Source organism: Gillisia sp. CAL575 (genome assembly GCF_000403785.1).
Classification (GTDB): Bacteria; Bacteroidota; Bacteroidia; order Flavobacteriales; family Flavobacteriaceae; genus Gillisia.
In genome coordinates this window covers 1-57,671 of record NZ_APHJ01000021.1, presented here as the reverse complement: position 1 = coordinate 57,671, position 57,671 = coordinate 1, and the positions used below count along the sequence as shown (strand labels likewise).

Below are 57,671 nucleotides of genomic sequence, written 5' to 3'. Positions count from 1 at the left end.
TCCAAAAAATAAAAAATTAACTCAAATTTAATTATGAAAAAACTATTATTTCTTGCGGTTTTCATGTTGGCTACCGCAGTAACCTATGCGGGAGGGTATCGTGTAAGTTTGCAGGGACAGCGTGCCTTAGCAATGGGACATACCGGAGTAGCGGTGGTAAACAGTGCAGAGCTAGGATTTTTTAATCCAGCGGGATTAGTCTATTTAGAGAATAAAATAAACATATCTGTCGGTGGGTTTGGTGTGTTCTCAGATGTAGTCTATCAAAATGAACAAACAGGAGATGTAGCAAGGACAAATAGTCCTGTAGGAACTCCATTATATTTATATGCATCTTATAAGGTAACCGATTGGTTAACTGCAGGTTTAAGCGTTTACACTCCTTATGGAAGCTCTGTAGAATGGGAAGACGATTGGGCAGGTTCACATCTTGTTAATAACATAGACCTTGCCGCAATATACATTCAGCCATTATTATCTTTCAAGCTAAATCAATATTTTAGTGTCGGAGGTGGTCCTATCTATGTTACTGGAAGTGTTAATTTCAATAGAAATTTAAACAGAACGTTGTCTGATATCGATGGAAATAGATCTGAAGTAACTGTGGATGCATCAGGTGTTTCTAACTGGGGATGGTCTGCAAGTGCAATGTTCTCTCCAGCTGATAATTTAAGAATTGGATTTAATTATAGATCTGAAATTATTTTGGAAGCTAAAGATGGCGAAGCAGATTTTGAAAATATTCCAAATTCTCCTGCAACCCCATTTGCAGATACCAGATTTGATGCTGAGCTTCCTTTGCCTGCAGAACTTACTGTAGGTCTTTCTTATGAATTCTGTGATAAATGGTTGTTTGCATTTGATTATAATATGACATTTTGGAGTGTTTACAAGTCTTTAGATATAGACTTTGCAAATCCTAGTATTCCAGATTCTAAGAACCTTAGGATGTATGAAGATTCTTCAGTGTATAGATTTGGTCTTCAATACGAGACAAATGATATGTTTACTTTAAGAGCTGGATATTATTTTGATGAATCTCCAGTTCAAGAAGGATTCTTTGCTCCAGAAACTCCTCGTAATGATTCTAACAACTTCACAGCTGGTCTTTCTGTAAATGTAAATGATCATTTTGCTATAGATGCATCCTTCTTATATTCTAGATTTAAAGAGGTGAATGCTTCTTATGATTCTTATTTAGAAAACGGTCAGGCTGTTCCATTTGGAGGAACTTACAAGTCTAGCGCGTTTGTACCAGGAATTGGAATAACTTATAAATTATAATAGTAAACCAGATATTAAAATGAAAAATTATATAAAATATTTACCATTTCTGGCATTAGGAGTTATTTCTTGTGAGCCGGAATTAGACAAGCCTGTAGATGAAGCTGGATTTTATTCTAATGGAGAAACAGATTTCTCAAATTATGTTGCATTAGGAAATTCGCTTACTGCGGGTTATGCAGATGGAGCACTTTACTTAACAGGACAGGAAAATTCCTATCCTAATATTATGGCGCAGCAATTTGCCAAAGTACAAGAAATCCAATCTTTCACTCAGCCTTTAGTAAATGATAACGCTGGAGGTTTATTATTGGCTGGAAATCAAATTACAAATAATAGAAGAGTATTAGCTTTTGGAACAGATGGGGCGCCCGCTCCAAGAATTTATACAGGAATGCAACCAACCACAGATATTACAAATGTTTTATCTGGACCTTTTAGTAATATGGGAGTTCCTGGAGCTAAAAGTTTTCATTTAATAACTCCTAATTATGGAGATATTTCTGGAGTACCTGTGGGATCTGCAAATCCATATTTTGTGAGATTTGCATCTACCCCTAGCTCAACAGTTTTAGCAGATGCTGCTGCACAGAATCCAACTTTTTTCTCTGTGTTCATCGGGAATAATGATATTTTAAGTTTTGCTACTTCAGGTGGAGTTGGTGTAGACCAGACAGGGAATTTAGATCCATCTACTTATGGACCTAATGATATTACAGATCCACAAGTTTTTGCTTCAGCATATTCTACAATTGTAAGTACAATGGTAGGAACAGGTGCAGATGGTGCTTTAGTTAATATACCAAATGTTACTTCAATTCCGTTTTTCACTACGGTTCCTAATAACGCGTTGGTATTAGATGCAGCAACAGCGGCGAATTTAACTGGATTTTTTCAAGCAGTAGCAGGTATTTTTGCTCAAGGAGCGATTCAACAAGGTTTAGATGCAGCAACAGCTCAAGCTGTTGCGGCTCAGTATGCACTAACGTTTAGTGCTGGTCCAAACAGATTTTTAATTGATGTGCCAGTTTCTCAAACTAATCCATTAGGATTTAGACAAATGACTGAAGAAGAATTATTAGTTCTTACTATAGATCAAGCAGCTTTGGCTCAAGGATATGGTTCTGTTGTTTTAACTCCAGAAGTTATGCAAGTACTAGGATTACTTCAAACAGGAGGTCAACCTACGCCAGAACAAGCTCAATTGGTATTAGCTGCTGTAAGTGGCGTAGATGATAAAGATGCTTTAGATAAAGATGAGTTAACTGCAATTTCTACTGCGCAAGCTAGCTATAATGCAACTATAAAAGCTTTGGCTCAAGCGAATGGATTAGCATTTGTAGATGTGAAAGTTACACTCGATCAGGTTGCAAATGGCGGTATTCCTTATGATGCAGGAATGCTAACTTCGCAATTTGTAACAGGTGGAGCTTTTTCTCTAGATGGGGTACATCCAACTCCTAGAGGTTATGCATTGGTAGCTAACACTATTATAGATGCTATAAACGCTACTTACAATTCTACAGTTCCAAAAGTAAATATAGGAGCTTATGGAACTGTAACGTTAAGTAATGATGTTCAATAGTATTTCATAATAACATTCAACTTTCAAAAGAATAGATGATATTAATTAAATCACAAAAACCAAGACGCCGGATTTATTCCGGCGTTTTTTTTGCATTTTTGTTAGATAATTAACCAAAAAAACAAAGAGATGAAATTTCTAATACGCATTCTTTTAACCGCAGTTGCGGTAGTTTTACTTGCAAAATTCTTGCCTGGTGTAACAGTTGCTGGATATGTTACTGCAATTATTGTTGCATTAGTTTTAGCTATTCTTAATATGATTGTGAAGCCAATTCTGGTATTATTAACATTGCCAGTGACCGTGATTACTTTAGGTTTATTTTTGCTGGTAATTAATGCCGTTATAATCTTATTGGCAGATGCGTTTGTGAGCGGGTTTGGAGTAGATGGCTTTTTAATTGCCCTTATATTTAGCTTGCTGTTATCTCTTCTACAAACTATTTTATATTCTGTGCTGGGATCAGATTAGAGAATGCTGTAATTCAGCAATTTGAAACTTTGTGAACAATCGAAAAATGTGTACTTTTGCACACCAATTTTTATAATACGTTACAATGAATATTACTAGAGAGAATATTGACGAATTGAATGCGATAGTAAAAGTAGATATCGCGAAAGACGACTACAGTGAAAAAGTAGACAAGATCTTAAAAGATTACAAAAAGACCGCAAATATACCTGGATTTAGAAAAGGTCATGTCCCAATGGGGATGGTGAAGAAGCAATACGGTCAGGCTGTATTGGTAGATGAGGTAAATAAATTATTACAAGAAGCTTTAAATAAATATTTAACTGAAGAGAAGCTAGATGTTCTTGGGAATCCATTACCAAAGGAAAAAGAGAACTTTAACTGGGATCAGGATAATTACAGTTTTGAATTTGAATTAGGATTAACTCCACAATTCGATGTGAATTTAAAGACCAAAAAACCAATCACTCATTACAATATTGTGGCAGGAGAAGAGATGATCAATAATCAGATCACCAATATCCAGAAACAATATGGGAAATTGATTTCTAAAGAAGTTGCTGAAGAAGGGGATGTTGTAGCTGGAACTCTTGTAAATGAAGAAGAAAATATAGATAATGAAGGGACTATTTCTTTAGACCAGTTAAAGGGGAAAAAGAATATCAATAAATTAGTTGGAGCAAAAAAAGGGGATGTAATTACTTTAAAAACTAAAGGTCTTTTTGAAGATGATCATCAATTAGAAAAAGTTTTAAATGTAGAGCATGATAGAATTCATGATTTAGATGTGGATGTAACTCTTACGGTAACTGAAATAAATCATCAGGAATCTGCTGAGTTAAATCAGGAGTTGTTCGATAAGCTTTTTCCAAATTCAGAAGTGAAGAATGTAGAAGATCTTAAAGGAAAGATCAAGGAAGATGCTGCAAAACAATTTCAGCAGCAAGGAGATCAGCAATTATTAAATGATGTTACTGAAGCTTTAATAGAAAATAATAAGTTTGATCTTCCAAAGGAATTCCTTCAGAAATGGATTCGCACAGTAGGAGAGAAGCCATTAAGTGAAGAAGAAGCTAAAGAAGAGTTTATAAAGAGCGAGCAAGGTTTAAGATTTCAATTGATTGAAGGGAAATTAATCCGAGAAAACAAGTTGGAAGTTAAATTTGAAGATCTTAAAGAATTCACTACCGCTAGAATTAAAGAGCAAATGGCTCAATTTGGTCAAATGGATCCTTCAGAAAAGGAATTGGATGATATCGCTGCACGTGTTTTATCAAACCAAGATGAGATTAAGCGTTTATCTGAACAATTGATGAACGAAAAACTCTTAGGATTCTATAAAGAAAATATCAGTTTAAAAGAAAAAGAGGTTACTTACGAAGACTTTGTTAAAGAGATCTACAAGTAGACTTTCTTAAAATTTTATACATATCTTTAAGGCGTTAAACCAATGGTTATAACGCCTTATTTACTTAAATAGAGAATATAATAAGCTATGGATTACGGAAAAGAATTCGAAAAATATGCCATAAAAGATCATGGTATCAACGGGAATTATTACGATAAGATTATCACTAGTATGAACCCAATGGGGATGACCCCAAATATTATTGAAGAGCGCCAGATGAATGCTGTTGCAATGGACGTTTTTTCAAGATTAATGATGGATAGGATCATCTTTTTAGGAACTGGCATCAACGATCAGATCGCTAATATTATTCAAGCGCAACTATTGTTTTTAGAAAGTACAGATGCTTCTAAGGATATCCAGATATATATTAACTCTCCAGGAGGTAGTGTATATGCAGGATTAGGGATCTATGATACCATGCAATTTATTAAGCCTGAAGTAGCAACTATATGCACAGGAATGGCAGCTTCTATGGGAGCAGTGTTATTATGTGCAGGTGCAAAAGGAAAGCGTAGTGGATTACCTCATTCCAGAGTGATGATACACCAACCTTTAGGTGGAGCACAAGGTCAAGCGAGTGATATAGAAATTACAGCACGTGAGATTCTTAGCTTGAAAAAGGAATTGTATGATATTATTGCTAAACATAGTGGGCAATCTTACGAGAAAATTGAAGAAGATAGCGATAGAGACTTTTGGATGAAAGCAGATCGCGCGAAGGAGTACGGGATGATAGATGAGGTTTTAACCCGCGATAAATAGAATGATTTAGGATACCGCCAGGATATTTCATATATTCTGATTGCAGTATTTAAAATATTGAAATTGTAAGAAATGGCGAAAGATGATTTAGAATGTTCCTTTTGTGGAAGGAAAAAACCAGAGACTGATCTCCTGATTGCAGGTTTAGATGCACACATTTGTGATAAATGTATCGAGCAGGCTCATGGGATAGTTTTAGAAGAATCAAAACAAGGAGGCGCAAAGGAGTTGTCATCAGATTTGATGTTAAGCAAGCCGAAGGTTATAAAAGCATTTTTAGACGAATATATCATAGGGCAAGAAGCTACTAAGAAAGTAATGTCTGTGGCTGTTTATAATCACTATAAAAGATTATTACAACCAAAAAGTGACGATGATATAGAGATCCAAAAGAGTAATATCATTATGGTAGGGGAGACCGGAACAGGGAAAACCCTTATGGCTAAAACCATCTCTAAAATGTTGAATGTTCCATTGGCTATTGTAGATGCTACAGTGCTTACAGAAGCAGGATATGTTGGTGAAGATGTAGAAGGTATTTTAACTAAGTTGCTTCAGGCAGCAGACTATGACGTAGAGAAAGCACAACGCGGAATTGTTTTTATAGATGAAATAGATAAGATCGCTCGTAAAAGTGATAATCCATCTATTACCAGAGATGTTTCTGGGGAAGGTGTTCAGCAAGCTTTATTGAAGTTATTAGAAGGAACTACTGTGAACGTTCCGCCAAAAGGAGGAAGAAAGCATCCGGATCAGAAATTTATTGAGGTAGACACTGAAAATATCTTATTTATTGCCGGTGGAGCTTTTGATGGTATTGAAAGAAACATCAGTAAGCGTTTAAATATGCAGGCTGTTGGATTTAGTGCATCACAGAGTGAGGATAAAATAGAACGAACTAATCTTTTAAAATATATTATCCCTAAGGATCTTAAAGATTATGGATTGATACCTGAAATTATCGGGCGTTTGCCAGCTCTTACTTATATGGATCCTTTAGATGAGGAAACCTTAAGAGCAATTCTTACAGAGCCTAAAAATGCCATTATCAAGCAATATCAAAAGTTGTTTGAGATAGATGATATTTCTTTTGAAATTACTGAGGACGCTCTTAATTATATAGTTGGCAAGGCAGTTGAATATAAGTTGGGAGCAAGAGGGCTAAGATCCTTATGTGAAGCAATTTTAACTGATGCTATGTTTGAAATGCCGGAAGGAGATGAAACAGAACTATTAGTTACCAGAGAATATGCAGAAGATAAATTGAATAAATCTACTATAAGTAAGCTCAAAGCAGTTTCTTAATCAGGAATTATAATTTTAAGAAAAGCCATCTGTAAAAAATACAGATGGCTTTTTTATATCTTTGGTTTTAAATCGAAGTCATGGAAGAAACAAACAAAAAACAATGGAACTGGAAAATGATCTTAGTATTCATTATAGTTTTTGTGGTTGTAAGTCAAATTTTATCAGACTGGGATCATTTTAAAGAAGGGCTATCTTCAGCTTTTTAATTCTAGACTAAGGAATTAATTCGCTTAGTCTTTTCAAAGACAAATTTTAATTGAATAAACATAAAAAACCCCCGCTTCAAATTGAAGCGAGGGTTTTAATTTTAGCCTGCAGGCGCTGCCTGCTACATCATTCCGGGCATACCTCCACCCATTCCGCCTGGCATTCCGCCACCAGCGTTATCTTCTTTAATATCTACTAAAGCACATTCGGTAGTTAAGATCATTCCAGCAACAGAAGCCGCATTTTCCAATGCAATTCTCGTTACTTTTTTAGGATCTATAATACCAGCTTTTAGCATATCTACATAAGTATCGGTTTTGGCATCATAACCAAAATCTTTTTTACCTTCTAATACTTTGTTGATCACTACGGCACCTTCACCACCAGCATTTTCAACAATTGTACGTAAAGGAGATTCAATCGCTTTATTCACGATTTGAATACCAGTCATTTGGTCTGCATTATCACCTTTTAAGCTCTCAAGAACTTTTTTGGCTCTAACTAAAGCAACACCACCACCAGCAACAATACCTTCTTCAATGGCTGCACGTGTTGCATTTAATGCATCGTCTACACGGTCTTTTTTCTCTTTCATTTCAACTTCTGAAGCAGCACCTACATAAAGTACAGCAACTCCACCAGCCAATTTAGCTAAACGTTCTTGAAGTTTCTCTTTATCGTAATCTGAAGTAGTAGATTCTATCTGAGCTTTGATCTGTTGAACACGCTCCTTAATTGTTGCGTTATCACCGGCTCCATTTACTAAAGTTGTATTGTCTTTATCTATAGCAACTTTCTCAGCAGTTCCTAACATATCTAAAGTAGCATTCTCTAAAGAGAATCCTCTTTCTTCAGAAATTACAGTACCACCAGTAAGAATTGCGATGTCTTCCAACATTGCTTTTCTTCTATCTCCAAATCCTGGAGCTTTCACAGCAGCAATCTTTAAAGACCCACGAAGTTTGTTTACAACTAAAGTAGCAAGTGCTTCTCCATCTACATCTTCAGCGATGATCAATAAAGGTTTTCCAGATTGAGCTACCGGTTCCAATATAGGAAGTAAGTCTTTCATAGAAGAGATCTTTTTGTCATATAATAATATATATGGATCTTCAAGATCTGCTGTCATTTTCTCACTGTTTGTAACAAAGTAAGGAGAAAGGTATCCTCTGTCGAATTGCATTCCTTCAACAACATCTACATGAGTTTCAGTTCCTTTAGCTTCTTCTACAGTGATCACACCATCTTTTCCAACTTTCTGGAAAGCTTGTGCTATAAGTTCACCAATATGATCATCGTTATTAGCAGAGATAGATGCAACTTGTTTTATTTTTTCTGAAGAATTTCCAACTTCTTTTGCTTGTTTTGCAAGGTCTTCTGTAATTGCTAAAACAGCGCTATCAATCCCTCTTTTAAGATCCATTGGATTTGCACCTGCAGCAACGTTCTTAAGACCTTCAGCTACTATAGCTTGTGCAAGAACTGTAGCGGTAGTAGTACCATCCCCAGCAAGATCATTGGTTTTAGAAGCAACTTCCTTAACCATTTGAGCTCCCATATTCTCTAGAGCATTATCTAATTCTATTTCTTTAGCAACACTTACCCCATCTTTGGTCACCATAGGTGCTCCAAAAGATTTTCCAATAATTACATTACGACCTTTAGGTCCTAAAGTAACTTTTACAGCATTTGCTAATGCATCTACTCCGCGCTTTATTCCGTCGCGGGCTTCAAGATTAAATTTAATATCTTTTGCCATTCTTTTTAGTTTTTTGAGAATTTCACTTCTGTTTTATGCTAGGCATAAAAGCGAGATTCTTTGTAGTTAATAATTTATAGATTCTTAATTTAAAATGCAGACTGCATTTTAAATGTGTAAGAGTTTACACTATTGCAAGAATATCATCTTCTCTCATGATAAGATAATCCTTCCCTTCCAATTTTAGTTCAGTACCAGTATATTTACCATAAAGCACTTCATCACCAACCTTAACAGTCATGTCATGTTTTTTAGTTCCTTTTCCAACGGCAACTACTTTCCCTTTTTGTGGTTTTTCTTTTGCGGTTTCAGGAATATAAATTCCAGATGCTGTTTTAGTTTCTGCAGCAGCTGGCTCGATAAGTACTCTATCTGAAAGAGGTTTAATTTTTAAAGCCATTATGTAATGTATTTTAGTTAATTAATTCATTTTGTACAGAGCCTAAATGACCAAAATTATGCCACGACATATATCCTGACATTATGAAACAAAAAATGCCAGCTTATGACAAGCTGGCATTGTATATTATATAGTAAGATGTTCTTATTCCTGCTCTGGCACCTGTTCTGTTTGAACTGGAGTCTGAGTAGCTTCTGGAACTGTATTTTCTATAGTACCATCATTATCAATTACTCTAGACTCAGAGATCCCGCTTCCGTCCATTACTGGAATGTTAGAAAGTAAGATTAGCGCAAGCATTAAAGTAGCAAGTGTCCATGTACTTTTATCTAAAAAGTCTCCTGTTTTCTTTACTCCTCCAATTTGCTGACCTCCGCCACCTCCAAATGAAGATGAAAGTCCGCCACCTTTAGGATTTTGTACCATAATTACTACTACTAGCAAAAATGCTACAATTATTATCAATGCTAAAAAAATAGTGAATGTGCTCATTCTTTTCCTGTATTATTTTCTTGTAATTTCTTAATTGCCCGAATTTGGTCTGCAAAGAAACCACTTTTTTCGGGATTTTTCAAACTTAAAATCTTGAAAGCTTGAATTGCTTTTTTATAGTTCTTTTGTTCTAAATAAACCCTAGCCAAAGTTTCTGTCATTAATGCCTCTGGAGGGACGGTTCTATCCAGTGCTATATTGGAATTACTAGCAGGTTTATTAGGTTTTATCTTCGGGCTTTTAGAAATAAAATTATCTATAAGTTGCGATTTTCTTGATCTTAAAGGAGAATTTAATTTTTGCTTAGAGGTATTCCTTTCTATTGGTGATGCTCTAGTTAAACTTAACCATTCTGAAAATGAATGAGATTCCTCAGTATTGAATTCTAATGGTTTTCCAATTTTTATAGAAGGCGCTTCAGGAATGTTTTCCTTTGGGGTCTCTGAGGAAGTTTGTTCATTTAATTTTTCAAATAAAAAGGGATCCATTACTTGGTCCGATTCTATTTGCTTCATCTTAATAGCTTCGTTTATCGCAAGACTCTTTGTTCCAAAAACTTCTTCAGGTTCAAAAACTGTAATATTTCTTAAGTTCTCTTCCTGATTTTTAATTTGCAAGGCTACTTTATCTTGAAGAAAATTTGCCGAAGTAATAAAATCGAACAAGACACTTCTGTCTAAAGTATGTGCGGCAGTCCTTTTTAATTCAGAATTATAACGAGGACTATTTTGAGAATATAATCCTTTGAGATAAGTTGCTCTAGCAGCCTGAAAAAAAGGAAATTTCTCTAGAATAGGTTCCAATACTGCTATTTCTGAATTTTTAACAGAAGCAGAATTTGCAAATAAGGAAGTTAATTCTTTAGAATTCATTACCAATTTGTAAGCGTTGCATTAAAGATATCTTGAGTAATTCTAGAATAGATCTCTTCTATGGCAGTATCTAGAGTAGATCCGGTTAATTGGGCATTTGCAGCATAATCATAATAAAATGAAAATCTCCTTTCTATATCCTTTTCTGGCTGCAATGTATTATAATATCTTAGGTTCACAGCAATGGTAAGTCTGTTTTGTGCAGCGGTATTCTGTGCTGTTGCTGTAATTGGGGCAACATAATAATCTATTATTTCTCCCTCATAAATAAGGTCTCCTCCAGAATTAGTTAGACTTAAGTTGGTTTGCCCTTGAATAAGATCCTGAAGTTGCAAAGTAAAGGCTCTATCTATGCCTGGTTCAACAATGTCTGATGTATTCTGAAAATAATTAACTTGAAAAGTTTTAGCTGCACCCGTATCTGCCCCTGTAAAAGAATAGAGACCACAGGATTGAAAGCTAAGAACCAATAAGCAACTTAAAATAAAACCAATTTTTTTCATTCAATATTATAATTTAAATACTTTTTAGAAACCTGAAACCTGAAACCTGAAACCTGAAACCTGAAACCTGAAACCTGAAACCTCAAACTAGAGATCATATTGCTTAATCTTCCTATATAATGTTCGCTCACTAATCCCTAATTCTTCAGCCGCACTTTTTCTTTTCCCAGCATGTCTTTCTAAAGATTTTTTGATCAGTTCTAATTCCTTATCCTGTAAAGAAAGAGTTTCTTCCTCTTCAATTTCTTCAGCAAAGTAATATTTATCTTCTTTTTCTTTAGAAGAATTTTGAGGGATTTGTAAAATGTTAAGCTCCTCATCATTTAAATCTTCTATGTCCTGCTCATCATCATCTTCGCCATATATTTTTTGGATCAATCCTTCATGTTCATCTTTTGCGTCTTTAAGATTCCCGCTTTCCATCAATTTCATAGTGAGTTTTTTTAGATCATTCAAGTCACTTTTCATATCAAAAAGCACCTTATATAAAATCTCTCGCTCATTGCTAAAATCGCTTTCTTTCTTTTTTTCTGAAATAACAGCTGGTAAATTGCTTCCAATATTTGGAAGATAACCCTTAATCTTAGCACCGTTAATGCTTCTTTCCTGTTCTAGGACAGAAATTTGCTCGGCTACATTTCGTAATTGGCGAATATTTCCTCCCCATTGATATTTCTGAAGTAACTCTACGGCATCATCTTCTAACCTAATTGTAGGCATCTTATATTTAATGGCAAAATCTGCTGCAAATTTTCTAAATAATAAATGGATGTCATCTTTTCTATCTCTTAGAGGAGGTAGATTAATTTCTACCGTGCTTAATCTATAATAAAGATCTTCTCTAAATTTTTCTTTTTTAATAGCTTCAAACATGTTTAGGTTTGTCGCTGCTACTATTCTAACATTTGTTTTCTGAACTTTAGAAGATCCTACTTTTATAAATTCCCCATTTTCTAAAACTCTAAGTAATCTTACCTGAGTGGTTAATGGAAGTTCTCCTACTTCATCTAAAAAAATGGTTCCGCCATCTGCAACCTCAAAATAACCATTTCGGGTTGCTGTTGCTCCTGTAAAGGCTCCTTTTTCGTGACCAAACAATTCACTGTCTATAGTTCCTTCTGGGATTGCTCCACAGTTTACAGCGATATATTTACCATGTTTTCTATGAGATAAGGAGTGTATTATTTTAGGAATGCTTTCTTTTCCCACACCACTTTCTCCTGTAACCAAAACAGAAATATCTGTAGGAGCTACCTGAATAGCTTTTTCTACTGCACGATTTAATACTTGATCGTTCCCTATGATCTCAAATCGCTGTTTTATTGCTTGAACTGATTCCATATATTTCTTAACTATTGCTTAATGGCTTACACCAGATTACAACTTTAAATTTATATAATTTTTTATTGGCGAGTCACTAGTTATGGATGCTATATCCAACAGGTTTACCAATAAGGGTTCCGCTGGTACAGTCGGTAATTTCAATATTAACGAAATCTCCAATTTTATAGTCTTCTTTGTCAAAAACTGCAACTGCATTATAAGTAGTTCTACCACTCCATTGCTTATCAGATTTTTTTGACTCTCTTTCAATTAGTATTTCTACTGTTTTTCCAATATACCCTTGTGTTCTAAGAAGGGAATGTTCGCGCTGAAGTTTTACAATTTCTGCAAGCCTTCTTTGTTTTATGTCTTCAGGAACATCATCTTCAAATTTCTTAGCACCTAATGTTCCAGGTCTTTCAGAATAAGAGTACATATATCCAAAATCGTATTTTACATGTTCCATTAAAGATAAGGTGTCCTGATGATCTTCCTCTGTCTCACCACAAAATCCTGCGATCATATCTTGAGAAATAGCACAATCTGGAATTCTCTTTCTTATATTATCTATAAGTGTAAAATATTCTTCTCTTGTATGCAGTCTGTTCATTCTTTCTAAGACAGCGTCACTTCCACTTTGGACAGGTAAATGAATGTGTTTACAAATATTTTGATATTTCACCATCATATCTACCACATCCATCGTCATATCCTGCGGATTAGATGTAGAAAAACGAATACGTAATTTAGGATGTGCTTCAGCAACAATTTTTAGTAATGTGGCAAAATTAGTTGCCGTTGCTTTTTCTATTTCAGAAGCATTCTTAAAATCTTTTTTAAGTCCACCGCCATACCATAAGTAACTATCTACATTCTGGCCCAGAAGCGTAATTTCTTTAAAACCTTTACTGGCGAGATCATTAACTTCTTCTATGATACTCTGTGGATCCCTACTTCTCTCACGACCTCTCGTAAAAGGAACTACGCAGAAAGTACACATATTATCACAACCTCTGGTAATAGAAACCAAAGCAGAGACTCCATTACTTTGTAATCTTACGGGAGAAATATCCCCATAAGTTTCATCTTTAGAAAGAATTACGTTCACTGCATTTCTTCCTTCTTCAACTTCACTAATAAGATTAGGAAGATCTTTATAAGCATCTGGTCCCACTACGAGATCTACGATCTTTTCTTCTTCTAAAAATTTGCTTTTTAAACGCTCGGCCATACATCCAAGAACACCAACCTTCATCTTTGGGTTTATTCTTTTTACAGCATTGTATTTTTGTAAACGCTTTCTTACAGTTTGTTCAGCTTTATCTCTAATAGAGCAGGTGTTTACTAAAACTAAGTCTGCATCTTCAAGATTTTGTGTGGTATTAAATCCCTCTTTTTGAAGTATGGATGCTACAATCTCACTGTCGCTAAAATTCATTGCGCAACCATAGCTCTCAATGAATAACTTTCGTGTATTATCGGCTTTCGGCTCTCTAACCAGGGTATTTCCCTGTAATTTCTCATCTATGATCTTCTCCATATGTCAATCGTGTCCTTATAGGTAATTTAGCTTGCAAAGATATGTTTTACTGCGGTTATGACAAAGTGACAGATATTTTTTTTATCTTTATTTTATATCCCTACATATGAAACCATAAAGTTGGAATAGTATGAAAAAATTTACTTATTCGGTATTAGCAGTGTTTTTGGCGATTTTTCTCTCTTGTGAAAAAGATAAAATTGCAATGGAAGAGTATAGTGTCGCAATTCCAATTGTTCAGTCTAAAGCCGATTTTAGAGCTTCAATTTCTATAGATAGTCCTAAAGCGATTAAGCAATCTGGTAAAATTTATGTGTATGAAAATTACATTTTTGTAAATGATAATGGGAAAGGGGTGCATATTCTTGATAATTCTAATTTTTCTCCTGTTAAATTAAAATTTTTGAACATTCCAGGAAACACAGATATTGCTATTAAGGATGATCTTTTATATGCCAATTCCAAAATGGATCTGGTTATATTTGATATTAGCGATCTTAATAATTTTAAACTGAAAGACCGAGTAGAAGAAGTTTTTGAGGATGAACTTTTACGACCTACAGAAAATGTGCAGGAGTATGATTTTTCGAATTTTGACTGGGATAATAATATTGTGATAGGTTATACTATTGAAACGAGAGAAAGGGAGGTGCCAACATATATTACTAATGAACAACCCCAACCAAATTTTTCTGAATTTGATGGTTCTGGTACAGGAGGTTCCATGGCGAGATTTAATATATCAGATAATTTTTTATATGTGGTAGGAGAATATAATTTATCTGTTTTTGATATTAGTAATCCTACAACTCCCACCATTACAAGCCAAGAACAGGTAGGATGGCAAATTGAGACAATCTTTAATAATGAAGGCTATTTATACCTAGGCAGCGCCACAGGTTTGTATATATATGATATTGAAAATCCGGCTAAACCTGTCTATGCTTCAGATATTCAACATATTTATGGATGTGACCCAGTTGTGGTAAAGGATGATTTGGCGTATGTAACTATTCGAGGCGGAAATCTTTGCGGACAGGAATTTAGTCAGCTGGAAATAATTGATATTTCAGATAAAAAGAACCCTCAAAGTCTTCAGATTTATGAAATGGAAAGTCCCTACGGGCTTGGAGTTAAAGATGATCGCCTTTTTGTATGTGATGGGGAATTTGGATTAAAAATCTATGATACCTCGAATTCTCCCGAATTAGAAATGACTGATCATTTTAAGGAATTGAATGCTTATGATGTTATTCCGATGGAAAATGCTTTGATCATGATAGGAGATAACGTCCTTAGCCAGTACAGTTATAAAGGAGGTGCAATAACATTAATCAATACTTATAGTTTAGACTGATTTTCTTTAGATCAGAATAAAGATAAAAACAATTTTTCGCATTGAAACTTTAGATTTTTTGTGCGGAATCTTAGTTTTTTAAATCTGAATAATGGGTTTAATGCTTTACAATCTCCCTATTTTATTGCACCCTTAAAAAGACAGGTCAATACCTCTCATTGAAATAATTTTGAAGATCAAACAACCACATTTTTATGCGATTTTAATAAAGATGTAAGTCATATTTAAAAATTGCCCTACTTTTGCAACTAGAAAAAAAGATTTATGGCAAAGAATTTAGTGATTGTAGAGTCTCCGGCCAAAGCCAAAACCATCGAAAAATTTTTAGGGAAGGATTTTACTGTAATGTCCAGCTTTGGGCATATTGCAGACTTACCTACCAAAGAATTGGGAGTGGATACAGAAGGGGATTTTAAACCTAAATATATAGTATCTAAGGATAAGAAAGATGTAGTTAGCAAATTAAAGAAGCAGGCAAAGATTGCTGAAATGGTTTGGTTAGCAAGTGATGAGGATCGAGAGGGAGAGGCAATCGCATGGCATTTAGCCGAAGAGCTTAAACTAGATAAAGATAGAACTAAAAGAATAGTGTTTCACGAGATCACCAAAACAGCGATCTTAAAAGCTATAGAAAATCCGCGAGATATTAATTATGATCTCGTAAATGCTCAACAGGCAAGAAGAGTATTGGATAGATTAGTGGGATATGAGCTTTCTCCTGTGTTATGGAGAAAAGTGAAAGGTGGGCTTTCTGCGGGAAGGGTGCAATCTGTATCTGTACGTTTAATAGTAGAAAGAGAACGAGAGATCAACGATTTCAATGCAGAGGCGTCTTATAGAATAGATGCAGAGTTTACTACAGAAGAAGGAAAAACTTTAAAAGCAAAATTGCCTCGTAATTTTGATACTAAGGAAGAAGCAGAAAAGTTTCTTTTAGAGAATCAGCAGGCTAATTTTAAAGTAGCAGATCTTACTACTAAGCCCGCTAAAAAATCTCCAGCACCGCCATTTACAACTTCTACGCTTCAGCAAGAGGCATCAAGAAAGTTGTATTTTTCAGTAAGTAAAACTATGACTATGGCGCAACGTTTATACGAAGCGGGCCATATTACTTATATGAGAACAGATTCTGTAAATTTATCTGATGATGCCCGAAAAGGTGCAAAAGATGAAATTCTGAAAGCATACGGGGAGAAATTCAGCAAAACAAGACAATTTAAAGGAAAATCTAAAGGAGCACAAGAGGCTCACGAAGCGATTAGGCCAACAAATTTTGAGAATCATACAGTAAATGCAGATCGCGATCAAGAGCGTTTGTATGAATTGATCTGGAAAAGAGCTATCGCTTCTCAAATGAGTGATGCACAGTTAGAGCGTACAAACGTGAAGATTGAAGCTGACAAGCACGATAAGCAATTCACCGCTAATGGTGAGGTTTTGAAATTTGAAGGTTTCTTAAAAGTGTATTTAGAAGGAAGTGATGATGAAGATGAAGAGCAAGAAGGAATGCTTCCTGCTTTACGAGTAAATGAGAAATTGGACAATAATTATATCACCGCTACAGAGAGATTTACAAGGCCTCCTTATAGATATACGGAAGCTTCTTTGGTTAAGAAATTAGAGGAATTAGGGATAGGAAGACCTTCCACCTACGCGCCTACTATTTCTACCATCCAGAATCGTAATTATGTAGAAAAAGGAACTGTAGATGGTGTTGAGCGAAAATATGCGCAGTTAAGCTTGAAAAATGATAAGTTCAGTGAACAGGAATTAACTGAAAATATTGGAAGTGATAAAGGAAAGTTAGTTCCTACAGCAGTTGGTCAGGTTGTGAATGACTTTTTAGTGATGCACTTTTCTAATATTTTAGATTATAACTTTACGGCGAAAGTAGAGCAGAGTTTTGATGATATAGCTGAAGGAAACGAGGAATGGACTAAAATGTTGAGAGACTTTTATTCTGAATTTCATCCTCAAGTATTAGATGTTGCAGCAAATGCAGATAGAGAAGTAGGGGAACGGGTTTTAGGGAAAGATCCTGAGTCTGGAAAACCTGTAAGTGTACGTTTAGGGAAATTTGGGCCGATGGTGCAAATTGGATCTGTAGAAGATGAGGAAAAACCAAGATTTGCGGGATTAACGCCGAATCAGTCTTTAGATTCTATCACTTATGAAGAAGCTATGGATCTTTTCCAACTTCCGAAAGAAATAGGAGAGTGGGAAGGAAAGCCAGTTGAGGTAAATAACGGAAGATTTGGACCCTATGTAAAATATGCGGGGAAATTCGTTTCCTTAGATAAAGGGGAAGATCCTATGAGTGTAGATATGGAACGTGCTTTAGAGCTTATTGAAGCGAAAGAAAAAGCAGATGCTCCAATATATTTTTACAATGAGCTTCCTGTGCAAAAAGGAGTTGGTAGATTTGGACCATTTTTAAAGTGGAATAATATATTCATCAATGTAAATAAGAAATACGACTTTGATAATTTAACCAACGCCAATATAGAAGAGCTTATTGCAGATAAGATTCAGAAGGAAATAGATAAGGTGCTACATAATTGGGAAGAAGAAGGGATTCGTGTAGAAAAAGCACGATGGGGACGCTCTAATATCATAAAGGGAAAAACCAAGATCGAATTGCCTAAAACTGTAGATGCAACTAAACTAACTCTAGTTGAGGTGCAGGAAATTATAGAAAAGAATACTAAGAAGAAACCTGCGAAAAAGAAAGCTGCTGCTAAGAAAAAGGCGCCAGCAAAGAAACCTGCCGCTAAAAAGAAACCAGCTCCCAAAAAGAAGTAATTGATGGATTTTGAATTTTTAAGACCTGTAGAGCAAGAATTATTTGAAGAAATTGTTTCGGCAAAATCACATAATTTAGGAAGCCAATTACTGGTTCATACTCAAGCCTCAGGAATTCCTGATCTTGAAAATGTTCAGATTGCAATAGTTTCAGTAAATGAAAATAGATTAGCAGATGGTTATGAAGATGAGTTTCTTAATTTCAATAAAATAAGAAGATCTATTTATAGCCTGTATCCGGGAAACTGGGATTTAAATATTGCGGATCTTGGTTCTATAGATAAAGGAGAGACTGTAGAAGATACTTATTTTGCATTGCAGAGCTTAGTAAAACAGCTACTCAAGAAAAATATTATTCCAATAATTTTAGGTGGAAGTCAAGATTTAATTTACGCACAATATAGAGCATACGATTTTGTGGAGCAAATGGTCAATCTTGTTAATGTAGATTCGAGATTTGATCTAGGAGATGCAGAAAAGCCAATAAGTAGTAAATCCTATATTGGTAAAATAGTAGTGAATAAGCCTTATAATTTATTTAATTATTCTAATGTAGGCTATCAAACATATTATAACTCCCAGGAGGAAATTGGTTTGATGGAACGTTTGTTCTTTGATGCTTTTAGGCTAGGTGAGGTTTCAAATAATATAAAAATTGTTGAGCCAGTAATGAGAGATGCAAATTTAGTTGGCATAGATCTTAATGCTGTGAATGCGTCTTCAATTAATAGTTCCCCAAACAATTCCCCTAACGGATTTGATGGAAAGGAAATTTGTGCCCTATCGCGTTATGCCGGAATAAGCGATAAAGTTTCTTCCTTTGGGATCTATGAGTATACTTCTAATTATTCTGAAACCGGCAACATGTTAATAGCTCAGATGATCTGGTATTTTATAGAAGGAGTTAATTACAGATCTAATGAGAACACTCTTACGGCTAAAAAGGATTTCACTAAATACCAAGTGCCAATAGAAGATGAGATTCTAGTATTTTTTAAAAGTCCCAGAACCGGTAGATGGTGGATAGAGATACCTTTTATTTCAAATTCTAATACTAAACTTAAAAGGCATACGTTATTACCTTGCAACCATGAGGATTACTTAGAGGCTTGCAATCAAGTTATTCCAGAGAGATGGTATAAGACCAAAAGGAAGAACGAAGTTTAAAATTTTGGTAGCATATTCATATATTACTGTATTTTTGCAAAAAGTATTGTTTTTTAAAATTTATTTGGATAGGTTTACTACCTAAATCAAATATGTCATAACCAGAGAGATATTATGAAGAAATTATTTTCGCTTATTGCTGTAATTACTATGCTTGCGAGCTGTAACAGTGGTGATCGTGGGCAACTTGTAGGTGCGCAAGGTAAGAGATGGAATCCGGAGAAACCTTTTGGAATGACGTTAATACCAGGTGGTGCATTCATTATGGGTAAGGCAGATGACGATATCGCCGATGCGAAAAATGCGCCAACTAAAACGGTTACAGTGCGTTCTTTTTATATGGACGAAACAGAAATTACTAATACTGAATATAGACAATTCACCAATTGGGTGCGTGATTCTATAGTTAGAATGAATCTTGCTATTGAAGCAGATTTTGAAGGTGCAACCGGAGATCAAGATGGTATAGGAGAATATGCGTTTCTAGATTCTAACGAGGAAGATATGACCGTATATGAGAAATATATGTACGATAACTACACTCAATTTTCTGAAGATTATCAAGGAAGAAAGCTGAATAAAGATATCGATATTATCTGGGATACTAGAGATTATCCAGATGAAGCATATACTCGTGTAATGGATTCTATGTATATTCCTTTGGAAGAATCTTATAACGGACAAAGAACTATAGACGTTAAAAAGTTGAAATTCAAATACCGTTGGATGGATATTCAGAAAGCGGCAAGGACAAAAACTCAAAAGAGAAGTGATTTTATAGTTACTGAAGAAGTGAATGTGTATCCGGATACAACTGTTTGGATCAAAGATTTCAATTATTCTTACAACGAACCTATGCATAACGATTATTATTGGCATACCGCCTTTGATGATTACCCTGTAGTTGGGGTTAGCTGGAAGCAAGCTAAAGCTTTTACTCAGTGGAGAACATTGTACCATAATTCATACAGAAAATCTAAAGGAGATCACGATGTTCCTTTCTATAGATTGCCAACTGAAGCAGAATGGGAATATGCTGCAAGAGGAGGTTTACAATCTGCAACCTTTCCATGGGGTGGGCCATATGCTAAAAATGACAGAGGTTGTTTTATGGCTAACTTCAAACCTTTAAGAGGGGATTATGCGGCAGATCAAGCTTTGTATACTGTGGAGGCAAAATCTTATGAACCAAATGATTATAATTTATATAATATGGCAGGAAATGTAGCAGAATGGGTAAATTCTTCTTACGATCCAGCTGCTTATGAATATATGTCTTCTATGAATCCTACCGTAAATGATGAAAACGATATGCGAAAGGTAGTAAGAGGCGGATCTTGGAAAGATGTTGCTTATTTCCTACAAGTAAGCACAAGAGATTATGAATACTCAGATACAGCGAGAAGTTATATTGGTTTTAGAACAGTACAAGATTATCTTGGAACAGATGTTACTTTAAACCAATCTCCAAAAAATTAATAAAAAAGAATAAGAACCCAAATTAATAATAACCAACAAGACAACTCAATCAACTGTTATGGCAAAGTCAAAGAATAGAATGAAATTCATGAATATGGTGTATGGCCTTGGAGCCGCGGTAGTAATTATCGGAGCTCTTTTTAAAATTATGCACTGGCCTTTTGGAAATTTAATGCTGATTATTGGATTAATTACTGAAGCTATTGTATTTGCGATCTCCGCATTTGAGCCTGTAGATGATGATCTTGATTGGGCTTTAGTATATCCAGAATTAAATGGAGGTTCTGCAGCTGCAAGACACAATGCTTTAATTGAAGATGATAAAGAAACTGAAGCATCTCTATCTAAGAAGTTAGATGTTATGTTGAAAGAAGCTAAGATTGATGCTAATCTAATGGAAAGCCTTGGAACTAGCATTCGTAATTTTGAAGGAGCAGCTAAAGGAATTGCACCTACCGTTGATTCTATGGTTTCTCAAAGAAAATACAGTGAAGAATTAGGTGTGGCTGCAGCTCAAATGGAAACATTGAACAACTTATATAAAGTGCAAGTAGAATCTGCTGCTAGACAAGCGGAGGTTAATGAAGAAGTTGCACAAAATGCAGTTAAATTAAAAGATCAAATGAGTTCTATGGCAGAGAACCTATCTTCATTAAATGGAGTTTATGGTGGTATGCTTACTGCAATGAATGTGAATGGAAGAGCATAATTATTTAGTTGTAATGACTAGAATTGATCTAATAAAAAACTAAAATAATTATACATGGCGTCTGGAAAACAATCACCAAGACAGAAGATGATTAACCTAATGTACTTGGTTTTCATTGCAATGTTGGCTTTAAATATGTCTAAAGAGGTACTTACCGCTTTTGGATTAATGAATGAAAAATTAGCAGAGTCTAATACCACAACCGCTCAAAGGAACAATGCGTTCTTAGCAGGATTGGAAGAGAAAGTGGGCGAACAGCCTGCAAAGTATGCTCCTTTAAAAGAAAAAGCAGATAAAATTCATGTTTTGTCTGAAGATTTTAACTCTTATTTAGAAACTTTAAAATCTGATCTTTTAGCTAATGTAAATGATAAGACTGAATATGAGGAAATGGATAAATCCAATGAGTTGGATGAAATGTTTTTTCAAAGCGGTAGAATTAGCCCAAAAGGTCAAGAATTCTTAGATAAAATGGCCAGTTATAAAAATGGCGTTGTATCTATTATTGGTAGCGAAAAAGGATTCGAAAAAATAATACAAAATGTGCAAACAGAATTCTCAACTGAATCTGTTAAGGTAGATGGTGCTAATGTAGAATGGTTAAAATATCGTTATGAAGGTTTTCCTTTAGTGGCTTCTATTACTCAACTTACACAAACACAAGCAGACGTTAAGTCTACAGAAAGTGAAATTCTTTCAGCAATGTTATCTGGACAATTACAGAGTGAAGTTTCTTTAACTAATTATGAAGCTATTGTTGTACCTTCTAAAACAGCATTCTTTAGTGGTGAAAACTTTAAGGGAAAAGTAGTTTTAGGAAGAGTAGATAATACGTTAAAGTTTGACAATGTTGTAGTTAATGGCAAGAAAGTTGAAAGCTCTCAAGCCGGACAAGTTGTTCTTGATTTCCCTGCAGGGAATGTTGGTGAGCAAGAGATTAAAGGTGAGATTCAGTTTAAGGAGGGTGATTCTGTTGTGAAAATTCCTATTTCTAGCTCTTATGCTGTAATCCCAAAACCAAATTCTGCAGTAATTTCAGCAGATAAAATGAATGTGGTATATCGTGGAGTTCAAAACCCTATGACTATTTCCATTCCTGGAGTAGGGAGTGTAACTGCAAATGCTCCTGGACTTAGTCCAGCTGGAGGTGCAGGTAAATATGTAATGGATGTTACAACATTACAAGCCAGAGAAGTAACTATTAGTGTGAGTGGTAAACTTCCTGGTGGTGAGACGGTTTCAGATAAAAAGAGCTTTAGAGTTAAAGATATCCCTAGACCTGTTGGAACCATTCGTGGGGAAGATGGTGCAGTTAAAATGCAACGTAACAGTTTAGAGATTTCAGAAGTTGGTGCAATTTTACCAGATTTTGATTTTGAGTTAGGATTAAGAGTAACAGGGTTCAGTTTTAAAGTGTCAGGTCAGCCTACCATTAAAGTTAATGGCGGTAGATTGGACGCTTCTTCTAAAGCGGCATTAAGACGTGCAGGAAGAGGTGAGACGGTACAAATATTCGATATTGAGGCGCAATTAGCTACCAATAGCGGATATAAACTTAAGAAAGTATCTCCAGTATTTGTGGAGTTAACAAACTAATAAATTCATTATAATGAAGTGGAATCAGATTATGATTGGTGTATTTGGATTGCTTATTACCGGTTCGGTAATGGGACAGGCGAATATGCTAAATGCGACCTCTCCAGATCAAATTGGACAGTTATCTGAGGGGGAGAAAGCGGTGAAGAAAGAAAGCAAACCATTGCCTTATGGTTTTGTAGATGATAGGGATGTCTTGTGGTCTAAAAATACATGGGAGATCATAGATCTAGATGAACGCGTTAACTTCCCTATGTATTATCCTATAGATACCAATAATATTGGTTCTAATAGAAGATCACTATATGATGTTCTAATGACAGGGATAAAATCTGGAAAGATCAAGAATATCTATGCAGATTCTTACTTTAATGAAAAGAGAACTTTGAGCGATATTAGTGCGGCTATCTCTAAGGTAGATACTACAGATCTTGGGGTTGAACAGTATAATGCCGGAGAAGAAATAGATCAGCAGTTCATTGATAGAAGAGATATAACTTCAGCAGACATTGCAGAATATCATATTCGTGGAATGTGGTATTTCGATAAGCGTATGGCTGAGTTGAAATATAGAATATTAGGAATTGCTCCAGTTGCTCCAGATGTAAATTTCATTGATGATGAGACACCAGATTTAGTTGAATTATTTTGGGTTTGGTTTCCAGATGCTCGTGAAGTTTTATTTGATAATAATGCTTTTAATGGAAGCAATACCGCTCAATCTATAACATTTGATCATTTGCTGAATGCGAGAAGATTTAATGCTGTGATCTATAAAGAGGATAATGTACAAGGTGATCGTGAAGTAGATGAATATATTGCTGAGAATGCTTTTATGCAATTATTAGAATCTGAAAGGATTAAAGAACAAATCCGGAATTTTGAATCAGATATGTGGAACTACTAAGTTTCAATTTTTAAGTAAACTAAGCGCTCCGGAAATTCCGGGGCGTTTTTTAATCCCTCACATAGGGTTTAGTTTCCCGCGAATCTCTTTGATTTCAAATTAGTTTTGGTGTCTTTTTTGTTGTGAGCTTGCCTTATGTAGTAGATTCTGTAAACTATGTTAGATTATATAATTGTAGGTTCTGGTTTGAGTGGGATTGCTATTTCTGAAAAGTTACTTGCTAAAGACAAAAAGATCCTTGTGTTTGATGATAACTCCCAATCTTCTTCTACAGTCGCAGGGGGAATTTATAATCCAGTTATATTAAAGAGATTTACACTGGCATGGAACGCAAATGAACAATTAGATATTGCCCTTTCTTTTTATGGTTCCTTAGAGAAAAAATTAAATATCAATTTAGTCCAAGCTTTACCCATTTATAGAAGATTCCATTCTATTGAAGAACAAAATAACTGGTTTTCTGCAATGGATAAGCCTTATTTAAGTAGATTTTTGGATGAGAAATTAGTTTCGACAATTAATCCACATATTCCCTCATCGCATTCATTTGGACTTGTTAAAGAAACCGGAGTAATAAATACAGAGATCCTACTAGAAAAATATCGTGATTATTTAGCTGAAATAAATTCGTTTCAGCAAGAGACCTTCGATTTTGATCATTTAAAAATAAATGAAGATCATTATACTTATAAAAACTGGAAAGCTAAAAAGATTATATTTTGCGATGGCTTCGGATTAAAAAAGAATCCATATTTCAATTATTTGCCTTTAAATGGGAATAAAGGAGAATATCTTATTATTAAAGCTGAAGGCTTAAAGTTGGAAGTTGCCGTAAAATCTTCGGTTTTTATTATTCCTCTAGGAAACGATCTTTATAAAGTTGGTGCAACATATAATAATTGGGATAAATCTAAGGAACCAACTGAAGATGGGAAAAACTATTTGCTAGAGAAATTAAATGGATTTTTAAAATGTGATTTTGAAGTGGTGGATCAAGTTGCGGGGATTCGTCCTGCTACTAACGATAGAAAGCCGTTAGTAGGTCAACATCCTGAATATGACAATATGTATTGTTGCAATGGTTTTGGCAGCAGAGGAGTCCTTATTGGACCTACGGTTGCTTCAGAATTAATTAGTAACATAGAAGATTCAATACCTCTTTCCGAAGAAATAGACATTCGCAGATTTGCTAAATTATATCAAACAGCTTCGTTATAATTTAAAAACATATTTATCCATATATTTCTGGAAAGCCTAAGTATTATTGGCATTAATACAATTAAGCTTAATGTAATGGCAATAAATGTGGTCATGAGTTCTCCTCCAAGAAATACATGTGCTATTATAAAAGCTGCAACAGAAACGGCAACTCCTAAGGCATAGCTTACATACATTGCCCCAAAGAAAAAAGAAGGTTCTATTTTATATTTTGTCCCGCAATGCGAACATCTTTCATGCATTTTTAAAATATTTTGCAGCTTATAAGGGTTGGAATCTACGTACATACTTTCTTTCTGACACACGGGACAAGTGCCTGTTAGTATACTATATGATTTTGAACCTTTTAAGAATTGCATTTCTATTTTTTTAGTAAAGCAAAAATAGGCATCTTTGCAAAAAATTTAGAGTAAAATAATGCTTAACATTCATAATTTATCTATTTCATTCGGAGGCGAGAGTTTATTTGATGAAATTACCTTTAGACTTGGCGCGGGAGATCGCGTAGGACTTATTGGTAAGAACGGTGCGGGAAAGTCTACAATGCTTAAAATCCTTTCAGGGGAACAAGAGGCAGATACAGGGCAAATAGCTAAAGACAAGGAGCTTAAAATTGGTTTCTTAAAACAAGACATAGATTTTATTCAAGGTCGTACTGTGATCCAAGAGGCACAACAAGCCTTTGTTGAGATCAAGCAGATGGAGAAAAAGATCGATTTTATCAATGAGCAGTTAGCTACTAGAACTGATTACGAAAGTGATGAATACACCCAAATAATACAAGATCTTAGTGAAATCACTCATCAATATGAAATTATTGGTGGATATAACTACCAAGGGGAAACCGAAAAAGTACTTATTGGCCTTGGTTTTGAGCGTGATAAATTTGATAAACTTACCGATACTTTCTCTGGAGGTTGGAGAATGCGTATAGAATTGGCCAAACTTTTATTACAAAGTAATGATATTTTATTACTGGATGAGCCAACGAACCACTTGGATATCGAATCTATAATCTGGTTAGAATCGTTTTTAACTAATTATCCTGGATGTGTGATTATTGTATCTCACGATAAGATGTTTTTAGATAATGTTACCAATAGAACCATTGAAATCTCTCTTGGGAAGATCTACGATTATAAGAAACCATATTCGCAATATTTAGTTCTTCGTCAGGAATTGAGAGAGCAACAATTGGCTTCTCAAAAAAACCAGGCGAAACAAATTGAGCAAACCGAAAAATTGATAGAGAAATTCCGTGCTAAAGCTTCCAAAGCATCTATGGCTCAATCCTTAATTAAGAAGTTAGATAAGGTAGATCGAATAGAGGTTGATGAAGATGATAATGCGGTAATGAATTTGCGTTTTCCAATCTCTTTACAACCAGGGAAAATTGTAGTTGAGACAGAGGGAATTGGTAAAGCTTATGGTCCAGTTCAAATATTAGAAGATATAGATCTGCTTATAGAAAGAAGCAGTAAGATCGCTTTTGTTGGACAAAACGGACAAGGTAAAACCACCCTGGCTAAAGTTATAGTTGGTGAAATTGGTCATACTGGAAAATTAAAACTTGGACATAATGTACAGTTAGGATATTTCGCGCAGAATCAGGCAGATGAGCTGGATGGTGAAAAGACTGTTCTTGACACTATGATAGACGCTGCTACAGAGTCTACCAGGAGTAAAGTAAGAGATATGTTGGGATCGTTCCTTTTTAGAGGAGACGAGGTAAGTAAGAAGGTCAAAGTATTGTCTGGGGGAGAACGAAATAGACTTGCGCTTTGTAAGTTGTTGCTGCAGCCCTTTAATGTGCTTATTATGGATGAGCCAACCAATCACTTAGACATTAAATCTAAAAACGTACTAAAAGAGGCGCTTAAAAGCTTTGAAGGTACCTTAATAATTGTTTCTCACGATAGAGATTTCCTTCAGAATTTAACTCATTCTGTTTATGAGTTCAAGGATAAAAAGATTAAAGAATATTTAGGAGATATAGATTTTTATCTAGATCAACGCAATGTTGAAAACATGCGTGCTATTGAAAAACGAGATAAAGTTCAAAAAGAGGTATCTAACAATTCTAATTCTAAGCAATCTTATAACGATCAGAAAAAATTCAAATCTCTTCAGAATAAATTAAGTAATACTGAAGCCAAGATTAATAAACTGGAAAAGGAAATAAAAACCTTGGACCATGAGATGGCCACAAATTACAAAGCTGCTACCGCTAAACCACATTTTCTTGAAAATTATAAGAAAAAGAAAAAGGAAGTTGAGCAGCTAATGAAATCTTGGGAACAATTGCAAGAGGAGCTAGAGGTGATATCTTAATTTTTTTGAGGTAGCTTTTCCGTTTTTATGTCTATAAATAGTGGTTTAGATATAGTTTGTTTTATCTTGATTAGTGCTTTCGACAATTTCTAAGGATTAGCTCAAAATAATCATTTTTGAACTGTTGAAGCGAAGTCGAAATAATCTTCTGAAACTCAAAATCATTACATCAGCATAAAAGAAATTGCACTTTTAGCATAATTAAAAGGATTGTTGATTAAACGCTTTATACTTTTGTTAGTCTAAGGTATAATTTAAAGTCAATAATGCGTAAAATAATCCTTTCCATCCTAGGAGTAGTTCTTGTTATAGGTGCTGTTTTTGTAGCCAAAGCAATTATAGATAGTAATACAATAGAGAGACCTCCAGCTAAAAAAGTAGTAAAAACGGTTTATGTTCAAATGGTTAATAATGGGACGGTTCCTATTGTGATTCCTGCAAATGGTACCGTTACTGCTTTACGAAAAACCTCCATTTTTTCTGAAGTAGAAGGTATATTCAGAAGCAGTTCGAAACCTTTTAGACCCGGACAAGAATACTCTAGAGGACAAATGCTCTTGAGAATTGATGCTGCAGAATATGCTTCGAATGTTCGAGCCTCCAAAAGTGAATTATATAATAAGATAGCTTCTGTAATGCCAGATCTTAGGCTAGATTATCCAGATGTTTATCCAAAATGGGAAGCTTATTTAAATAACTTTGATGTTAATAAAAGTTTAGCTCCACTTCCAAAATCTTCTTCAGACCAAGAGAATTATTTTATTTCCGGGAGAGGTATTGTTTCGGGATATTATAATATTAAAAATCAAGAAACCAGACTTAATAAATTTACTATTGTCGCACCTTATAATGGTGTGCTTACGGAAGCTACCGTTACGGAAGGATCTTTGGTAAGGCCTGGTCAAAAACTTGGGGAATTTATAGATCCTTCAGAATATGAATTAGAGGTTGCGGTGAGAAAATCCTTTAGTGACTTACTAAAGGTAGGGGAGAGAGTTGCTCTTAAAAATCTAGAAGGAACTCAGCAATTTCAAGGAGAAGTAAGCAGGGTTAACAGTAAGATAGATGCAAACTCTCAGACAGTTCAGGTTTTTATAAAAATCAAAGATTCTAAAGTTAAAGAAGGAATGTATCTGGAAGCTAATTTGGAAGCAAGAAATGTTGAAAATGCCTTATCTATCGCAAGAAATCTATTAGTAGATCAAAATAAAGTCTTTGTTGTAGAAGACAATACGCTACAGTTAGTAGAAATAGATGCCGTTCATTTTTCATCTGAATCTGTGGTAATCACAGGTTTGGAAAATGGTGCAAAATTAATTTCAGCGCCGGTACCGGGAGCATTTGTAGGCATGCCGGTTGAAATAAGTGAAGATTCTAATCTAGCTAAAAATAACTAGTTGTGAGAAAAATAATTAGTTATTTTATAAAGTATGAGGTTGCAGTAAATGTTTTGATCTTCGCTTTTGTAATCTTCGGATTGATTGGAGTTTTTAATATGAAGTCTTCTTTTTTTCCTTTGGTAGACTCTAAAATCATTACTATAAATGTTGCTTATCCAGGTTCTTCTCCAGAAGAAATAGAAGAAGGAATTATACTTAAGATCGAGGATAATTTGAAAGGCTTGGTAGGTATAGATCGAGTTACTTCTACTGCCCGTGAAAGCGGCGGATCTATCACTGTAGAGATTGAAAAAGGGGAAAATATTGATGCCTTATTAGCCGAAGTTAAAAATGCAGTAGATAGGGTGCCTAATTTCCCAACAGGAATGGAGCCTCTGGTGGTGGCTAAAAGGGAAGAAATTAGACCTACCATTAGTTTTTCGGTGAGCGGAGAAAATATTCCCCTTACAACTTTGAAAGAAATAAGTCAGCAGATAGAAAATGATCTTCGGGCGATAGATGGAATTTCTCAAATTAGTATTTCAGGATATCCTGATGAAGAAATAGAGATAGCGGTAAGCCAGGATGATCTTTTGGCTTACAACCTTTCTTTCGAAGAAGTGGCTGCAACAGTAGCAAATGCCAATATACTTTCTACTGGAGGAACCATAAAAACCAATGCAGAAGATTATTTAATACGAGCTAATAATAGGTCTTATTACGGCGATGCCTTAAACAATTTAGTAGTGAGAGCTAGTACTTCTGGGCAGACTGTTCGTTTGGGAGATATTGCAGTAATTAGAGATCGTTTTTCTGAAACTCCGAATGCTTCCTATTTTAATGGAAACAATTCAGTAAATATTCAGATAAGTAATACCAATAGCGAAGATCTTGTATCTACCGCAGAAAAGGTTCGGGAATATGTTGAAAATTTTAATGAAAAGAATACTAACGTTCGTTTGGATGTAGTAAGTGATTCTTCCATTACTCTAAATCAGCGGACAATGTTGTTATTAGAAAATGGTTTTATAGGGATTTTATTAGTGCTTTTCTTTTTATCATTTTTCCTAAACACCAGACTGGCATTTTGGGTAGCTTTTGGGTTGCCAGTAGCATTCTTGGGAATGTTCATTTTTGCTCAACAATTCGGAGTAACTATTAATGTTCTTTCTCTTTTTGGGATGATTATCGTAATCGGGATCTTAGTGGATGATGGTATTGTTATTTCAGAAAACATCTATCAGCATTATGAAATGGGGAAGACTCCTGTGAAGGCTGCGATAGATGGAACCATGGAAGTGGTGCCTCCAATTATTTCAGCAATCATCACTACGGTGCTTGCTTTTGGAACCTTCTTGTTTCTAGATAGCAGGATTGGAGAGTTTTTTGGGGAAGTTTCAACAGTGGTTATACTTACATTAACTGTTTCTTTAGTGGAAGCTTTAATAATCTTACCTGCCCATATTGCACATTCAAAAGCTCTTAGGAGAGATTCAGAAAATGCAACCGAGGAGAAGAAAGGAATGGCCAAAGTTTTTGATAAGCTAAGGGGTTTCAACAGGACTGGAGATAAAATAATGTCTTATTTAAGAGATAAAATTTACAGCCCTGCTCTAAAATTTGTTTTAAACCAGCAGGTATTAAGTTTTTCTATCTTATTGGTGTTTCTAATTCTCACCATAGGCGCAATTGGTGGAGGTTGGATAAGAGTTACCTTATTTCCAAGTATTGCCAGTGACAGAGTTTCTATAGACCTTTTAATGGCAGAAGGAACAAATCCTGCTAAGACAGATTCTATTATTAGTATGGTAGAAGCAGCTGCATGGAGAGTAAATAAGGAATATTCTGAGAAGCAATCTGGAGACAAGCAAGTAGTTGAAAATATTATTAAGCAAGTTGGGCCAGGAAATAACAAGGCTTCCCTTCAAGTTAATTTATTGCCTGGAGAAGAGAGAGATTTTGGTTCTCCAGAGATAACTAATTCTATTAGAGAGGAAGTTGGCCCTGTGTTTGGTGTGGAAAGCCTCACTTTTGGTTCTGGAGGGAATTTTGGAGGAAGTCCGGTTTCTGTATCATTATTAGGAAATAACATTTCTGAATTGGAAGCTGCAAAGGAAGAGCTCAAAGCTATTTTAGAAAATAACTCCTTGTTAAAAGATGTTACAGATAGCGATCCAAAAGGAATTAAGGAAATTGATATCACGTTGAAGAATAACGCATACGCATTGGGATTAGATCTTAACAATGTTATGAGGCAAATTAGAAATGCTTTTTTTGGGGCTCAAGCACAACGTTTCCAGCGTGGACAAGATGAAATTAGAGTTTGGGTTCGCTATGATCTGGAGGCGAGATCATCTATCACTCAATTAGATGATTATAGGCTAATAACACCTTCAGGAAATCGGGTTCCATTCAGAGAAATAGCTACTTATGAAATTGTTAGAGGAACCGAGTCTATAAGCCATTTGGAGGGAAAAAGAGAGATACGAGTATCTGCAGATATGGAAGATCCTAACGGCTCTGCTACAGATATTTTACAAGATATTCAGGATAACATAATGCCAGATCTACTTTCACAATACCCATCCTTATCTGTTTCTTATGAAGGACAAAACCGAGAGGCCGATAAACTTACTAGTTCTGCAAATAAAGTTTTACCTATTGTACTCTTCCTAATATATGCAACTATTGCATTTACTTTTAGAAGTTACAGTCAGCCTTTATTACTTATGCTAATGATTCCTTTTAGTATTATTGGAATCGCTTGGGGACATTGGATACATGGTTTCCCAATTAATGTACTTTCAGCATTGGGAATAATAGCTTTAATTGGAATCATGGTGAATGATGGATTGGTATTTATTGGTAAATTCAATAGCTTTTTGGTAGAAGGGATGAAGTTTGAAAAGGCACTATATGAAGCTGGGCGCGCTAGATTTCGAGCTATATTTTTAACTTCAATAACTACAATCGCAGGATTAGCTCCATTAATATTCGAAAAGAGTAGACAAGCACAGTTCTTAAAACCTATGGCAATTTCTATAGCTTATGGAATTGGGATAGCCACAGTACTTACATTGCTTTTATTACCCTTATTTCTTTCCATTAGTAACAACATTAAAGTAGGAACTATTTGGTTGGCTACAGGTAAAAAAGTTGATAATGAAGCTGTAGAAAGAGCTATTAAAGAACAAAAAGAAAAAGAAGTTCATGAAGCACATTAATAATTCCCTAATACTTTTTTTAATCTTTCTCTGCGGAAACAGTTTTGCGCAAACTACCGTGCTTACTAAAGATGAGGCTATTACAAAAACATTGAACTCCAATTATGGGATTCAGCGTTCTCAAAATTTAATTGAAATTGCCGATAATAATCAAGGAATTTTAAATTCTGGATATTTGCCAACTATAACTGCAAACGCTGGAACGAATTATAATATAGAGAATATTGAAGCTCAATTTCAAGAAGGAGATGCACAGAGTTTAAAAGGAGCCGAGACTAAGCGTTATAATGCTTCCCTTAATTTAAATTACGCCTTATTTGATGGTTTAGGAAGGCTTTATAATTACAAACAATTAAAAGAGCAATATAAGTTAACTGAACTAGAGGCAAGAGAAACCATTGAAAACACCATTTTAGAATTGCTAAGTGTCTATTTTGAGGTGGCTAGGCTAACCGAAAATGTAGGAGTTTTAAAGGAAACCTTGGAGATCTCTAAACAGCGAATTATAAGAGCCCAATATCAATTTGACTACGGGCAAACTTCAAGATTAGGAATATTGAATGCAGAAGTAGATGTGAATAATGACAGCATTGCATTATTAAACACCCAGCAGCAGCTAGAAAACACAAAAAGAGATCTGCTGGTGATTTTAAATGAGCCAGAAACCGAGCTTAGAGATATTGCTATTGATACGAGTATAAACTTCCTGTCTGAAATTAAAATTGAAGACTTTATTAAGACATCAAATTTGAATAATGTTAGCTTGTTACAAATAGAGAGTAGCTTATTAATATCTGACTACGACATCAAGGTTAGTAAATCTGGTTATTTACCCACTGTTGGTCTAACTGGATCTTACGGGTGGAACAATAGTGATCTTCCTTCAACATCATTTGTTCAAACCAATACTACAAAAGGATATTCAGCTGGTTTAAATCTAAGCTGGAGTCTTTTTGACGGTGGAAGTACCATCACCAACGTAAAGAACACCAAAATAAGGTTAGAAAACCAGCAATTTTTAAAAGAGCAGATAATTTTAGAAGTGCAACGGGATGTAGCAAATTCTTTGGGCAATTACCAAAACAAAAGGTATATCTACGAAGTCCAAGAAAAGAACGTTTTAACAAACGAGGATAATTTTAATAGGTCTCAAGAGCAGTTCAAGCTTGGGCAAATATCTTCTATAGAATTCCGCCAGGCCCAAATTAATTTGCTTAATGCTAGAACTAACAAGAACTTAGCTAAATACGATGCTAAATTTTCGGAACTTCAGGTTTTACAATTAACGGGACAGCTTCTAAATGTAAATTTTTAATATCTTATTGAGAATTCAATTATCCATTTAGAAGGCTATCAGAAGTCTCAGGAATTTATTTTTTTTTAAATATTGACTAGTGATTTTGATCCAAAATTTTGGATTTTATAACTTTTAATTAAAATTTTTTTAGATGTTAGAACACGAATTTCAATGTCCGTATTGTTGGGAGAGTATCACTATGTTATTGGATAGCTCTGTAACTCATCAAACTTATGTAGAAGATTGCGAAATATGTTGTAATCCTATCGAGATAGAAGTTGGATTTGAAAATAATGAACTGCAACAATTTGATGCTAGAAATATAGAACAATAATTAAAGATTGATAATAAGTAAGTTATAGTTGATTAAAATGTTAAATTTATAAACATTAATAATATTCTAAACCTTACAACTTATGGTATCATCATTTCAATTGGCTAATCATGTAGTGGGAGTAATGATAGATCAGAATATTACAGAGGAATTCTTAGGAGAAATTCACAATATTGTACTGAGTAAAATTGAAGAATTTGGACATATCAATTTTTTTTGTGAAGTATTAGAAGGGAATCATATTCCATTCATGTCTTTAATGGAGGAATTAAAATTTAAATATGACAATTCTCAGTATATACACAAAGTAGCAGTAGTTACAAATCAATCTTGGCTAAGATCGGTAATGAATATTACAGATCTTGTTATACAATCTGAAATTAAGACTTATGAACTCAGCGAAAGATTAGATGCAATAACCTGGGTTTCTCAAAGCAAGCACGATTATCTTGGATAGGTAGTTTTACTTAAAAAACCTAGAGTTTTGGAATTTCATAGATTTTTGAACTATCTATATCTAGATCTCATAGCTATTTGATGAATTTAGAATTAGAATTTAAATTTTTTTGGATTTGCTTTCAATTATAATAACAAATTTTAATAAGAAATGTTTTTTGCTTTTTATAATAATAGAGTTAATTTAAGATCAGAAAACAATGAATATCAAACACTTGCTAATGGAGGCTCAGGTGTTGCCTTTGAAGATAAAAATCAGCTTAGAGCAGATTAATTAAATTCCAAAATATTTTTTTAAAAAAGCTTTGGATAAGTAGAAAAGCATTGTATATTTGCCATCCGATAGCGCAGCAATGAGGGATTATGAGGAGCTGAAAGATCGAATAAATTGACATTTTGAATTCACGATATATCGCGGGATAGAGCAGTAGGTAGCTCGTCGGGCTCATAACCCGAAGGTCACTGGTTCGAGTCCAGTTCCCGCTACTAGGAAAGACAAGGCTTCACAGAAATGTGGAGCCTTTCTTGTTTCTATCCAGTACAGAATAAGTACAGAATATTGTTCTTTTCAAATCGTCATTCTAATTGATGCTAAATCATTCTTTTTGTCCCTCAATTCTATGAATTTTTGATGTGTAGTATAGAAATCAACGATTTTGACTATTTCAGATCTAATATAACTTCGTAGTTTTCTCATTATTTTCATTTTTTATTCGTTACAACAAGGATTTTTATCTCAAAGTTTGTTTGTCTTTTATTTTGTAAATGTAATTCCATCAATTTTTGCATAACCTGTGCACTACAATTAAATTATCTTTGTAAAACTTTATGAAAATACTCGTTTCCATATCAATGTCGTTTCTATTCTTTTTTCAAGGAATAGCGGCCAATATGGAAGTTTGTGAGCAGATAGAAGAAATATCTCATTTTATTGCTCATTATCAAGACCATAAAGAAGATGATGGATATTCATTTATCGATTACGTTTATCAAGATTACATAAAAGATGATGGCAAATTGGATAACCACCATCCAGATCCGGACCACGAAAATGCGCCTGTGCATACAAATCATCAATGTTGTTTGCATTTCGTATTCTTGTCCCCTTTTCGACCAACATCAATTAGTCCGATATTCTCCGAGTCACAAAATGAGTATAATTTCTATAATTTTCAATTAAATTCCAGATATCTGGAATCTCTTTTCCAACCACCTAAAGTTTAATTCAGTTTTTTTTTAGGATAGCTATATCCTCTTTTAACCTACTCATAGGGTTAATTCCTGTTTCGTATGATTTCGCGATTGCTAACAATCATTTCGAAAATTTTAACTGAATTAAATCTCATTACATGATTAATAAAATCATTTCATTTTCCATCAACAATAAATTTGTTGTGGGTCTTTTAATAGTAGCACTTATCGGTACCGGTATTTGGTCGATGGCCACTATAAATCTGGGCTCAGTTCCAGACATTACAAATAATCAAGTACAAGTAATTACCACAGCTCCCAACCTTGGGACTGAAGATATTGAGCAATTTGTGACATATCCTGTAGAGCTTGCAATGGCCAACCTTCCCGATGTGATCGAGCTACGTTCCGTATCTCGTTTTGGACTTTCTGTGGTAACCATCGTTTTTGAAGATGATGCGGGAACCTATCTTCCCAGACAACTGGTTCAGGAAAAGCTGACTGCGGTAAGCGAAGAAATTCCTGAAGGTTTCGGTACGCCTTTTATGGCGCCAATTACAACTGGGCTTGGAGAAATTTACCAATACTCGCTAAAAGTAGAAAAGGATTATGAAGGGCAATATGACGCCATGGAACTCCGAACCATTCAAGACTGGATTGTAAAACGACAAATGGCATTGGTTCCAGGCGTTGTGGAAGTAAATGCAGCGGGAGGATTTGTAAAACAATATGAAGTCGCTATTAACCCAGACAGACTTAAAAGTTTTGGTGTCACTATGGGTGAGGTCTTTGAAGCATTAAAGAATAATAATGCAAACACTGGAGGTGCCTATATAGAGAAAAACCATCAGGCCAACTTTATTCGGGGTGAAGGATTAGCCAGAAGTCTTGAAGATTTGGAAAATACCGTGGTAACCACTCAAAATGGCACACCTGTTTTAGTACGGGATCTAGCTGAAAAAGTAGGATTCGGAAATCAAGTACGCTATGGTGCATTTACTCAGGATGGAAAGGAAAGCGTTGGGGGGCAAATTCTTATGCTTAAAGGTGAAAGCCCAGGCGAAGTTATTGAAAACGTAAAAACCCGTATCAAGGAAATTCAGAAGTCTTTACCTGAAGGGGTGTATATCGAAGCTTTCTTGGATAGAAGTGATTTGATAGGTCGTACAACAAGTACGGTAGAAAAAAATTTAATAGAAGGTTCGTTAATCGTAATATTTGTTTTGATTTTACTTTTAGGAAGTTTTCGTGGAGGCTTGATAACCGCCTCGGTAATTCCACTTTCTCTATTATTTGCTTTTATATTAATGAAACAATTTGGGGTTTGGGCAAATTTAATGTCTTTAGGTGCTATTGATTTTGGGATCATCGTAGATGGTGCGGTAATTATTGTGGAGGGTATGGTGTTCCATATTCATCAAAGGATCAAAAAATCCAAGGCAGTTATGAATCAAGCTGAAATGGATGAGATAGCATACGAGTCGGCAAGTACAATGATGAATTCCGCATTCTTTGGTCAATTAATTATTCTTATTGTATTTACTCCTATATTATTTTTAACGGGGGTTGAAGGAAAAATGTTCAGACCAATGGCCTTTACTTTTGGTTTTGCAGTTTTAGGAGCTATAATACTTTGTTTGACCTATGTACCGATGATTTCTGCACTATTTCTAAAACCTTCCAAAAATCAAGATGGTTGGTTTGCAAAATTTGAAAATACAATAGATAGATTCAGCGATCGAATTATGAGTGGGCTCAATAAAGCATATAAGCCTTTATTATCTTTCTCGCTAAGGTTTAGAGCAGGTGTTGTTATTGGAGCAGTTGCTTTATTATTGATTGCTGGTTTTATATTCAGCAATATGGGTGGTGAATTTATTCCAAAATTTGATGAAGGTGATATTGCGATGCAAGCTCTTATTAAGCCAGGTAGCAGTCTTACAGAATCTATAGAAGCTTCCAAAAAGCTTCAAAACATCATAAAAGAATTTCCGGAAGTTAAAACAATGATTTCGCGTATTGGTGTAGCAGAAATTCCAACAGACCCAATGCCTATGGATATAGCCGATAGCTATATCATTCTGGAAAAGGACAAGAGCAAGTGGACAACTGCGGAAACCAAAGAGGGATTAATTGAGAAAATTCGAGAAAAAATTTCAGTCATTCCTGGGGTTAACTTTGTGTTTACACAACCCGTAGAGCTCCGCTTCAATGAATTATTGACAGGAGTTCGTGAAGATGTTGCCATAAAATTATATGGTGAAGATATGGGAGTACTGTCAGATAAGATCCAAGAAATTGCTGCAGTTATCAGAACAGTTCCCGGGGCCGTAGATCTTAATGTGGAGGCTACAAGTGGTCTACCGCAGATTACGGTGAACTACAACAGGGCAAAAATGGCACAATATGGAGTTACTGTTGATAAACTCAATGATTACGTAAGCGCAGCTTTTTCTGGAGAAAAAGCAGGAGTAATTTTTGAAGGTGAAAAACGATTTGATGTGGTTATCCGCCTGGCACAAGAATACCGGCAAGACATCAATAGCTTAAAAAATCTTTATATCGATTTGCCCAGTGGTAACCAAGTTCCTTTAAAAGAGGTAGCGGAGATTAGTTATAAACCTGGACCTATGCAGATATCGAGAGATAATACTTATAGGCGTATTTCTGTGGGGGTCAATGTTAGAGGTCGTGACGTGAAATCGATGGTTGAGGAAATTCAACAAAAACTCGATGCAGAAGTAAAGCTTCCACCTGGATACTACGTAACCTACGGAGGTTCTTTTGAGAATCTACAACGCGCGACCGACCGGTTGATGATCGTGGTGCCTATTGCCTTGGCACTCATATTTATACTGTTATATTTTGCCCTTGGTTCATTTTCGCAGTCCATTATGATATATATGGCCGTTCCTCTTGCCGCAATAGGTGGAGTATTTGCCCTCTGGATTCGTGGAATGCCATTCAGTATTTCTGCAGGTGTTGGGTTCATTGTACTCTTTGGGGTAGCAGTCTTAAATGGGCTGGTTCTTATTAATAAATTCAATGAACTAAAAGAAAAAGGAATGACAAATATTAAAGATAGAATTTATGAGGCAACACACGAACGGCTTCGCCCTATTCTCTTAACCGCAACTGCTGCTATAATGGGCTTTATCCCAATGGCGGTTTCCACATCAGGTGGTGCAGAAGTACAGCGACCATTGGCAACGGTGGTAATTGGTGGATTGATAACAGCAACATTTTTAACACTTGTTGTCCTTCCTGTTCTTTATTATTGGCTTGAAGCACGAAAAGAGAAAAAAGATAATGGTGACGATGTAAGCTATATCAATAAAAGAACTACCGTTATTGTCGTGCTTTTAGGCTTGGGAGGATTTTTGTCTTCAAATACTGCGAATGCACAAGAAACGACTCTAGCCCAAATCATAACTATGGAGGAAGCTATTAATATGGCCAAAAAGAATTATCCTTCATTAAAGGAAAGTCGGGCATTTATTGAACGGGAGCAGGCTATGAAGGGCACTAGTTTCGATTTGGGAAACACCCAAGTGTTCACGGGAAAGGAAGAAGTTGGCAATGGACTTCCTGGGGTGCAGACCACAATAGGGTTTCAACAAGGAAATATCGATTTGCTTTCGGGCTTTTCCAAATCCAAGTTTTATAAGGAAAGGGTTCAATTGGGAGAAAAGTTCTATGCCTTAAATGAGCAACAGTTGGTGCGCAATGTGATGCAAGCGTATGACCAAATTAATTATAACAAGGCACAATTGCGTTTTGCCGAACAATTGGACAGCGTTTATGCCGATTTTAGGACTGCATCCCAATTGCGGTATGACACTGGTGAAACCGGAAAACTGGAATTTATTGCAGCCTCCTCCGAATATCAACAAATACAAGTATTAAGACAACAGGCCTATGACAATATTGAAATTGCCAAAAGAGCCTTAAAGCAATATTTGGGAATTGATCAAGAAATCGAAACAGTAGGATTGCCTTACGAAACGATGAATTATATGGCAGTGCTTGATTCGGCATCCGTAGCTGACAATCCATTATTACAGTATTCAATGCAAAATGCTGAAGTAAGCAAGGCAAATATTGGTGTGGAAAAATCACAGTTTTTACCCAAGTTCAACCTTTCCTATGGAAGGCAAGTCGTTGATGACATATCTGGTTTTAACTCCTATCAGGCCGGTATTAGTATCCCGCTTTGGTTCTTACCACAAAAATCAAGGGTCAAGGCCGCTAAGGCAGATGCGAGGGTTGCCGAAAATCAATACTTAGAGCAAAAAGCGGTTACCGAAAGCAGGGTTTCACAACTTTTAAAATCCTTGGAAAAAACTCAAAAAACCTTGAATTACTATCAGGAAGGAGCATTGCTTTTGGCAGAAGAACAAATATCTACAGCAGAACTCGCTTCAAAGGAAGGTGAAATAGATTATGTAAACTATATCACGATCCTGAATAGTGCCATTCGGATAAAGCAGAACCATTTACAATTTATCAATCAGTATAACCAACAAGCCATTGAGTTACAATATCAATTGGGCAATTTATAAACCTAAAAAAGGAAAGTAAAATGAAAAATATAGCAATAATTACTACGGTTTTATTAACGCTCTTGTTGATAGGCTGTAACGACAAACCCGATTCTGAATTGGCTCTTAACGAAGAAAACGCAACTTCAAAAACAATAGGGAACGAGGAAAGTGGGCACAATGAGGAAGAAGAAGGAGAAGAAGGCGTGGTAGAACTTACCAAACAACAAGTGGAGACCATTGGTTTGGAAACCAAAACTTTGGAAGAAAGGAATCTTGGGAATAACATCAAGGTAACGGGAATGCTGGAACTGTTCCCACAGGACAAAGCGAACATAAGTCCGTTTGTTGGTGGTAATGTAAGCTCCATAAAAGTGGTTCCTGGTGATAATGTTAGAAAAGGACAGGTGCTTGCATATATAGAACATCCAGATATTATAGCAATGCAACAAGAGTTTCAAGAAAAAAACGATGAGCTAGTATTCTTAAAACAGGATTATGAACGTAAGCAAACCTTGTATGATAAAGGGGTTTCCTCGGGTAAGGAGTTCCAAATGGCGCAATCTCAATATCGTTCAACAACCTCCAGTGTAAATGGTTTAAGATCAAGGTTGCGTTTGTTGGGTATTAATTCAGACAAGGTAGCCCAAGGCGAAATCTTTTCCGCAATACCCATTACCACTCCTTTAAGCGGATATGTGGGAGAAGTGATGGTAAGTCTTGGGGACTATGTGGCTCCTCAGTCCACAATGTTTTCGATAAGTGATAATTCAAAAATCTATGTGAATTTTAAGGTGTACGAAAAAGACATAAAACACATAAAGGAAGGCCAGCAGATCTATTTTTCTACCACCTCAAGACCTGATGCACTTTTAAAAGCTACTGTACGCTCTATAGGTAAGACCTTCGAGAGTGATCCAAAGGCAATAGAGATATTAGCAGATATCGAAAATAAAGACAAGAATTTATTGCCAGGAATGTACGTGGAGGGAAGGATCGTTCAGGGAGAAAAATCTGGTTATGCAGTACCAGAAGAAGCTATTGTAAAAGAAGGAGAACAATCCTACATTTTTATTGTAGATGAGGATGAAGCGCCAGAAGAAAATAGGATGAAGTTTAAGAGGATTCCTGTTAGTACTGGCTTGAACGATCTTGGTTTTGTAGAAGTAAACCTTCCAGCAGAAATTGCCAAAAATGTTAAAATAGTAACAAGTGGGGCCTATACCCTTTCTTCTGAAATGGTCAAAGGAGAACTGGAACACGGTCATTAATACAATAATCATCAAGGATTTTGATTCCGGGTTTGTTTATCGTCTTAATTAGTTAGTTAAAAATTGAAAAACAGGCTCGGTTCAAAATCTATTAAAAATTTATAATATGAAAGAAGTTAAAGCATTCGTAAAACCAAATAGGATTCAAAGAGTGATTGAAGCCTTAAGTGAAAACGGCTTTAAAAGTATGACCCTGTCACAATCTGAAGGTACAGGAGCATTCAAAGCAAAGGGAGCAAGACCCTCACTTGATTTTCATGTAACCGATAGTCCCGTAGTAAAAATAGAGTTGGTGTGCCAAAATGAAGAAGCTCAAGCTGCTATTGAAATAATAATGGCCAATGGAAAAACCGAAGAGCCTGGAGACGGTATTATTTATCTATCTAATATAGAGGATGCCTTTCAAATAAAAACAGGCGATTCATTAAAAAGATACGACCTATAAACTCTTTATAGTAAATGGAAAAAATAATTCAATTATTGGAAAGTAGGGGAATAAGGCCTACTGCAATGCGCTTGATGACCTACAAGCGACTGGCAGAATTGAAGGTGGCCATAAGTCTAGGTGATTTGGAAAAGGATTTTAAAATTTCTGAAAGGAGTACTCTTTTTAGAACTATGAAAACATTTGAAGAAAAAGGAATTGTACATCAAATCCAAGATGGAACTGGAGTTATAAAGTACGCTCTATGTGAAGCAGAATGTGAGGTCGGCAATGACCTACATCTACATTTTCATTGCAATAACTGTGAGGAAACGGTTTGCTTGACAGAGCATAAAATCCCGCATATTAATTTGCCCGAAGGCTATATCACTGAAGATATCAATCTAGTGGTAAAAGGTATATGTGGGAAATGCAGTAATAATTTAAACTAAGATATGGATTTTTAAATATTATTGAAATGATCTCAATTTTTAAAAAACAAAGCACAGTATATATGGTGGCTCAAAATAAACTAGATATCAAGGATTATGAAAACCTGATACCGGTCTTAACAGAACATATAATGGCTCATCAAGAGGTTAAGTGGTACATAGAGATGAAAAATTTTGAAGGTTGGAAGGCAAGTATGTATTGGAAAGGCATTGAACTTGAACTTCCCAATGAAGAACATTTAATAAAAGTGGCTTTGGTAGGAAGTGTTGAATGGCAAGAGCAATTTACGGAAGTTTTGATGCTGTTTACCAGGGCGCATATAAAATTTTTTAAGGTCGAAGAAAAAGACGATGCTAAAAAATGGTTAAATAAAGAAAACTGATCCGCATTAGTGTACCTCTGTTTTCTTTTATATAACGAAATGTGAGCTGTATACGTATGAAAATTTTAGATTATATTAAATTTAAAATTATGAAAACAATAAATTCAGTAATATTTATTTTTTTTGCTGCTTTAAGCATTCAGGCCCAAACTATTTACAGGACTCAGGAAGGGCATATAATGATTATAGCCAATAATGAATATGAACCTATTAAGGTGGAAAGCAATCAACTTTCTGTATATCTGGACTATACCCGGACTGGGAGATGTCATTGAAATTCAAATTGCACAACTTATCCTAAGGAAAGAATGATTCTTAGAAGAATACGGTATGAATTAAAAATAACTTGATCAAAATGGAAAAACTAAAAATTGAAATACCAGTCATACTTCCCCAAGTGCCCAATGAAAAGGACACTTGCGTGGAAAGACTTATTAGTAAATTGGAGGAGAAAGATGGTATCGAAAAGGTACATATTGCCGATGAAAAAGCAGACGCTACACCTCAGCTTTGTTTTCATTATGATCCGGATGTTATCTCTATAGATCGTATTCAATCTATGGCAGAACAAACAGGTGCAAAAATCACTGAAAAGTATGGTCATCTACTTATAGAAGTGAAGGGAATTAGGCATACACGTCAAGCACGAACCATTGAAAAGAATCTTTTGGGAATTAAGGGGGTTTTGGAAGCCTCGGTTAATGCTGCGGGTATGATACGTCTGGAATACAACAAAAAGGAAACAAGTTTTGACCATATCTCCGAAAGACTCAAAAAGGATACTCTCAAAATTAAAAAGAGCTCGTCTGCTGACGAAAATGGTTTTAACAGAAGACAGCCCATTGACAACTCTAAAGACAGAGAACAAACTGGGGATGCAAATCACAAACACAAAGAAGGAGAAAGTCACGGCGCCGGCGAAGAGCATTCCCACGAACACGGGGGGATTTTCGGAAAGAACACCGAGCTTATTTTTTCCATTATCTGCGGTGCGCTTCTCGGAATAGGTTTTGGGCTCTCGTATGTGGATTCCATCCCAGATTGGGTCAGCCTCTCCCTGTATATAGGAGCGTATTTCTTTGGAGGCTACTTTACGGCCAAAGAAGCCATTGAAACAGTGGCAAAAGGGGGCTTTGAGATTGACTTTTTAATGTTGGTCGCCGCTATTGGAGCCGCCATTTTGGGTGAATGGGCTGAAGGTGCGCTTTTATTGTTTCTTTTTAGTTTGGGACACGCACTTGAACATTATGCAATGAACAAGGCCAGAAAATCCATTGCGGCACTTGCCGATCTCGCACCAAAAACGGCCTTGTTGAAAAAGGGTGGCAAGACCGAAGAAGTGGGGATTGAAAAATTGAGTATTGGTGATATTATTGTTGTCAAACCCAATAGCAAAATATCTGCCGATGGTGTTGTGGTAAATGGAAAAAGTAGTGTCAACCAAGCCCCAATTACAGGAGAAAGCGTGCCAGTGGATAAATTTCCCGTAGAAGACACAAGCAAGGAGTATTCTCAGGATGATGAGATTAAAGATGAAAACCGTGTTTTTGCTGGAACTATCAACGGTAATAACACGCTTGAAGTAAAAGTCATCAAGGAAGCAAAAGATTCTACCCTGTCGCGATTGGTCAAACTGGTCAACGAGGCACAAACACAAAAATCCCCGACTCAGTTGCTTACCGATAAGTTTGAAAAGTACTTTGTGCCTTCTGTACTTATCCTCGTAGGTATTTTACTTTTTGCTTTTTTGGTGATCGATGAGCCATTTAGTGCAAGCTTCTACAGGGCTATGGCAGTATTGGTTGCTGCAAGTCCTTGTGCACTGGCAATTTCCACACCGAGTGCTGTTTTGAGCGGCGTAGCACGAGCGGCAAAGGGTGGAGTGCTTATCAAAGGAGGTAGGCCTTTGGAGGATTTAGGAGAATTGACGGCTTTGGCATTTGACAAAACCGGCACCCTAACTGAAGGGAAACCTAAACTTACTCAGATAGTAGCTTTAGGTAATTTGAGCGAAGAAGAGCTTCTAAAAATAGCAGTTGCAGTAGAAAGCCTAAGTGACCATCCTCTGGCAAAAGCAGTGGTTCGAGATGGGAAGGAGATCCTTAATGGAAAGGAAATACCCGAAGCTTCCAACTTAGAAGCTGTTTTGGGAAAAGGTATTAAAGCATCCTTAGGAAAGGATGAAATATATGTTGGAAATCTCGATCTGTATCAAGATCTAGATGATAACAAACCTTCTGATAATATAACGGGGAAGGTAAGAGAACTTGAAGGTGGCGGTAACACAACCATGCTTATAAGAAAAAATAAAGAGTTTATAGGAATCATCGCCCTAATGGACACCCCTCGTGAGTCAGCAAAAGCTACTTTAATCAAATTGAAAGAGCTAGGTATTAAACGGATGATAATGCTAACCGGAGACAACCAAAAAGTAGCCGATGCAGTAGCGAAAGAAATTGGGTTGACCGATGCCTGGGGTAGTTTATTGCCCGAAGAAAAGGTAGAGGCTATCAAAAAATTAAAAGAACAGGAATCCAAAGTTGCTATGATAGGAGATGGAGTAAACGATGCCCCTGCAATGGCAAACAGTACTGTGGGAATCGCAATGGGAGCAGCGGGCAGCGATGTCGCTCTCGAAACTGCGGACATTGCGCTGATGGCAGACAAATTGGAAACTTTGCCCTTTGCCATTGGGTTGAGCAGAAAAGCAAAGGCAATCATAAAGCAAAATCTTTGGGTAAGCCTTGGTATTGTGTCCCTGCTTATTCCAGCTACTATATTCGGTTGGGCCAATATCGGTATTGCCGTTGTAATACATGAAGGTTCAACCCTACTGGTAGTATTCAATGCATTACGGCTCTTAGCTTATAAAAAATCATAGTTATATAATGGCAATTGAAGTGTTTATTTTTTGAAACCCAGGAAGAATGACAAAGATTGAAAAAGTATTATTAACCAAAGAAATACGGCCCACAGAAATGAGGTTGAAGATTTACAAATACCTCAAAAGGAAAACCTATGCCCTAACCTTGAATGAAATGCAAAAGGTCTTTGTCATCAAGAGCGAAAAAAATAAAACAGCTAATAAAACCACATTTTATAGGGCGATAAAGCTTTTTGAGGAAAAGCGTATGGTGCATCAAATCGACGATGGAACAGCCATTGCGAAATATGCAGTTTCTGATGAAAACACCACGGGTAAATACGGTACAGATTTACATATGCACTTTCATTGTACCGATTGTAGGAAAACGATCTGTTTGCCTAATAAAATATCAAAGGAAAGCTTACCGGATAGCTATAAAACTACTGATGTGAATCTGGTATTGAAAGGGATATGTAAAAAATGCATAAGAAAATGAATTTTTTGGTAGTGGTAGTAATTATGTGTCTGGCCGCAGGTACGGCATTTCTTGCTATTATTGCCGGCCTCCCTGTGATAAATATTTTACGAGAGTATTAGATTTTTTAAAAGAAGAAGCTGTGAATTTTGGGAAAGTAAAATTTGAAATGAAGAATAGAAATTTAAGTTAGTCTGAAATGAATATTAAATAGGAATTATTATGTCAGAATTAAAAAAATCTTTGGGAACTCTTCGGTTGACCTTTTACGGTGTAGGTACTATCGTGGGAGCTGGAATTTATACGGTTATAGGGGCTGCAGCAGGACAGGCAGGTACCGACCTATGGTTGAGTTTCATATTCGCAGCCATTGCTGCAAGTGTTTCGGCAATGTCTTATGCCGAATTATCCTCTACCTACCCCAATGCTGGAGCGGAATTCATATTTGTAAGAAAAGCTTTTCCAAAGGTGGATATACCCTCATTTCTCACTGGGTGGACAATTGCTTTTCATAGCTCGGCTACAATTGCAGCAGTACTGTTGGCTTTTGCAGGATATTTCAATACATTTTTTAGTGTACCCGCTCTTTTGATTAGTTATGGAATTTTAATATTGCTCTCCTTGGTAAGTATTACTGGCATTAAAAAATCATCTACCGCAAATATTATTATGGTCAGCATTCAACTGTTGGGATTGTTACTTTTGATAGTGTTTGGACTTATGGAAACTGGCCCACCCAAGGCAGAGTTTTTTAAAGTAGAATCAATTTCTGGAACTTTGGCGGCTACGGCAACATTATTCTTTATATATACAGGTTTTGAACATATGGCAGCCTTGGGTTCGGAAGTTAAAAATCCTGGAAAGACAATTCCTCGTGCTTTTTTACTAACTATGGTTATTACCACAATCATTTACTTGTTTATTGCATTTACGGTTTTAAATATCGCAGATCCTTCTGCTTTGGCAGGAGTGGATTCGCCATTATCACTTGCGGCATCTAACTTAAACAGTTGGTTGCCTATCGTATTAGCAATTGCTGCACTTTTTGCCACAGCCAATGCTGCCTTTAGTGGTATTATTTCCATAAGCAGGTTGCTTTTTGGAATGGCAAGTGTTGGAGAGCTACCAAAGTTTATGACCAAAACAAATGCCCAAAAGGTTCCTTGGGTTACAACCCTCGTGGTTATGGCCTCAGTTGCTGGGTTTTTACTCCTGGGCGATATTAAAATTGTAGCAGGTATGTCCTCTTTAGGTGCTTTGCTTGTATTTGTAGCCGTGAATATTGCACTTATTGTACTACGGTTTAAATCACCTAAGCAAGAACGACCTTTTAAAGTTCCTTTAGCTATAGGAAGAGTGCCTATTTTACCCATTTTGGCGATACTCATAAGTCTATCCTTAATAATTCAATTCAATTGGCAAGTATATGCGGCATTTGCAGTTGCCATAATCGTGGGTATTGTACTGGATTATTTTTTGGATAAAAAATCAAAGGAAAACATAGATCCTGAAAAGGAAAAGGAATTGTTCAATCATTAAACAAAAATATATGGATTGGATGTTCGAAGATTTTAAGACCGACCTTGATTCTCTTGACTCACGAGTTAAAGAAAAGGCACTGGAAATTGCCAGGAAATTAGTTAATGAGAAGAATTACTCAGAGAAAAAAGCTATCGCAGAAGCGATTGTAATGGCTGAAGAATGGTTTTACGATTTAGAAGGATAATAATTAATTAAAAACTATATGAAATGTTACAAATAATCGAGTTAAAAGAAAAAAATATTGTTGCCACAAAAGCTTCGGGCAAATTGAGAAAAGAAGACATAGAAAAAATCCATCCACTTATTCACGCTATACTGGACAAGGGAATGAAGGTTCGTTGGTATTTTGAAATGGACAATTTTACTGGTTGAGACTTGCCTGGTTTATGGGAAGACCTCAAAATGGATACGGCCCACGCCAGAGACTATGAAAAAATAGCAATGGTAGGAAACAAGCAATGGCAGGATTGGATAACCCAATTTATGAAGCCTTTTACCAACGCCGAAATTAAGTACTTCAATATAGACCAAAAGGAAGAGGCCAAAAGTTGGATTGAGTGCCAGTAAGCTTATTTCCGTAAAAGGTAAACGATGAATAAAATATATATTTTTATTACCATGTGGCGATGAGTTTATTGTGTATTTCGAAATCTTTAGAGGTAAGTAGCTGAATATAAACTATATAAAATTTAGTATTCAGAAAGTTTGACAAATTTGTTCACCCCTAATAGTGATAGTAGCAACGGCACCTTGTAGGCTTTGTTGTTTGTTAGTTGCAGTCTAAAATAGCACTTTTCACCAGAATGCCGCTATTTGCGCGTAACCGATGTTACCCACTGGCTTTTTTTTGTTTTCAGCGTTAGCAATGACATACTCTTTTGCAATTTTTGGTGTAGCGTTGGCTGGTGTGAATTACGAATGTGTATGGCTTTAAGCGTTGGCTATTCCGTAATACTTTTTCCGCAACCAAAAGGAAACTCGAACCAATAAAATCAATGCAGGAACTTCAACTAAAGGACCAATTACTCCTGCAAATGCTTGTCCCGAATTCAATCCGAAGACTGCAATAGCAACTGCAATAGCTAATTCAAAATTATTTCCTGCTGCTGTAAAAGCCACTGCTGCTGTTTTATCATATTCTGCTCCTGTTGCTCTTGTAATGAAAAATCCAATGATAAACATTAAGCTAAAATAGATGAGTAAAGGAACCGCAATAATCAGAACGTCCATTGGGATTTCCACAATTAATTCTCCTTTCAGCGAGAACATAACCACTATTGTAAATAATAAGGCAATTAATGTCATAGGCGAAATTGTCGGAATGAATTTTTGTGTGTACCATTTTTCGCCTTTTAGTTTTACCAAAATTAGTCTGCTCAATATTCCCATCACAAATGGAATCCCTAAATAAATTGCTACGCTTTCTGCAATTGTTCCAATGGAAATATCTACAATAGCACCATCAAAACCAAAATAGGGAGGAAGAACCGTTATAAAAATCCACGCATAAAAACTGTAGGCAAACACTTGAAAAATACTATTTAAAGCAACCAAACCAGCTCCATATTCACTACTTCCTTCTGCGAGGTCATTCCACACTAAAACCATTGCAATACAGCGTGCTAAACCAATTAAAATTAATCCGACCATATATTCGGGATAATCACGTAAAAATGTAATTGCTAAAACAAACATTAAAACGGGACCAATTATCCAATTTAAAATAAGCGAAATAGAAAGGATTTTTGTATTTCTAAAAACCTTTGGCAACAAAGCATAACTGACTTTTGCTAAAGGTGGATACATCATTAAAATCAAACCGATTGCAATCGGAATATTTGTTGTTCCGTTACTAAATGAGTTTATAATATTAGGGAATGTTGGTATAAAATATCCAAGTCCAACTCCAATAGCCATTGCAACAAATATCCATAATGTTAGATTTCTATCAAGAAAACTTAATTTTTTTGTCGCCATTTTTTTATGAGTTTATTTGAGAGAAAACGTATAATAATTCGGTTGCAATTTGCAAACTTCTTTCATTGTATTTTTCTGCTTGTTTTGGCATGTTGTCAAATGCTTTTGGGTCATCAAAAGTTATTGGAATACGTTTTTCGGCACCTGCAATAAATGGACAACCACCATCAGCTTGTGAGCAAGTCATAATTGCGGCAAATTCGGACTTTGGGTTAAAATCGTCATCTAATTTTTTTGAAAATCCAACAATAGGATGTTCATTATCAGCATATTTAATACTGTAAATAGGGTTGCTACCTTCTGAAATTGTTTTGACTTCAAAGCCTGACTTATGCAAAGTTTCTGCAACTATTAGAAAAAGTGCTGTTGCCTCTGTACCACCTGAATAACAAAAAACATTTTTAATATTAAAATAGTAAGCCATAGTTTGTGCCCAAACTTGTGATAAATGGCTTCTTCGTGAATTGTGAGTACAGATAAAATTAATTCGAATTTCCTGACCACTTGAAACTTTTGACTGAATAAAATCAGTTAGCGGTTGTAAAACTGCTTTACGTTCATCTGAAATTATTTCGGGTTTTAAATTCTTGATTAGATTTTCTATTTCTTTAAACAGCTCTGTTTTGGTTGTTATCATATTAATTATTTGTTTATTGCGATTATACGATTAATCGATTCAAATTTTTTTAACAGCAATCTTCTTTTTCAGTTAGGTCTTGATTAAGAAATTCGGACATTACAGTTTTCATTGCTGTCCAATTTTCTTTATGAATGCAGTAACAAACACTTGTTCCCTCCACATTTCCTTTTATTAAACCTAAATGTTTAAGTTCCTTTAGGTGTTGAGAAATTGTAGGTTGAGCCAATCCAATTTCGTTCACTAAATCTCCACAAACACAAGAGTCAGTTTTAAACAAATGTTGTAAAATAGAAACTCTCGCTGGATGCCCAAAAACTTTTGCAAAAAGAGCAATTTCATTTTGTTGGTCGGTAAACATTTCTGTTTTGGCTAAACCCATTTTATTTATTATTTAATTGCAATATTACGTTTAATATTTAAGTCTTCAAGATTATTTTAGAGCCTTGGCTGGTTCGAATTGTAACTGTGTATGGCTTTAAGCTGTTTTGTTTTTAAAATAAATCCATGTGAAGAAGATAATTTATAAGTTCAGATACATGCGTATCATATTAAATAGATTGCTTTAAAATATAGTAGGGACTCATTAATATAAATGTATTTTTTCAAGTGAATCCTTCTCGAATGCTAGCTTATTTTTCAATCATTACACTCTTTCTACCGTTTTTATATATATCTCCAGAAACAACAAAAAATTAAATTCAACCAATTGATATCATTTGATGTGTTAAAATTTGTAAATAGTTCTTATTTGATATTAAACTACACTATTCTTAATCAAATTTAATTATTTATAAATAATATTCAATTAAAACTGATTTTAACTATCTTTAATTGATGAATTGTCAGAACGGTTTTACTTTTCAATAAATAAATGTGATTTTAAAGAATCGTTTTAGGTTGACATCATCCTAGCTGAGATGCAAAATGAAAATTCATATATACGCGTAGGGGTCAGTTATTACAAAATAGTTGAAGCACCCACCATTGCCGGACAGGTAAATGAACTTCTGGTTTCTTGGAATATTGAAACCATTCGCCAAGACCATGGAAAAACATTTCTAGCCAGTATTCCAAAATTCGATGGCTTTACTTGTATTCCAAATCATCTAAATTTTCAATCCACTTATAACAACTTTTACAATACTTACTCCCCACTAAGTCATAGGATCACTGAGGGAATTTGTCCTAAATCTTTAGAGTTTGTAAAACATATTTTTGGAGATCACTATGAACTAGGTTTGGATTATCTCCAACTCCTATATACCAAACCAATTCAAATACTACCTATTCTTTGTCTGGTATCCCGGGAACGCTCCACTGGTAAAAGCACTTTTTTGAAATGGCTCAAGCAAATCTTTGAAAACAACCTGACCTACCTTACCAATGATAGCTTTAGCAGTCAGTTCAATGCCGATTGGGCGAATAAATTGCTGATCTGTATCGATGAAGTCCTGTTCAATAAAGAAGAGCTCACGGAACGCATAAAGTATTTAAGCACGACCAACTACAACAAACTGGAGAAAAAGGGAGTGGACAAGCGAGAAGTAGAATTCTTTGGGAAGTTCATCCTTTGCAGTAACAACGAAGAGAACTTTATAAAAATAGATCATCATGAAACACGATTCTGGGTGTTGAAAGTTCCTTCGGTTAAAAAGGAACACACTGGATTCTTAGAATGCCTAGAAAAGGAAATTCCAGCCTTTCTCTATTTTCTTCAAAATCGAAACTTACATAGTCCCCATCAAACCCGAATGTGGTTTACACCCAAACAAATTGAAACCCCGGCCCTAACCAAACTGGTTCAGAACAATCGAAACAGGGTGGAGAAGGAGCTAGCCAGTATTCTTCTGATGGTGATGGAAAATCACGATCTCGAAGAAATCAAGTGCTGTCCCTTGGATGTTTTAAATGCTTTGAGCAAAACAAGGTTGCGGACAGATTTAACCCAGATCCGGAAAATTTTAAAGAAAGACTGGAAGCTTGAAAGTAGTCCGAACTCGAACCGCTATCAAAAGTTTACGCTCTGGGGAGATGGCAGCACAAATCTTTCAGATGGCAAAGGACGCTATTTCACTATAAATAAAAAGTTCCTCCTGGAGCATTTTGAAGATCAAAACTCAGATTGAATCCGAGAAATAAAAAGGAAAATGATGATTTGATGACAAAATGATGACACGGAAACCCTTGATTTTAGAGGGGGTTCGGGGCGCTGTCATCATTTCATCAAAATCAAAGCTGTTTTTGGAGTAAACACTTTTAAATTCTTTCTTTTTTTGATGATTTGATGACAGAATACTCTAAGACCAGTGATAGTAAGAGATACAGCTGTCATCAAACTGTCATCAAAGTGTCATCAAAAATAAAATGATGACAAATAATTAAAGAAGAAGGAGCCTAACAAATAAGCACAATTCCACTCAAAAAAAATGCTACTGAAAGAAAAAATATAAATGATAAAATAAGAGACTATGAGTTCAAAAAGAATAACCTGCGAAAGAGCCCGAAATCTTTCCATCGTAAAAACGCTGGCCAGCTTCGGGCACTTTCCGAGCAGGGCAACGGAGAAAGAAGCCTGGTTTCTGAGTCCCCTTCGGTCAGAAACGCAGGCCTCTTTCAAAGTTTCTTTGGTTTTGAACAAATGGTATGACCATGGAACAGGAAGGGGCGGAAATGGGCTGGATTTGATCGTAGCTATTAAAAAGTGTTCGGTTAAAGAAGCACTAGAATTATTAAGTAAAGAAAAGGACTTCTTTTTTTTTCAGCAGCCCATTTTAAAAAAGGAAAATCCTCCGACAATTGAAGTTATGGAAGCGAAACCCATCCAACATTTGGCTTTAAAACAATATTTAAAGGCTAGAATGATTTCGATAAAAACAGCGCAACTATACTGCAAGGAAGTTACCTACCAAATAAAGGATAAGTCATATTTCTCCATCGGTCTTCAGAATCACAAAGATGGTTGGGAACTTCGGAATAAATATTTTAAGATCTGTAGTTCCCCAAAGAGTTATACTTATTTAAAAAACAATGCAGATCGTTTGATAATTATGGAGGGCATGTTTGATTTGTTATCCATGGCTGAGTTATATCCAAATCAACTAGAAAGCTCCGATGTGATTGTTCTAAACTCGCTCTCTTTTTTAGAACCAATGTCGGAATTGTTTGAAAATTATAAGGATGTTGATTTGTATTTGGATCGTGATGAGTCGGGAAGAATCCATTCTAAAGAAGTAACTAATCGATATATCCATGTGGAAGATAAAAGCGAATGCTATATCAGTTATAAAGATTTGAATGAGCAACTGATCTCAATTAGAAAAGAAAAAGAATTGACTAACAAAATTAAAAAAATCCGGTGAACGCCCAAAGGGAGAATTTCATTTGGAGAAGCAAAGCAAGATGTGTCATTGTCATGACAATCTTGCTTTGCTCCCGGAGGTTGCAAAGATTTTAAAAGAAAAGATGAAACGGGAATACATCCAGATACGCTGCTCGATCTACGAGAAAAAGTTGCTCAAAAAAAGAGCGGCCAGGGCTGGAATTTCCCTTTCTGAATATCTGCGTGCTACGGCATTCAAAATAAATATGGTGGAGCGAATTACTCAAGAACAGTTAGAATCTTATCAACTCTTGATTCAATACAAAAACAACTTCAGCCGGATCAGCAATATGTTTAAAAAGGGGAATCCAAGACTTGCCAAAGAAGTACAAGAATTAGCGGAAGAAATTAGATCCCATTTAAAAAACTTCAAGAAATGATTGGCAAGGGACATTCTATAGCAAGAACTGGAGCCTCTATTGGATACGGATGGAACCAAGAAAAGGATGCGGAAGTAGTACTGAAGGAATATCTGGCCGGGGATACGCCGGAAGAGATCACCGAAGAGTTTAAGATCATCCAGTCTCAAAATGAGCGATGTATTAATAACACCCTCAGTTTTATACTAAGTCCCACCATTGAAGATGGAAAAAACTTAAGCGTAAAAGACTTGGAAGAAATTTCTAAAAAGTTTTTAAAGGAGATGAGCCTGCAAAACAACCAGTCAATAGGATTTGTTCACAGAGATAAAGAACATACTCACGTTCATATATATACCAATCGGATTGGCTTTGATGGAAAGGCATACAATGATAGTTTCATTGGAAAACGAAGTCAGCTAGCTGCCGACAACGTAGCAAAAGAGTTAGGCCTTACCAGAGTGCGGGAAGTGCAACAAGAAAAACTACAGGAACTAAATCCGCAGCGATTTGTAATAAAACAGATCAATGATCGAGTTCTGGAAGCCAGACCGAAATCACTTGATGAATATATTAATAAAATGAAAGCACATCAGGTAACAGTGATTCCTTGCATCAATAAATCCAATCAGTTGCAAGGCTTTCGGTTTGAATATAAGGGAGTGAATTTGAAGGGAAGTGAGGTACACCGATCTATGACTGGAGGTAAACTCATTGGAGAGATTACACAAAATTCAGGAATATCAAGAATGAAAGAAGTGCCAAACAGTTTAAAACTAATGGATAAAACAGTTCAACTAAGCGGTAATATGGCAGCAAGTATTGCCAAAGGCTTAGTGAAACAAGTAATTAAAAAAAGCCTAGATGTGGGAATAGGATTTTAAAGTATTAAAAAGATGAAAAAGCTAGACGAAATTATGGAGCTCATGACCGATGAGATGGAGGACTTTAAGGTTGCTATATTAAAACTTGAACAGCTTTCAAAGCAGCTATGCGACTTGAGTATCCCAATTGGCACCGAAGCCTTGGATAAGAATTTGAATAGTTTCTTAGAGAAACAGAAGCAAGAAAATAGTCTAAAAGATGAAGTTCTCAAGAATATAGATAAGAAGTTAAAACACGCACGGATCATTCCGAATTATCTACTGATCCTAGTTTGTTCACTGGGCATAATTTCATTAAGTCTCTTGGGTTATTTTGGATATTCCTTAATTGCAAGGCAAAACGATAAGTTTGAACTTTATCAAATTTTCACGGAAACCAACAATGAAAAATATCAAGAATATTTATTAAAAAACCCGGAGATTGAAGATGATTTTATTCAGTGGTTGGAAGAGAAAAATAAGCATTGTCATGACAATTGACCTTGACGCAAATTATCCTAATTTTACAGTAATTGGATTGGAAACCCCAGTAAAAGCGTCATTTTTTACTGTAACTAATGCGTCATAAGTAGTTTGCGCCCTATGCTGTTTTTATTTACGCTTAACTTCCCGTACGCTATAAAAACAGCACAGGATCCACGCGCAAGTTAGTTATGGTAGATATGGGGCTTAAATTTTTAAGTAGCTGTTATTTGGCTTTTCTCACAATAATAATAAATGAATATTAATCAAATTCATAAGATAAATATGTCCAATAGCTAAAATAACTGGATCGAACTCTACCCAATAATTTTATGCGGGTACATAAATCATCTATCATAAATAAGAATAAGTTAACTGGCTTAAAAAGACGGGATCTTCTGCTTTCTGAACTTAGAATCCCGGTAAGTGATTCTTATTATGATCTTGTGAAAAAAGAATTGTTATAATCCATCAAGAGCCTATTTTTAATAAATTTTTTACCTCCTCAAATATGTGCTTCCCAAACAATGGTCTTAAAGGAAAAGGTATATCACAATCAAATAATGTCTAACTAACAACTTACCTCTATAACTGATTATGGATGAAATTCATTGAAGCTATTAATTCAAAAGACAGATCAGATTTATCCATTTTTAGAAATTTATTACACTGTCCAAAGCATCGTCGGCATCCTTATGGATAAAATTTGCTTGATAATTTAAAGTAGTTTTTAAGTCACTATGTCGATAAAGTTTTTGAAGCATTAGTGGATGGATACGATCTCCTGCAATATTTCCGAAACTATGGCGTGCAATATGATTTGAAAGATTTTTATCGATGTTACACTCTGTGGCGATGCGCTTCAAGTACTTATTAAATAGTTTGGTTGCATTTCTAGTTTTTTTAAATACCTCTTCATTATTATTTATCTCTGCAGTGCTAAGAAAAGGAAATACATAACCATTATTTTCAGCTTTAAGATTTTTATACTGGTTCAATATTGTAATTGCTTTACTAGGTGTTTTCAAACTAACGGGCTTTTCATTTTTGTGCATTATATAAAGGAGTCTATCGTCTTTAAAGTCTGACCATCTTAATTGGACAGCATCGGAAATTCTAATGCCTGCAAAGTAAAACGCAATTAGCCACACGTTTTTGGTATGCCAAATGGAAGTATTTGGTTCTAATTTTAAGAATTCTATTTTTTCGATTTCATTGGAAGTAAGACCAATTTTATGACTGGAACCAATACGAATCTTTTCTTTTTCTCCACCAAAAGGGTAGTACTTTGAATCAACAACTCCAATTTGGATCGCTTTGTTAAATATAGTACGAATGAAGATAAGTTGATTGGTAACCGTACGTGTTTTTTGTCCAAGAAAGACTAAACAGAAGTCCTTGAAATTGTCGATGAAAGACTCATTGATATCTTGAAACTTTAAGGACTTATTTTTTTTGAATTCCTCTACGGAATCCAAAAATGAATGTTCGCCTTTTCGTCCTTTACTTATTCGCTTTTTTCTACGCTCCTTTATTTCTCGAATACTAACTACTTTTTCCTTCGCCGCGTTTAAATTTAAAAATTCTTCTAGGTTGTAAAGAATTGATAATTCTGATTTTGTTACGGAAAATGTGCCACGCTCATATTTGTTTTTTATTCTATCTGAAGCAACAGCAAAAAACGATTTAGAACCTCCTGCACCCTTCAGTTTTTGCTTGACTTGTTTTGTCGTGAGTTCTTTCTTGGAATCGAAATAAATATCATTAGCTTCAGTAAGTTTTTTCAATAGGAAATTATTTAGCTTCTTTGAATTGGGGTGTGTTCTTTTTGCTTTACCAGCATTTTTGTCCCAGTCTTTTTCAAGTACATATTGACCAAGCCACTTATAATTGGTTTTATAGTTTTCACTTATACGAATAGCAAGTGGGATCGTATTATCTTTTCGTATCATATTTTTTCTCAAAACAATTTTTATACTTGCCATAATAAATTACTTTAATATATAAAAGTAATCAAATTAAAAATTACCTAGTACAGAATAAGTACAGAATAATTTGATTTTAGATGTATTTATTTGATATCATATAAAATTAGAAGTCTTATAAACAGTTGGTTTTAAAGGTGATTGTGTTAATTCGTGTACTCACATATTCAAGCTCATAACCCGAAGGTCACTGGTTCGAGTCCAGTTCCCGCTACTAGGAAAACCCTTTCAGGAAACTGAGAGGGTTTTTTCGTTTCTACTGGTTACAACATAGGTACAACATGGATCAAGTCTAAAACTTGTGGGATTTTAGAATTAAGCAATAATTGTTGTAAGCCTATAGAGGAAAAAATCTATGTTTCTAACGCCTCTGAATTGCGCTCTAAAAGCTTTTATTTTTGCATTGAATGATTCTGCTGAAGCATTTGTGCTTCGGTTGTCGAAGTAGTTAAGGATGTTCTTGTAATGTATTGACATTGTTCTAGCAATTGTATTGAAGCTATTAAATGCTGCCTGCCTTACCTTTTCGTCCCACTTTGCTAATCTTATAAGTGCCGTGGTTTTATCCCTTGTTTTGTTGAATATCCAAGATAGGTTTTGGCACAATTTGTAAGCTTTTTCCAGGTCAGGATAAAGTTGAAAAAGGATCTCCGCTCTTATCGATTGG

At 35.4% G+C, this 57,671-nt stretch carries 51 protein-coding genes, 1 tRNA gene and 1 pseudogene; 40 read left to right on the top strand and 13 right to left on the bottom strand.

The annotated features are described in order from the left end of the window. Positions 1–33: 33 nt before the first annotated feature. The 7 genes from I130_RS03100 to I130_RS16875 all read left to right on the top strand — a co-directional run bounded on the left by I130_RS03100 (position 34) and on the right by I130_RS16875 (position 7,027). The gene (locus tag I130_RS03100) at positions 34–1,284 is read left to right on the top strand and encodes an OmpP1/FadL family transporter (RefSeq protein ID WP_034919270.1); all 1,251 of its coding nucleotides are present in this window, start codon (positions 34–36) and stop codon (positions 1,282–1,284) included. Positions 1,285–1,303: 19 nt separating this feature from the next. Next, complete coding sequence (locus I130_RS03095; RefSeq protein ID WP_034919267.1) at positions 1,304–2,869, top strand: lipase; 1,566 nt, start codon at positions 1,304–1,306, stop codon at positions 2,867–2,869. A 129-nt stretch (positions 2,870–2,998) separates the two neighbouring features. Then, positions 2,999–3,340, top strand: coding sequence for a phage holin family protein (locus I130_RS03090; protein ID WP_034919263.1), 342 nt, complete (start codon positions 2,999–3,001; stop codon positions 3,338–3,340). 85 nt (positions 3,341–3,425) lie between these two features. Then, complete coding sequence (gene tig / locus I130_RS03085) at positions 3,426–4,748, top strand: trigger factor (RefSeq protein ID WP_034919259.1); 1,323 nt, start codon at positions 3,426–3,428, stop codon at positions 4,746–4,748. A gap of 87 nt (positions 4,749–4,835) precedes the next feature. Further along, a complete protein-coding gene (clpP, locus tag I130_RS03080) occupies positions 4,836–5,513 on the top strand; it encodes an ATP-dependent Clp endopeptidase proteolytic subunit ClpP (RefSeq protein WP_034919254.1) in 678 nt (225 codons plus the stop codon). Between the two features lie 72 nt (positions 5,514–5,585). Continuing rightward, positions 5,586–6,818: an ATP-dependent Clp protease ATP-binding subunit ClpX gene (gene clpX, locus I130_RS03075; RefSeq protein ID WP_034919251.1), complete on the top strand. Its 1,233-nt coding sequence runs from the start codon at positions 5,586–5,588 to the stop codon at positions 6,816–6,818. An 80-nt stretch (positions 6,819–6,898) separates the two neighbouring features. Further along, a complete protein-coding gene (locus I130_RS16875; protein WP_262489269.1) occupies positions 6,899–7,027 on the top strand; it encodes a hypothetical protein in 129 nt (42 codons plus the stop codon). A gap of 122 nt (positions 7,028–7,149) precedes the next feature. Here the strand turns inward: I130_RS16875 and groL are convergent, their stop codons facing one another. From groL to miaB, 7 genes are all read right to left on the bottom strand, one after another. Continuing rightward, entirely contained in the window at positions 7,150–8,787 is a 1,638-nt protein-coding gene (gene groL, locus I130_RS03070) for a chaperonin GroEL (protein ID WP_034919248.1), read from the bottom strand. A gap of 124 nt (positions 8,788–8,911) precedes the next feature. Then, positions 8,912–9,187 carry a co-chaperone GroES gene (gene groES / locus I130_RS03065; RefSeq protein ID WP_026837493.1) on the bottom strand — a complete coding sequence of 92 codons (276 nt, stop codon included), beginning with the start codon at positions 9,185–9,187 and terminating at the stop codon, positions 8,912–8,914. A gap of 144 nt (positions 9,188–9,331) precedes the next feature. Further along, complete coding sequence (gene secG, locus I130_RS03060) at positions 9,332–9,679, bottom strand: preprotein translocase subunit SecG (RefSeq protein WP_034919244.1); 348 nt, start codon at positions 9,677–9,679, stop codon at positions 9,332–9,334. Further along, complete coding sequence (locus I130_RS03055; protein ID WP_034919239.1) at positions 9,676–10,551, bottom strand: hypothetical protein; 876 nt, start codon at positions 10,549–10,551, stop codon at positions 9,676–9,678. The genes secG and I130_RS03055 overlap by 4 nt, the downstream gene beginning before the upstream one ends. Continuing rightward, positions 10,551–11,054, bottom strand: coding sequence for an LPS assembly lipoprotein LptE (gene lptE / locus I130_RS03050; RefSeq protein WP_034919234.1), 504 nt, complete (start codon positions 11,052–11,054; stop codon positions 10,551–10,553). The genes I130_RS03055 and lptE overlap by 1 nt, the downstream gene beginning before the upstream one ends. An 87-nt stretch (positions 11,055–11,141) precedes the next feature. After that, positions 11,142–12,395, bottom strand: coding sequence for a sigma 54-interacting transcriptional regulator (locus tag I130_RS03045; protein WP_034919231.1), 1,254 nt, complete (start codon positions 12,393–12,395; stop codon positions 11,142–11,144). 76 nt (positions 12,396–12,471) lie between these two features. Beyond that, a complete protein-coding gene (gene miaB, locus I130_RS03040; RefSeq protein ID WP_034919228.1) occupies positions 12,472–13,917 on the bottom strand; it encodes a tRNA (N6-isopentenyl adenosine(37)-C2)-methylthiotransferase MiaB in 1,446 nt (481 codons plus the stop codon). 130 nt (positions 13,918–14,047) lie between these two features. On the opposite strand from miaB, the gene I130_RS03035 reads away from it, so the two are divergent. From I130_RS03035 to I130_RS03000, 8 genes are all read left to right on the top strand, one after another. Then, positions 14,048–15,274: an LVIVD repeat-containing protein gene (locus tag I130_RS03035; RefSeq protein ID WP_034919223.1), complete on the top strand. Its 1,227-nt coding sequence runs from the start codon at positions 14,048–14,050 to the stop codon at positions 15,272–15,274. 264 nt (positions 15,275–15,538) lie between these two features. Further along, positions 15,539–18,076: a type I DNA topoisomerase gene (gene topA, locus I130_RS03030; protein ID WP_034919220.1), complete on the top strand. Its 2,538-nt coding sequence runs from the start codon at positions 15,539–15,541 to the stop codon at positions 18,074–18,076. A 3-nt stretch (positions 18,077–18,079) separates the two neighbouring features. Beyond that, a complete protein-coding gene (locus I130_RS03025; protein ID WP_034920449.1) occupies positions 18,080–19,243 on the top strand; it encodes a formimidoylglutamase in 1,164 nt (387 codons plus the stop codon). Positions 19,244–19,357: 114 nt separating this feature from the next. Then, entirely contained in the window at positions 19,358–20,722 is a 1,365-nt protein-coding gene (gldK, locus tag I130_RS03020) for a gliding motility lipoprotein GldK (RefSeq protein ID WP_034919216.1), read from the top strand. 58 nt (positions 20,723–20,780) lie between these two features. Beyond that, positions 20,781–21,431 carry a gliding motility protein GldL gene (gene gldL, locus I130_RS03015; RefSeq protein ID WP_034919212.1) on the top strand — a complete coding sequence of 217 codons (651 nt, stop codon included), beginning with the start codon at positions 20,781–20,783 and terminating at the stop codon, positions 21,429–21,431. Positions 21,432–21,485: 54 nt separating this feature from the next. Then, positions 21,486–23,027, top strand: coding sequence for a gliding motility protein GldM (gldM, locus tag I130_RS03010; protein WP_034919209.1), 1,542 nt, complete (start codon positions 21,486–21,488; stop codon positions 23,025–23,027). Positions 23,028–23,040: 13 nt separating this feature from the next. Then, a complete protein-coding gene (gene gldN / locus I130_RS03005; protein ID WP_034919206.1) occupies positions 23,041–23,934 on the top strand; it encodes a gliding motility protein GldN in 894 nt (297 codons plus the stop codon). Positions 23,935–24,090: 156 nt separating this feature from the next. Further along, positions 24,091–25,152, top strand: coding sequence for an NAD(P)/FAD-dependent oxidoreductase (locus tag I130_RS03000; protein WP_034919203.1), 1,062 nt, complete (start codon positions 24,091–24,093; stop codon positions 25,150–25,152). Here I130_RS03000 and I130_RS02995 read toward each other — a convergent pair. Then, positions 25,134–25,511, bottom strand: a complete 378-nt coding sequence (locus I130_RS02995) for a DUF983 domain-containing protein (RefSeq protein ID WP_034919200.1) — start codon at positions 25,509–25,511, stop codon at positions 25,134–25,136. The two genes, I130_RS03000 and I130_RS02995, sit on opposite strands and share 19 nt — an antisense overlap. A gap of 58 nt (positions 25,512–25,569) precedes the next feature. Here I130_RS02995 and I130_RS02990 point away from each other — a divergent pair, with 58 nt between their 5' ends. From I130_RS02990 to I130_RS16970, 19 genes and pseudogenes are all read left to right on the top strand, one after another. Next, positions 25,570–27,483 (top strand): ABC-F family ATP-binding cassette domain-containing protein, encoded by a 1,914-nt coding sequence (locus tag I130_RS02990; protein ID WP_034919197.1) that lies wholly within the window; start codon positions 25,570–25,572, stop codon positions 27,481–27,483. A 266-nt stretch (positions 27,484–27,749) separates the two neighbouring features. Next, positions 27,750–28,880 carry an efflux RND transporter periplasmic adaptor subunit gene (locus tag I130_RS02985; RefSeq protein ID WP_034919193.1) on the top strand — a complete coding sequence of 377 codons (1,131 nt, stop codon included), beginning with the start codon at positions 27,750–27,752 and terminating at the stop codon, positions 28,878–28,880. A 2-nt stretch (positions 28,881–28,882) separates the two neighbouring features. Then, the gene (locus tag I130_RS02980; RefSeq protein ID WP_034919190.1) at positions 28,883–32,086 is read left to right on the top strand and encodes an efflux RND transporter permease subunit; all 3,204 of its coding nucleotides are present in this window, start codon (positions 28,883–28,885) and stop codon (positions 32,084–32,086) included. Continuing rightward, positions 32,073–33,401 carry a TolC family protein gene (locus I130_RS02975; protein WP_034919187.1) on the top strand — a complete coding sequence of 443 codons (1,329 nt, stop codon included), beginning with the start codon at positions 32,073–32,075 and terminating at the stop codon, positions 33,399–33,401. The genes I130_RS02980 and I130_RS02975 overlap by 14 nt, the downstream gene beginning before the upstream one ends. 133 nt (positions 33,402–33,534) lie before the next feature. Further along, positions 33,535–33,717 carry a CPXCG motif-containing cysteine-rich protein gene (locus I130_RS02970; RefSeq protein ID WP_034919183.1) on the top strand — a complete coding sequence of 61 codons (183 nt, stop codon included), beginning with the start codon at positions 33,535–33,537 and terminating at the stop codon, positions 33,715–33,717. 82 nt (positions 33,718–33,799) lie between these two features. Beyond that, complete coding sequence (locus I130_RS02965; RefSeq protein ID WP_034919179.1) at positions 33,800–34,174, top strand: STAS/SEC14 domain-containing protein; 375 nt, start codon at positions 33,800–33,802, stop codon at positions 34,172–34,174. 412 nt (positions 34,175–34,586) lie between these two features. After that, positions 34,587–34,659: transfer RNA gene (locus tag I130_RS02960), tRNA-Met, on the top strand. Between the two features lie 342 nt (positions 34,660–35,001). Then, positions 35,002–35,397 carry a hypothetical protein gene (locus I130_RS02955; protein WP_232224013.1) on the top strand — a complete coding sequence of 132 codons (396 nt, stop codon included), beginning with the start codon at positions 35,002–35,004 and terminating at the stop codon, positions 35,395–35,397. 125 nt (positions 35,398–35,522) lie between these two features. Next, positions 35,523–39,926 (top strand): CusA/CzcA family heavy metal efflux RND transporter, encoded by a 4,404-nt coding sequence (locus I130_RS02950; RefSeq protein WP_034919172.1) that lies wholly within the window; start codon positions 35,523–35,525, stop codon positions 39,924–39,926. Between the two features lie 20 nt (positions 39,927–39,946). Continuing rightward, on the top strand, positions 39,947–41,176 hold the full coding sequence (locus tag I130_RS02945) for an efflux RND transporter periplasmic adaptor subunit (protein ID WP_034919169.1): 1,230 nt from the start codon (positions 39,947–39,949) through the stop codon (positions 41,174–41,176). A 106-nt stretch (positions 41,177–41,282) separates the two neighbouring features. After that, entirely contained in the window at positions 41,283–41,621 is a 339-nt protein-coding gene (locus I130_RS02940; RefSeq protein WP_034919165.1) for a P-II family nitrogen regulator, read from the top strand. Between the two features lie 14 nt (positions 41,622–41,635). Beyond that, a complete protein-coding gene (locus tag I130_RS02935) occupies positions 41,636–42,052 on the top strand; it encodes a Fur family transcriptional regulator (RefSeq protein ID WP_034919161.1) in 417 nt (138 codons plus the stop codon). 26 nt (positions 42,053–42,078) lie between these two features. Next, complete coding sequence (locus tag I130_RS02930) at positions 42,079–42,435, top strand: STAS/SEC14 domain-containing protein (RefSeq protein WP_034919158.1); 357 nt, start codon at positions 42,079–42,081, stop codon at positions 42,433–42,435. A gap of 89 nt (positions 42,436–42,524) precedes the next feature. Beyond that, positions 42,525–42,710 (top strand): hypothetical protein, encoded by a 186-nt coding sequence (locus I130_RS02925; protein WP_147405614.1) that lies wholly within the window; start codon positions 42,525–42,527, stop codon positions 42,708–42,710. Positions 42,711–42,790: 80 nt separating this feature from the next. Then, positions 42,791–45,316 (top strand): heavy metal translocating P-type ATPase, encoded by a 2,526-nt coding sequence (locus tag I130_RS02920; RefSeq protein ID WP_034919152.1) that lies wholly within the window; start codon positions 42,791–42,793, stop codon positions 45,314–45,316. Positions 45,317–45,362: 46 nt separating this feature from the next. Beyond that, complete coding sequence (locus I130_RS02915; RefSeq protein WP_034919148.1) at positions 45,363–45,797, top strand: Fur family transcriptional regulator; 435 nt, start codon at positions 45,363–45,365, stop codon at positions 45,795–45,797. Between the two features lie 201 nt (positions 45,798–45,998). Continuing rightward, on the top strand, positions 45,999–47,315 hold the full coding sequence (locus I130_RS02910; RefSeq protein WP_034919143.1) for an APC family permease: 1,317 nt from the start codon (positions 45,999–46,001) through the stop codon (positions 47,313–47,315). A 10-nt stretch (positions 47,316–47,325) separates the two neighbouring features. After that, positions 47,326–47,502 (top strand): hypothetical protein, encoded by a 177-nt coding sequence (locus I130_RS16680; RefSeq protein WP_183075444.1) that lies wholly within the window; start codon positions 47,326–47,328, stop codon positions 47,500–47,502. 23 nt (positions 47,503–47,525) lie between these two features. Further along, positions 47,526–47,885, top strand: a pseudogene (locus I130_RS16970) (STAS/SEC14 domain-containing protein). A gap of 363 nt (positions 47,886–48,248) precedes the next feature. Here the strand turns inward: I130_RS16970 and arsB are convergent. From arsB to I130_RS02890, 3 genes are read right to left on the bottom strand one after another with little or no spacing between them, the layout of a single operon-like run. Beyond that, entirely contained in the window at positions 48,249–49,295 is a 1,047-nt protein-coding gene (gene arsB / locus I130_RS02900; RefSeq protein WP_034919140.1) for an ACR3 family arsenite efflux transporter, read from the bottom strand. 4 nt (positions 49,296–49,299) lie between these two features. After that, on the bottom strand, positions 49,300–49,932 hold the full coding sequence (locus tag I130_RS02895; RefSeq protein WP_034919137.1) for a low molecular weight phosphatase family protein: 633 nt from the start codon (positions 49,930–49,932) through the stop codon (positions 49,300–49,302). A gap of 49 nt (positions 49,933–49,981) precedes the next feature. Continuing rightward, a complete protein-coding gene (locus I130_RS02890) occupies positions 49,982–50,314 on the bottom strand; it encodes an ArsR/SmtB family transcription factor (protein ID WP_034919134.1) in 333 nt (110 codons plus the stop codon). A gap of 538 nt (positions 50,315–50,852) precedes the next feature. Between I130_RS02890 and I130_RS02885 the strand changes: the two genes are divergently transcribed. The 6 genes from I130_RS02885 (at position 50,853) to I130_RS16410 (ending at position 55,486) form a co-directional block, all read left to right on the top strand. Next, positions 50,853–52,061 carry a primase-helicase family protein gene (locus I130_RS02885; RefSeq protein WP_034919131.1) on the top strand — a complete coding sequence of 403 codons (1,209 nt, stop codon included), beginning with the start codon at positions 50,853–50,855 and terminating at the stop codon, positions 52,059–52,061. Positions 52,062–52,403: 342 nt separating this feature from the next. Further along, positions 52,404–53,294, top strand: coding sequence for a toprim domain-containing protein (locus tag I130_RS02880; RefSeq protein WP_051119597.1), 891 nt, complete (start codon positions 52,404–52,406; stop codon positions 53,292–53,294). Positions 53,295–53,397: 103 nt separating this feature from the next. Further along, positions 53,398–53,694, top strand: a complete 297-nt coding sequence (gene mbpA / locus I130_RS02875; protein ID WP_034920447.1) for a mobilization protein MbpA — start codon at positions 53,398–53,400, stop codon at positions 53,692–53,694. Then, positions 53,691–54,557 carry a relaxase/mobilization nuclease domain-containing protein gene (locus I130_RS02870; protein WP_034919128.1) on the top strand — a complete coding sequence of 289 codons (867 nt, stop codon included), beginning with the start codon at positions 53,691–53,693 and terminating at the stop codon, positions 54,555–54,557. The genes mbpA and I130_RS02870 overlap by 4 nt, the downstream gene beginning before the upstream one ends. A gap of 12 nt (positions 54,558–54,569) precedes the next feature. Then, positions 54,570–55,037, top strand: coding sequence for a DUF6730 family protein (locus I130_RS02865; RefSeq protein WP_034919125.1), 468 nt, complete (start codon positions 54,570–54,572; stop codon positions 55,035–55,037). Between the two features lie 287 nt (positions 55,038–55,324). Next, positions 55,325–55,486, top strand: coding sequence for a LytTR family transcriptional regulator DNA-binding domain-containing protein (locus tag I130_RS16410; protein WP_262489271.1), 162 nt, complete (start codon positions 55,325–55,327; stop codon positions 55,484–55,486). 186 nt (positions 55,487–55,672) lie between these two features. On the opposite strand, the gene I130_RS02860 is transcribed toward I130_RS16410, so the two are convergent. Together I130_RS02860 and I130_RS02855 are read right to left on the bottom strand one after the other, a co-directional pair. Further along, entirely contained in the window at positions 55,673–57,004 is a 1,332-nt protein-coding gene (locus I130_RS02860) for a site-specific integrase (protein WP_034919122.1), read from the bottom strand. Positions 57,005–57,319: 315 nt separating this feature from the next. Then, positions 57,320–57,671 (bottom strand): transposase (locus I130_RS02855; RefSeq protein WP_034919119.1); only part of this gene is annotated, 352 nt, incomplete at its 5' end.

Coding starts and splice junctions, on each gene's coding strand:
- I130_RS03100 (WP_034919270.1), top strand. CDS start 34: ATGAAAAAACTATTATTTCTTGCGGTTTTCATGTTGGCTACCGCAGTA.
- I130_RS03095 (WP_034919267.1), top strand. CDS start 1,304: ATGAAAAATTATATAAAATATTTACCATTTCTGGCATTAGGAGTTATT.
- I130_RS03090 (WP_034919263.1), top strand. CDS start 2,999: ATGAAATTTCTAATACGCATTCTTTTAACCGCAGTTGCGGTAGTTTTA.
- tig (WP_034919259.1), top strand. CDS start 3,426: ATGAATATTACTAGAGAGAATATTGACGAATTGAATGCGATAGTAAAA.
- clpP (WP_034919254.1), top strand. CDS start 4,836: ATGGATTACGGAAAAGAATTCGAAAAATATGCCATAAAAGATCATGGT.
- clpX (WP_034919251.1), top strand. CDS start 5,586: ATGGCGAAAGATGATTTAGAATGTTCCTTTTGTGGAAGGAAAAAACCA.
- I130_RS16875 (WP_262489269.1), top strand. CDS start 6,899: ATGGAAGAAACAAACAAAAAACAATGGAACTGGAAAATGATCTTAGTA.
- groL (WP_034919248.1), bottom strand. CDS start 8,787: ATGGCAAAAGATATTAAATTTAATCTTGAAGCCCGCGACGGAATAAAG.
- groES (WP_026837493.1), bottom strand. CDS start 9,187: ATGGCTTTAAAAATTAAACCTCTTTCAGATAGAGTACTTATCGAGCCA.
- secG (WP_034919244.1), bottom strand. CDS start 9,679: ATGAGCACATTCACTATTTTTTTAGCATTGATAATAATTGTAGCATTT.
- I130_RS03055 (WP_034919239.1), bottom strand. CDS start 10,551: ATGAATTCTAAAGAATTAACTTCCTTATTTGCAAATTCTGCTTCTGTT.
- lptE (WP_034919234.1), bottom strand. CDS start 11,054: ATGAAAAAAATTGGTTTTATTTTAAGTTGCTTATTGGTTCTTAGCTTT.
- I130_RS03045 (WP_034919231.1), bottom strand. CDS start 12,395: ATGGAATCAGTTCAAGCAATAAAACAGCGATTTGAGATCATAGGGAAC.
- miaB (WP_034919228.1), bottom strand. CDS start 13,917: ATGGAGAAGATCATAGATGAGAAATTACAGGGAAATACCCTGGTTAGA.
- I130_RS03035 (WP_034919223.1), top strand. CDS start 14,048: ATGAAAAAATTTACTTATTCGGTATTAGCAGTGTTTTTGGCGATTTTT.
- topA (WP_034919220.1), top strand. CDS start 15,539: ATGGCAAAGAATTTAGTGATTGTAGAGTCTCCGGCCAAAGCCAAAACC.
- I130_RS03025 (WP_034920449.1), top strand. CDS start 18,080: ATGGATTTTGAATTTTTAAGACCTGTAGAGCAAGAATTATTTGAAGAA.
- gldK (WP_034919216.1), top strand. CDS start 19,358: ATGAAGAAATTATTTTCGCTTATTGCTGTAATTACTATGCTTGCGAGC.
- gldL (WP_034919212.1), top strand. CDS start 20,781: ATGGCAAAGTCAAAGAATAGAATGAAATTCATGAATATGGTGTATGGC.
- gldM (WP_034919209.1), top strand. CDS start 21,486: ATGGCGTCTGGAAAACAATCACCAAGACAGAAGATGATTAACCTAATG.
- gldN (WP_034919206.1), top strand. CDS start 23,041: ATGAAGTGGAATCAGATTATGATTGGTGTATTTGGATTGCTTATTACC.
- I130_RS03000 (WP_034919203.1), top strand. CDS start 24,091: ATGTTAGATTATATAATTGTAGGTTCTGGTTTGAGTGGGATTGCTATT.
- I130_RS02995 (WP_034919200.1), bottom strand. CDS start 25,511: ATGCAATTCTTAAAAGGTTCAAAATCATATAGTATACTAACAGGCACT.
- I130_RS02990 (WP_034919197.1), top strand. CDS start 25,570: ATGCTTAACATTCATAATTTATCTATTTCATTCGGAGGCGAGAGTTTA.
- I130_RS02985 (WP_034919193.1), top strand. CDS start 27,750: ATGCGTAAAATAATCCTTTCCATCCTAGGAGTAGTTCTTGTTATAGGT.
- I130_RS02975 (WP_034919187.1), top strand. CDS start 32,073: ATGAAGCACATTAATAATTCCCTAATACTTTTTTTAATCTTTCTCTGC.
- I130_RS02970 (WP_034919183.1), top strand. CDS start 33,535: ATGTTAGAACACGAATTTCAATGTCCGTATTGTTGGGAGAGTATCACT.
- I130_RS02965 (WP_034919179.1), top strand. CDS start 33,800: ATGGTATCATCATTTCAATTGGCTAATCATGTAGTGGGAGTAATGATA.
- I130_RS02955 (WP_232224013.1), top strand. CDS start 35,002: ATGAAAATACTCGTTTCCATATCAATGTCGTTTCTATTCTTTTTTCAA.
- I130_RS02950 (WP_034919172.1), top strand. CDS start 35,523: ATGATTAATAAAATCATTTCATTTTCCATCAACAATAAATTTGTTGTG.
- I130_RS02945 (WP_034919169.1), top strand. CDS start 39,947: ATGAAAAATATAGCAATAATTACTACGGTTTTATTAACGCTCTTGTTG.
- I130_RS02940 (WP_034919165.1), top strand. CDS start 41,283: ATGAAAGAAGTTAAAGCATTCGTAAAACCAAATAGGATTCAAAGAGTG.
- I130_RS02935 (WP_034919161.1), top strand. CDS start 41,636: ATGGAAAAAATAATTCAATTATTGGAAAGTAGGGGAATAAGGCCTACT.
- I130_RS02930 (WP_034919158.1), top strand. CDS start 42,079: ATGATCTCAATTTTTAAAAAACAAAGCACAGTATATATGGTGGCTCAA.
- I130_RS02925 (WP_147405614.1), top strand. CDS start 42,525: ATGAAAACAATAAATTCAGTAATATTTATTTTTTTTGCTGCTTTAAGC.
- I130_RS02920 (WP_034919152.1), top strand. CDS start 42,791: ATGGAAAAACTAAAAATTGAAATACCAGTCATACTTCCCCAAGTGCCC.
- I130_RS02915 (WP_034919148.1), top strand. CDS start 45,363: ATGACAAAGATTGAAAAAGTATTATTAACCAAAGAAATACGGCCCACA.
- I130_RS02910 (WP_034919143.1), top strand. CDS start 45,999: ATGTCAGAATTAAAAAAATCTTTGGGAACTCTTCGGTTGACCTTTTAC.
- I130_RS16680 (WP_183075444.1), top strand. CDS start 47,326: ATGGATTGGATGTTCGAAGATTTTAAGACCGACCTTGATTCTCTTGAC.
- arsB (WP_034919140.1), bottom strand. CDS start 49,295: ATGGCGACAAAAAAATTAAGTTTTCTTGATAGAAATCTAACATTATGG.
- I130_RS02895 (WP_034919137.1), bottom strand. CDS start 49,932: ATGATAACAACCAAAACAGAGCTGTTTAAAGAAATAGAAAATCTAATC.
- I130_RS02890 (WP_034919134.1), bottom strand. CDS start 50,314: ATGGGTTTAGCCAAAACAGAAATGTTTACCGACCAACAAAATGAAATT.
- I130_RS02885 (WP_034919131.1), top strand. CDS start 50,853: ATGCAAAATGAAAATTCATATATACGCGTAGGGGTCAGTTATTACAAA.
- I130_RS02880 (WP_051119597.1), top strand. CDS start 52,404: ATGAGTTCAAAAAGAATAACCTGCGAAAGAGCCCGAAATCTTTCCATC.
- mbpA (WP_034920447.1), top strand. CDS start 53,398: ATGAAACGGGAATACATCCAGATACGCTGCTCGATCTACGAGAAAAAG.
- I130_RS02870 (WP_034919128.1), top strand. CDS start 53,691: ATGATTGGCAAGGGACATTCTATAGCAAGAACTGGAGCCTCTATTGGA.
- I130_RS02865 (WP_034919125.1), top strand. CDS start 54,570: ATGAAAAAGCTAGACGAAATTATGGAGCTCATGACCGATGAGATGGAG.
- I130_RS02860 (WP_034919122.1), bottom strand. CDS start 57,004: ATGGCAAGTATAAAAATTGTTTTGAGAAAAAATATGATACGAAAAGAT.